Source organism: Stenotrophomonas sp. YJH_SMC_27 (genome assembly GCF_059369815.1).
Window position 1 is genome coordinate 1 of sequence record NZ_JCAFTA010000016.1, and the last position, 57,161, is coordinate 57,161.

Consider the following 57,161-nt stretch of genomic DNA (forward strand, 5'->3'; position numbering starts at 1 on the left):
CAATTGCTGGGACAACGCGGTGGCCGAGAGCTTCTTTGCGACGCTCAAGACAGAAGAGGCTGCCGAGCCTTACGCCAGTAGGGAACAAGCCAGCCAGTCCATCGCTGCTTACATCCACGGCTTCTACAATCCAGCCCGGCTCACTCGGCGCTGGGCTACCACTCGCCTAACAACTACGCCCGGCAGCTCCGGGCTGCCGCCTGAAACGGCTTCATGGCGTCCGTTTTCAGGGGGCCAGATCATACACCCCCGCAAACCCACCTCGCCCGGCCTCTGACAGGCTATAGGCGTGCCAGCCGCGCGATGAAAGAATGAAAAAGCGAAGCCCGCGCTGCGCGCGTGAGTCGAGCGTGGCTCGACTCTACAAGGGCTGCGTGCGGGTATGGGTCTACGCTGCGGCTGTCAGGTCCGCCTTGTAGCGAGCCGAGCACCGCAGGTCCGGCGAGGGCGAAGAGGCGCGGGTGTCTGAGCGCAGCGAGTTCCGCGCCGCCCCTCGGCGGACCGAGGAGCGCAGGGTACCGGCGCGCAGCGCCGGCTCGCGGATGGCGGCGTGTTTCTTTGGTTACTTTCTTTGCACGAGCAAAGAAAGTGACGAGCCCACTCATCGCAGGAAAGCGACGGCGCCGACCAAGCACCCGGCGCCGCCGAACCGCCGTCAGCGCAGGCGGTCCAGCGCCTCAACCAGCTCATCGGCCAGCGGCGCGTTCAGCACGTATGGGCTCTTGCCGTCATCCAGCGCGAACTCCAGCGAAGCCGCGTGCAGGAACAGGCGCTTCAGCCCGATCTGCTCACGAAGCCGCTTGTTCACCGCCGGATCGCCGTACTTGTCGTCACCGGCCACCGGGTGGCCCAGATGCTGGGCGTGCACGCGGATCTGATGGGTGCGGCCAGTCTCGATGCGCACCTCGCAGTACGAATGGCCGCCGCGGCGCTCCAGCACCCGGAAGTGGCTGATCGATTCCTTGCCGATCGCGTTGACCTGTACATGGCGCTCGCCGCCCTGGCGCAGGCCCACGTGCAGCGGCGCGTCCACCGTCATCACGCCATCGGGCATGCGCCCGGCCAGCAGGGTCAGGTAGCGCTTGCGGATGCCGGCGCCATGGTCTTCACGCAGCAGGGCCTGCAGTTCACTCAGCGCCGAGCGCTTCTTGGCCACGATCAGCAGGCCGGAGGTGTCGCGATCCAGCCGATGGACCAGCTCCAGGGTCTGCCCCGGGCGCAGCGCGCGCAGGGTCTCGATCGCCCCGAAGCTGATGCCGCTGCCGCCATGACTGGCCACGCCAGAGGGCTTGTTCAGGGCCAGCAGGCGGGCATCCTCGAACACGATGGCCTGCTCCAGGCGGCGCATGAACGCCTCAGGTGGACCGGCCTTGTCTCCCTCCTCACTGAGACGCACGGGTGGTACACGCACCTCATCGCCCGCCTCCAGCTTGCGCTCGGCCTTGGCGCGACCGCCGTTGACCCGCACCTGGCCACTGCGCACCAGCTTGTAGACCAGGCTGCGCGGGGCCCCCTTCAGCTGGCCGAGCAGGAAGTTGTCCAGGCGCTGGCCGGCACGGTCGGCGGGAACGGTGATCATGCGCACGGAAGGCTTGTCGCCTGCGGGCTTGGTGGGGTCTTGGGCGGTCATCAGGCTGTTTATTCTGTTACACTCGGGGGGCGAGATAAGGGATTGATTTCGTTGGAAGTTACTCAGGGCCAGAAGCCCAGCTTCCGACGAATCCGGCACAGTGCGCGACCACCGCCCGCGGGGCGGCCATGTTAGCGGCTCACCGGCCTTCCCGGCCATCGCCGGATGCCTGACACGCAACCGTGCTGAACATGTCCCGCGTGGCGCTCCAGCCTGGCTGACAGCTGCCTGCGGCCCTGCAACACCCAAAACCCATAAGAGTGAAGCGCTCCCGCGGCCTGCCGTGGTGTCGTAGCGCTGGAAACCCAAGCCGCCCTCCCCGCGCTTGCGCGAATGGGCGGCGAGCCGTGTCCAGAGGCGAAACCCCATGGCGTTCCGCGCGGTAGCCGCTTGCGAGGAACGCAACAATGAAGCGAATGCTGATCAACGCAACGCAGGCTGAAGAGCTGCGTGTTGCCATCGTGGATGGCCAGTCGTTGTATGACATCGACATCGAGCAGCCGTCGAAGGAACAGAAGAAGTCCAACATCTACAAGGGCCGGATCTTCCGCATCGAGCCCTCGCTGGAAGCGGCCTTCGTCGAATACGGCGGTGGCCGCCATGGCTTCCTGCCGTTGAAGGAAATCTCCCGCGACTACTTCCAGGCCGGCGTCGACCACAACAAGGCCGGCATCCGCGAACTGCTGAAGGAAGGCCAGGAGATCGTCGTCCAGGTCGACAAGGAAGAGCGTGGCAACAAGGGCGCCGCCCTGACCACGTTCATCTCGCTGGCCGGCCGCTACATGGTGCTGATGCCGAACTCGCCCAGCGCCGGTGGTGTGTCCCGCCGCATCGAGGGCGAAGACCGGGCCGCGCTGAAGGACGCGCTGGACAAGCTGAACATTCCCGACGACATGGGCGTGATCATCCGTACCGCCGGCGTCGGCCGCGATGCGGAAGAACTGCAGTGGGACCTGGACTACCTGCTCAACGTCTGGCGCGCCATTGCCGAAGCCGCGCTGAGCAAGCCCGCTCCGTTCCTGATCTACCAGGAATCGCGCCTGATCGTGCGCGCCCTGCGTGACTACCTGCGCGCCGACATCGGCGAGATCCTGGTGGACACCGAGGAGATGTACGAGCACGCCCGCGAGTTCATGCAGCAGGTGATGCCGCAGACCCTGCGCAAGCTCAAGCACTACAAGGACGACATCCCACTGTTCAACCGCTTCCAGATCGAGTCGCAGATCGAAGGTGCATACGAGCGCAACGTGCGCCTGCCGTCGGGCGGCTCGATCGTGGTCGACCAGACCGAAGCACTGACCGCGGTCGACGTGAACTCCTCGCGCGCCACCAAGGGCAGCGACATCGAGGACACCGCGTTCCAGACGAACCTGGAAGCGGCCGAGGAAGTGGCCCGCCAGCTGCGCCTGCGCGACCTGGGTGGCCTGGTGGTCATCGATTTCATCGACATGGCCTCCAACAAGCACCAGCGCGAGGTCGAGAACCGCTTGGCCAACGCGCTGAAGTACGACCGGGCCCGCGTCCAGGTCGGCCGCATCTCGCGCTTCGGCCTGCTGGAAATGAGCCGCCAGCGCCTGCGCCCGAGCCTGGGCGAGTCCAGCCAGATCGTCTGCCCGCGCTGTGACGGCCACGGCCGCATGCGCAGCGTCGAGTCGCTGTCGCTGTCGATCATCCGCGTCGCCGAAGAGCATGCGATGAAGGAGAACACCGGGCAGGTGCTGGTGCAGGCCCCCGTGGAGATCGCCAATTACCTGCTGAACGAGAAGCGCAGCGCCCTGCGCGAGATCGAGCAGCGCCACGAGGCGCCGATCGTGATCGTGGCCGACGAGCAGCTGCATACCCCGCACTACACCGTCACCCGCCTGCGCGAGAACGAGTTGGGTGAAGAAAGCAGCAAGCCCAGCTACCAGCGGGGCACCCCGCGCAAGCTGCCGGTGCACGCGCTGACCAAGGGCCAGCTGAACATCCCGCCGCCGGCGGTGACCCAGGTCAAGCACACCTCGCCCGCCCCGGTTCGCGAGGAAGTTGAGCCGGCCAAGGCAGCCCCGGCCCCGGTCGCGGTCGCACCGACGGCCCCGGCCCCCAGCGGCGGCGTGATCGGCTGGCTCAAGCGCGTGTTCGGTGGCGAGCCGGCCCCGGCGCCGGCGCCGGCCGCTCCGGCGGCGCGTCAGTCGCAGGACGGTGGCCGCAAGGACCGCAACAAGGATCGCAACAAGGACCGCAAGGACCGTCGCGACGACAGTCGTGGCAATGGCAACGCGCAGCAGCAGAAGGATGGCGGCAACCGCAAGGACCGCGGCGAGCAGCGCAAGGACGGCCGCAACGGCAACAACGGCAATGCGCAGCAGCAGCCGCAGCAGGGCAAGCAGAAGGAGCCGCAGCACAAGGATGGCCAGCAGCAGCCGCAGCAGCAGAACAAGCCGCGCAACGAGCAGCAGGGCCAGAACCAGAACCAGCAGCCGAAGCTGAAGCAGCCCAAGCAGCCGCGCCCGCAGCAGCAGGACGGTGACAAGCCGGCCGAGAAGCCGCAGCGCAATGCCGCCGAAGCAGCTGCCGAAGCCGTGACCGCAGCGGCAGCCGTAGCCGCTACGGCCGTCGCCGCCAACGGGGTGAACGCGCTGGAAGCCACCGCGCCGATGACGCCGGTTGCTCCGGCACCCGCCGCTCCGGTGGAAGCCGCTGCGTCGGCCGACACCGCTGCCAACGCTGGCAGCGCGGCCGAGGTGACTGCGGTTGCCGGCGAGGAGGCTGCAACCGACACCAATGGCGAGCAGGCAGGCGAAGGCGCAACCCGCCGTCGTCGTGGCCGTCGTGGTGGCCGTCGCCGTCGTCGCGGTGGCACCGAGAATGCCGTCGGCAGCGACGCCCTGGGCGATGACCAGGACGATGGTGATGACGGTGAAGATACCGACGGCGCCGAGCCGAGCGTCAACAACACCGCCGGAACCGCTCCGGTTGCTGCGGTGCAGCCGGTCCGTTCGCAGCCGGAGTTCGACTTCGATGACGAAGTCGAGCCGATCGCCATCGAAGCCGGGAAGCCGGCCCGCGCTGCCGCCGCTGCGGTTTCCGCACCGGTTGCGGTGGTGAGCAGCGCCGTGGTCGAAGTCGCCGCCCCCGTCGCGGCTGAAGCGCAGGCGCCGGCCGAGGCTGCTGCGAAAACTGAAACGGTGTCCTCGCCGGTGCAGACCAGCATGCTCGATGCCATCGACGCTGCGACCCCGGTTCAGCCGGTCGCCGACGCCACTCCGGTGGTGGACGCTGCCGCGCCGGTGATCGAAGCAAAGCCGGTTGTGGCTGAAACGACCGCAGTGGCTGAAGCCGCTCCGGTGATCGAAACGAGGCCGGTCGCGGTCGAGGCCGCGCCGGTCGTGGAATCGAAGCCGCAGGTGGTTGAAGCAACCCCGGTGGTTGAAACCAAGCCGGTGGCCAGTGAGAGTGGCCCGGTGGTGGAGGCCGCCCCGGCCGTTGAAGCCACGCCGGTCGTCGAGACTGCGCCGATCGTGGAACAGCCGGTCGCGCCGGTGGCGGTGGAAGCCGCGCCGATCGAGGCCGCTGCCCCGGTCGCCGAAGCCGTGGTGACGCCATCGGTCGATCCGGTCGCCGATGGCCATGCCGACGCCGCAGCGCAGGCTGCAGAAGCCAGGGCCGATGAAGAAGACGAAGAGGCAGCCAAGCGCACGCCTCCGTCGAACTGATCGCGCCTTGATAGCGTGAAAACGAAACGGCGGGGATCAATGATCCCCGCCGTTTTTGTTTGTGCGTCGGGCCGAACCGTGCCGACCAGGGTTGGCACCTACCCAAGCGTGCCTGCGTCAGGGTTTCGGCGCGAACTGCAGGCGGGTCCACACGCCGTAGTGGTCCGAGGCCCAGCGACCGCTGTCATCGGGCTGGTCGAACAGGATCTTCGCCTCGCGTGCGACCATCTCGTCCTGCTGGAAGAAGATGTGGTCGATCCGCGACGGCGCCTGGTAATAGTGAAGGTTGAGCGTACTGACCGCGGACAGATCGGTGTTGACATGCACGCTGCCGTAGCTGTCGCCGTAGTGGCTGCGCAGCTCGCTCAGGTCGCCGGCATCCACCAGTGCATTGAAGTCGCCGGCGATCACCACCGGTGCACCGGCCGAGGTTGCAGTGATGAAGCGCAGCAGGTCTTCGACCTGGGTGCGACGGATGCGCTGCCCGTTCTCGTCGCTGCGCTCGTTCAGATGCGTGGCGTAGATGTTTACCGGCGTGCCGTCGACGTCGATGCGCAGGTGGGCCACGGTGCGGTAGTCGTCCAGCGGCTGCAGCAGATGATCGCCCTGAGCGAGGATCGGCCGCCGGGTCAGCAGCGCATTGCCGTAGCGCTTGGGTGCCGCGACCGGATCGGTGGACACGAACACATACCTGTAGCCGAGTTGGCCGGCCAGCCATTGCGCCTGGTTTCGCACGTTGCGGCGCTGGATCACTTCCTGCAGGGCAACCGCATCCGGCTGCAGGCGCTTGAGCTCGGCCAGGATGGTGCGGCGCCGGCTCGGCCAGTCTTCGCGGTCGTGGTGCAGGTTGAAGGTGACCATGCTCATGCCCGGCGCGCTGGCAACGTCGGGCGCCACAGTCGTGCCAGCCGGTTCAGCCGCCATCATCACGCCCGGCAATGCCATTGCAATGGCCAGCCCCAGGGCGCGCACCGACGTGCGCACCTTCGCCCGCTGCTGCTTCATCGTTACTGCCCCTTGCGTTCGGCGCGGCGCACTGCGCTCGGCACGTCGATCTCGATCCGCGCCGGCAGCTGGTGCACGTGCAGTTCTCTGTTGATCCACTGGGCCGCTTCACCGTTGATGCTCGCCTCGCCCGGGTCGCCAGCATACGGCCACGGCAGCACCACACCACCGACCGGCGGCACCAGGCCCGGTTGCACCTCCAGCACCAGCTGCTTGTCGCTGCGCTGCAGGCGGTAGTTCAACTGCCCCTGCGGCGTGCGCAGGCCCTGCACGGCAATGCCCTCGCCCTGCAGCCACGCGGTCGGCACGCCGGCGGCCAGTACCAGCGCATCGTCCAGATCACGGTTGTAAGCGAACATGTCCAGCGCAGAGCGCACGAAGTCCGAAGCCACCCAGGCGTGCGGCAGGTCACCGACGAAGAACGGCTTGCGCGGCGTGCGCGAGACCACTTCGGCCCACTGGTTCCAGGCCTGTGGCGCGCGGTCCCTGAAGAAGAACTCGGTGGCCTGCCAGGCGCGGTCGCGCCAGCCCAGGCGCACGAACGCTGCCACGTTGCGCCATTCGTACGGGGTGTAATCCTTCCACTCGCGCTTGCCATCGCGACGGGCAACGAACTCGTTCCAGTAGCGCTCGAAGGTCGCCTCCAGCGCCTGCTGCGGCAGCCGGCCCTGCTCGCCGCCGGGGGCAAGCGCGATCGTGGTGGAGGTCGCGTCGAAGTCGCCCAGCTCGGCCGAGCCCGGCAGGTAATCGATGTTGTGCTGCTGCATCGCCGACAGCAGCGAGGCCTGCAGGTCAGCACGGAACTGGTCGCGCGATTCGGCGATCTGCATCGCCTCGACCTTGCCCAGCTGGGTCGCCAGCAGCGCCGCGTCCTTGTAGCCGCGCAGCGCCCAGAAGTTGTCCCAGTAGGAATGCATCGGCTTGGCCGAATAGCCTTCATGGCTGATCGAGGCCGGCATCATCCCGTAGAACGCCGGGTTGCGCGCGCGGTTTTCCTCGGTGCGCTCGCTGGCGCGCAGCTGCTCCATGTAGTTGTAGGCGCCCTGCACGTGCGGCCACATCAGCTCGGTGAACGTGCTGTCGCCGGTGTAGCGCCCATACTCGGCGATGCTGTAGATCAACTCGCCATGGCTGTCGTTCTCCGGCACCGGGTCGCTGCCGCGCGCGTCGACGCAGCACGGCACCTTGCCGTTTTCGAACTGGTACGGCGCATACCAGTTGATGTAATCGCGCACCGCATCACTGCGCCCCATGCGCAGCAGGCCCTCGGAGATCATCGCGCCGTCGCGGATCCAGCTGCGCGCATACGACCGCGTGCCCGGCTGCAGGCGCGGTCCGACACGCGAGATCAGCATGTGCGCCACCGCCGTGCGCAGGGTGTCGACCAGTGGCTGGCCTGCAGCAGGCACCTGCAGCGAAACCACGCCCAGCTTCTTCCGCCATTGCTCGGCCACCTGCGCCTGCGCCTTGGCCACATCCAGCGCCTGCGGCGCCCAGCCACCGGTCTGTGGCAGCACCACCGCCACCTCACGGTTCTGCCCGGGCTCCAGCCTGATCGTGTACACCAGCGCACCCGACGCCATGCCGGTGCTGTCCTTCACCGCCGTGGTCGCCGGGTACGTGCCGCTTTCCAGATGCATCGCATCGAGCTTGCCATCGAACGTACTGGCAAAGCGCGCGTCCGGTACCTGCAGCGGATAGATCCGCGGCTCACCGTTGACCCGAACCAGCTGCTCACCTACATCCAGCGCATCGATGCGACTGAAACCGCCGACGGTATTGAGGAACTGGGTCGGCGGGTTCACCTGCCACGGCCGGATCGCCAGCGCCAGGGTGTACTCGTGCGCCACCTTGTCCGGATTGCTCAGCCGGTAGCGGCCGATCAGCTGCGCACGCTCGGGCGTGCCCTGCACGAAACCGGTCACCGAGAGTCCGGCCTTCTCATGCACCCAGTCGACGGTGGCGATCGGCAGGTAGTGATCCTGCAGCGACTGGGTGATAGCCACTTTCGACCAGTCCAGCAGCTTGCCGTCCAGGCGGATGAACGGCTCGATGCTGAAGCTGCCCTTGGCCGGCTCCAGCGCGCCATCTTCGCTGATCAGCGCCTGCTCCTGGCCACCATCGAGGCCGAGCAGGGTCCAGTAGGGCTGTTCGCCCACATACGCGCGCGGCAACGAACCGCGCGGCAGATCGGCGGCTACCGAGGACAGGAAGGCATTGGGCGTGGCGGCGAACGCCAGCGGCTTGAGTGCGATGTCACGGATGCCGTAGCGCCAGTTCGGGCCATCGCGCAGATCGAAACGCACGTAGCGCGCGTCGGTATCCGGCAGGGCAAGCCAGTCGCGGCCACCGGCACCGCTGGTCACTTCGCGCACGATGCGCCAATCCCGGCCATCCTCGGACGTCCGCACGGTGTAGCGATTGGCTTCCAGGTTCGGCAGCCAATCGATCACGACACCGCCGATCTCGCGGCTCTTGTGCAGGTCCAGGCTGATGGTCTGCTGCTTGACGCCACCGCTGATCCAGAACGTGTCGCTCTTGCCGTCGATCATGCGGTCCTGCAGCGCGGTGGCGGTATCGGCAATCACCGACGGCACCAGCGCCGAATCATCCTGCGGTGGCAGCCCCTGCAGGGTCAGCCTGTCGAAGCATACGGTGCCGCGGCCGCCGACCTTGCTGTAGATCGTGAACTCGACGGCGGCGCTGCGCGCCATCTCCTTCTCGGGCGAGGGACCCCACGCCTTGTCGATCTGGCGGCGGCGGTACTCGACCGGCGTCCAGCCCTTGGGGAAACTGTAGCCGGGACGATTGACCCACCAGACGTTGTCACCGCTGGCATCGATCAACTTGAACTGCAGGTCGTTGCCCGGTGAATCACCGCGCAACTGGAAGCCGAAACGGTAATTGACCGGGTATTCGATGTTCAGCGCGCGGCGGATGCCGACGTAGCCGGAGACATCGTGGAAGTCATAGTCCAGGCACAGCGCGCGGCCGCCGCCAGCGCCACTGACCGGGCGCAGCGAACCGCTGACCTGGTCGGACAGCACCAGCTTCCAGGCCGCGACGTCGTCGAAGTCGTCCAGCACCTTCGGTGCCGGCAGCGCCGGTGGCGCGGCGATCGCCAGGGAGGTCCACAGCAGGCCCAGTCCAACGGCGATCGCTCGCTTCATCCCTTGACGCTCCCCAGCAACAGACCTTGGATGTAGTACCGCTGCAGCACCAGGAACAGCGCCAGCACCGGGACCACGGTGACCACCGCGCCGGCCATCATCATTTCCACGTCCATGATGTGCTCGCGCGAGAGGGTGGCCAGCGCCACCGGCAAAGTGTAGTGCTCCTGATCGGTCAACACGATCAGCGGCCACATGAAATCGTTCCATGCGCCCATGAAGGTGAAGATCGCCAGGGTCACCAGCACCGGCTTGAGCATCGGCAGCACGATCTGGAAGAAGATGCGCAGCTCCCCTGCCCCGTCGATACGGGCCGCTTCCAGCAATTCGTCCGGAATCGAACGCGCGTACTGGCGCACCAGGAAGATGCCGAACACGCTGGCCAGCGCCGGCACGATCACGCCGCCGAAGCTGTTGACCAGGCCCAGCTGCTTCATCAGCAGGAACAGCGGCAGCATCGCCACCTGCGCTGGAATCACCAGCGCCGCCATCAGCACCTGGAACAGGCGCTCGCGCCCGGCGAAGTTGAGCTTGGCGAACGCATAGCCGGCCATGGTGTTGAGCAACAGCGAGCCAAAGGTGATCGCCAGCGAGACGAGCAGGCTGTTGGCGAAGTTGCCGCCCATGCCAGTGCGCGCGAACAGCTCATGGTAGTTGTGCGTGGTGATGCTCGAAGGCAGCAGCGGCGGCGGGAAATGGCTGGCCTCGCCCTGCGGCATGAACGAGACCGAGAGCATCCACAACAGCGGTGCCAGGCTGACCAGGGCCAGCACCAGCAACGCACCATTGATCAACCACGGGTACCAGCGCGACTGGCCGATTTCACGACTCATACCAACTGCCTCTTGCGGCCGAAACGCAGCATCACGGTGGTCACCGCCAGGATGATCAGGAACAGCAGGAACGCCACGGCGGAGGCGCGTCCCAGGTTCCACCACTTGAAGCCTTCCTCGAACATGAAATACAGCACGCTGACGGTGCTCTGCAGCGGGTCGCCGCGGGTCATGACATACGGCTCGGCGAACAGCTGGAAGTAGCCGGACACGGTGATCACCCCGACCACCAGCAGCACCGGGCCGAGCATCGGCAGGGTGATGTGCAGGAACTGCTTCCAGCGCGAGGCGCCGTCGATGCGCGCAGCCTCGTACAGGTCATGCGGGATCGCCTGCAGGCCGGCCAGGAAGATCACCATGTTGTAGCCGAAGTTCTTCCACACCGCGAACAGCATGATGGTCGGCATCGCCCAGTTGGGATCGCCCAGCCAGTCGATCGGGCTGATGCCCAGATGGCCCAGGCCGTAGTTCACCAGGCCGTAGCTGGTATGGAACAGGTAGCGCCAGATCACCGCCACCGCCACCAGCGTGGTCACCACCGGCGCGAACAACGCGGTGCGGAACAGCGCCTTGAAGCGCGCGGCCGGTGCATTCAGCAGCATCGCCGCGCCCAGCGACACGCCGATCGACAAGGGCACACCGATCAACACGAAGTAGGTGGTATTCCACAGCGACTTCCAGAACATCGGTGTCTGCAGCAGGTCGATGTAATTGCCGAGGCCGACAAACCGCAGGTTGCTGCTGTCAGCCAGGGCATACAGGTCGAAGTCGGTCACGCTCAGCGCCAGCGCCGAAGCCACCGGCAGGCCGAAGAACACGCCCAGCACGATCAACGAGGGCCCGGCGAAGATCCAGCCGGCAAGCGAAGTACGTTTCATTGCGCGCTCCCGGCGGCTACGGCACTGCTGGACTGCGACGACGGTGCGCGCTGCTGCAGGCGTTGTTGTTCATGCATCCAGCGGCGCTTGGCCAGCACCTTGTCCACGCGCTGGTCCAGTTCTTCCACGGCCTTGTCCTGCGGCAGGCCACCGCGCACCACCTTCTCGGTGACGATGCGCATTTCCTGCACGATGCGCTCCCATTCGAGCACCTTCGGCGTCGGCTTGACCCGCTCCAGCTGGTCACGGAATGCCGCTGCCAGCGGATCGTTGGCCAGCGACGGTGCGTTCCAGGTACTGCGGCGCGGCGGTAGGTCGCCGATGATCGAATGGAAACGCGCCTGGATCTGCGGCCGCGACAGGAACTCGATCAGCTTCCAAGACGCTTCCTTCTGCTGCGACTTGCGGAAGATCACCAGGCTGGTACCACCGGCGATGCCGGCGCCGGGGCCGTCCGGACCCGGCAGCGCCGCGGTGCCCCACTGCCCTTCCAGTTCCTTCGGCTGCAGCTTCTTGAACTCGCGGATGTTCCAGGGGCCGGAGATGTAGAACACGTTGAAGCCGCGGAAGAACTCGTCCCAGACGTTGGAGATCTGCGTCTCGGACATCTTCGGCGCCCAGCCCTGCTCGAACATGTTGGCGTAGAAGGCCAGTGTGCGGCGGAACCCCGGGCTGGCGAAATTGCCGCGGGTGTCATCGTCGCGCAGCAGCGGATCGGGTTGCTGCAGTGCCAAGGACAACTGCTGCTCGAACTCATTGATCGGCATCAGCACCGCATAGCGGTTCGGACCCTGCATGCGCTTGATCGCCGCCATCTGCTCGTCCCACTCGGCCCAGGTACGCGGCGGGTGGTCGTAGCCGGCCTTGGCCAGCAGGTCCTTGCGGTAGTAGATCAGGCGTGTATCGACGTACCACGGCACGCCCACCAGCTCGCCGTGGATCACGTTGGTATCCCAGATGCCCTGGAAGTAGTCCTTTTCATCAACGACCGCCGAGTGATCGACGAACGGCTGCAGCGGTGTCAGCGCATCGAGCTCGGCGAACTCGGGCACCCAGGTGTTTCCGAGCTGGCAGACATCCGGCAGGCCATCGGCAGCGAACGCGGTCAGCAGTTTCTCGTGCGCTGCCGTCCACGGGATGTTCTGCACATCCACCTTGATGCCGGGGTTCTCGGCCTCGAACTCGTGGATCAGCTCGCTGACCACCTCGGCTTCGCGACCCATCGCCCAGAAGCGCACGGTGGTGGTTCCAGGCTCGGTGCGGGCGCAGCCGGCCACGGCCAAAGCGGCCAGGGCGGGCAGCGCCCAGCGGCGCAGGCGGTCGATCCAGTTCGGCACCGGGTTACTTCCCCTGCCCTGTGTTGCGGTTGGCATTGTTTTTCTGTTCCTGCGCGGCAGCCGCGCGTGATTCGGCGATACCCACCGCGCGTGCCGCCGCGGCCTTTTCGTCCTTCTGCAGCTCCAGCGGCTGGAACGCGCCTTCCGGCGCCAGCCAGCCACCGCTGAACCCTGCCCGCTCCAGTCCCTTGCGGATGTAGGGGTTCTTCTTCATCACCTCCCACACGAAATCGTTGCGGTAGTTGGCGATCATGGTCAGGATCGGTCCCTGGTCGATGGCGATGTAATCGCTGGCGACCCAGCCGCGATCCGGCACCAGGCGGCCGGTCTTGATAGGGATGTCGTAGTTGAAGCTGGGGTTGAATGAATCCAGGAAGCCGTAGCTGGAATAGATGTAGTCGCCGTAGCGCTTGTGCATTTCCAGCGTGGCCGGGATCACCTGCTCCGGCGCAAACACCACCGAGGCGATCGCAGCAGTCGGGGCGATGGTGCCGTCATCGAAATTCTCGCGCAGCCCAGCGCCGCGCGAGGAGTAATGGCGGAACTGGCGCTGCTCGCCGCGGTACTCCTGCGTGGTGTTCTGCGGGCCATCGCTGGCGGTCAGGCCCCACACATTCTCGCCATACTCCTTCCACTGCATCGGGTTGGCGATGGCGTATTCGCGCTGGGCCAGCGCAGCCGAGCGGCTGTTGAGGAAATAAGTGCTGCCGCGCTCGCGCATGTATGCGTCCTGGATATCGCGGAAGTCGATCCAGACGTGGCTGTACTGGTGGCCGAACAGCGGGCCGAAGGACAGGTATTCCTGGCCCTGGTAAACACCCCAGTCGTTGTCGTAGGTGCGCGTCCACACCGTCCACGCATCCGGGCTGACCGGGTGCGTGGGCGACCCCAGGGCAAGGATGTAGACCATCATCGCCTCGTTGTAGCCCATCCAGTCGTGGTCGATGAAGCCGCTCTCGGGGAACCAGCCCATCGAGATCAGCGGCGCACGCTGCTGCAGCCACGGCCAGTCCACCTTCTTGTACAAGGTGTCGGCGATCTGGCGGATCTCCTTCTCGCGCGGATCATCGCCGTCGTAGTACGACTGCGCGAACAGCACGCCCATCATCAGCAGTGCGGTATCCACCGAGGACAGTTCGACCCAGCTGTCGTAGCGACGGCCTTCCTGCATGTCCAGGAAGTGGTAGTAGAAGCCCTTGTAGCCGGCCTTGCCGGTGCGCTGCGGGCCCATCGGCACATCGCGGAAGAACTTCAGCGTGGTCAGCGTGCGGTCGATGGCCTGGTTGCGGCTGACCCAGCCGTTTTCTATGCCGATCGGATAGGCAGTCAACGCGAAACCGACCGAGGCGATGCTGGCGAACGGCCGTGACGGGTAGCGGTCCGGGGTCAGGCCGTTCACTTCGTTGGTAGTGTCCCAGAAGAACTGGAAGGTGCGGCGTTCGATGTCATCGAACAGCGGCGGAAGCTCCGGCTTCATCGGCCGCGGCGGTGCGTCGGCCTCGATCAGGATCACCGGCGGGCGGGGCTTGGCAGGTTCCTGCTGGGCCGGCTGGCAGGCGGCCACGGCCAGGCTCAGCGCTGCGGCGGACAACAGATGGCGTGCCTGCATGGCGCGGTTCCTCCGGTGGTCTGATCGATGGGAAAGCATAACGTCCAATGATCTGAAATCGTTTACAAGGTGCGCTCTTAAAAAACCACGAAAAACGTGGCTTGACACCGCGATCATTGCCCACGCCGCTGCCCCCTGGCCGGCAGCGGCGTGGGCAATGGACCGGCACAGGGCCGGCCATTGCCGTTTTCACCGATGCCGCCAGCGAGCCGGCGGCATCGGGTCATGCATCACCGCCCGGGCTTAGAAGCGGAAGCCCACTTCGGCCTTGACCTGGCGCGGAGTACCGATGATGTCGCCGGTCTCGTTGTAGCTGGCCTGCAGCTTGCCGTTGGTCTTGACGTAGTTGTAGGTGGAGAAGTTGTCGAAGTTGAACACGTTGATGATGTCCAGGCGGGCGTACAGCTCGGTGTTGCCCGCCAGCTTGAACGTCTTCGTCGCCTGCAGGTCGACCGAACGGTAGCCGAAGATCTTGCCACCCACCAGGAACTTGCCGGTGGCGTTGGGCACGGCCGCCTGCGGGGTCGGCAGGGTGTAGCCGCTGGCCTGCATCACCGGGTACCAGTCGTTGACGGCGGTCGGGGTGGCCAGGGTGATCTTGCCACCGAAGGTGATGCCCCAGAAGCCCGCGTACGAACCGGTCACCACCAGGCGGTGGCGCGGCGCGCCGTTGGAGCGGATGGTCGGGTAGTCACCGATCAGGCCGCGATCGAACGCATACTTCTCGTTGATGTCGCGGTTATGGCGCGCAGTGGTCCAGGTATAGGCGATCGAGGTGCCCCAGCCGCTTTCCTTGGTGAACGGCTTCTGTGCCGACAACAGGACCTGGGTGGCGCGGGTCTTGATGCCCTGCTGGCCGATGATCAGGCTGCCGAAGCCCGGCACGTTGCAGCTCCAGGCCTGGCTCAGGCCTGCGGAGGTGCCGCCGCACAGGCGCGGATCATCGAAGAACTGGCCGGTCGGGTAGCGGTTGCCCAGGGTGAAGGCGAAGCCGTCGTAGCTCAGGGTACGAGCGATGGTGGCATCGGTCAGCCAGTCGCCGATCTGGTTGCTCATGCCCAGGCTGAACTGGTCCGAGTACGGCGCCTTCAGCTTGTTGTTCAGCAGGTCAACCTCCAGCCCGGCATTGCTGGTCGCGCCGACCAGTGCCTGCAGGTTGCCGATGCCGTTGAGCAGGTTCGGATTCCAGTCATAGCAGGCGGCCTGGCCGTTGATGCAGGTGTTGGTGGCCGGGTTGCGGAAGTAGATGGTCGGCTGCGGCAGGGCCAGCTTGGTGGTTTCCAGCTGCAGGTTGTCGAACAGGTCACGGTCGTAGGAACGGCCGGCACCACCGTGGATCACGTGCTGCTCGTCGGCATTGATGTCATACGAGAAGCCCAGGCGCGGCTGCCAGGCATCCTTGAACGCCTTGCGGTTGTGGCCGTTGCTGATGTAGTCGCTGATGTCCAGGCCACCCAGTGCCAGCGAATCGGCATAGGTCTGGCCGGCGGGGGCGCGCGGATCCTGCGAATAGATGGCGTCGACCACCTGCTGCGGGGTCACGAAGTCCAGGTAGGACGGGGTCTTTTCGTAGTCCCAGCGCAGGCCGATGTTCAGCTGCAGGTGGTCGTTGACCTGCCAGTCGTCCTGGATGAACACGCCGTACTGCTTGGACTTCGAACGCACTTCGCCGGACACGCCGGACACGCCGGTCACCGGCTTGACGAACTGCGCCTTGTACGGAATCGAATCGGGGAAGTCCGGATCGCCCAGCGAGTAGGTGAAGGTCGGGTTGATCTGTGCCGCATCGGATGCGTACAGATCGATCGCCTTGTACTTCACGCCCATCTTGATGGTGTGGTCACCGGCCCACTGGATGCCATCCAGGGTCAGGTTGTCTTCGATCGACCAGCCCTTCTGGCCCTTCACCTGCGAATCCAGTGCCGAGGCGCCACCGATCTTCACGATGGTGCGGTCTTCGGGGCCGTCTGGTGCGGTGTAGGTGATGCCGTTGGCCAGCGTCAGCGGGGTCGGGTTGTTGAACGAATCCTCGTGGGTGACCATCAACTCGTTGTAATAGCGCTCACCACTGTGGTTCCAGCGCAGGGCATAACGACGGTCGGTGTTGACCACTTCACGGCCGGCTTCCGGCGAGGTCTGGCCACTGAACTGCGACTGGGTTTCGTCGCGGTCCTGGAAGGTCAGCTCGATGCGATCGTTGTCGGTCGGCTCGAAGTCGATCTTGCCGAAGATCAGGTCCTGCTGGAACGGCTGGCTGGCCGGGCCAAGGCCGGCGGCGCCGGCCGGCGGCAGCAGGCCGGCAGCGCCGGTGACCGCGCCATCCGGCGCGATGGTGACCGGCAGGTCAAAGCGCTTGGCTTCGTAGGTCACGAAGAAATGCGCCTTGTCCTGGATGATCGGGCCGCCCAGGGCGAAGCCGTATTCCTTCTCGGCCGAGACCATCTTCTCCTTGCCACCCTGGCGCTCGGCCGGGGTCTTGGCACGCATGTCTTCATCGGTGTAGCGGTAGAACGCCTCACCCTTGAACTCATTGGTGCCGGACTTGGTTGCAGCCGTCACCGCGGCGCTCGACACCTGGCCATACTCGGCCTTGTAGTTGCCGCTGATGACCTTGTATTCGCCGATGGCCAGCTGCGGGAACGGGTTGCCGGCGCTGCCGGACTGGCCGGCCACGCCGCCGCCCTTGACGTAGCTCTTCTGGCCCACGCCGTCGATGTACACGTTGGTGCCATCGGCATTGGTGGCGCCGCCGCGCAGCGAGGTGTTGCCCTTGGCGTCGCGGGTGAAGATCAGGCCCGGCACCGCGTCGGCGAACTCCAGGAAGTTGCGCGACACCTGCGGGGTGGTCTGGATCTGCTGCAGGCTGACGGTCTTGCCGACTTCGGAGGTGCGCACTTCCTGCAGCAGGGTCGGCGCAACAACGTTGACGGTGTCCAGGTTGGTGGCCGCGGTCGAACCCGGGGTGCTGCTGGCGGCACCGGCAAAGTTCAGCGTCGCGGTCGAGGCCACGGTGACGGTGACCTTCTGGGTCTGGCCGTTGGCGACCACGTTGTAGGTGCCCGGATCCAGGCCCATCAGCGAGTAGCTGCCGTCGGCGCGGATGGTGCCACGGCGGACGGTACCGGTGGCCACGTTGGTGGCGGTCACTTCGGTGCCTGCCTGGGCGCCGGCAACCTGGCCGCGCAGGCTGGCGTTGGCCGACTGCGCCATGACGTTGGGGGCGGCAGCCAGCATCAGGCAGCTGACCAGTGCGGTGCTCAGCAGCCGGCGCGCCGGCATGCGGAAGGTGGTATGCATCATCAACTCAATCTCCGGGTGGCGGTAACCGCTTGCGCGGTCCCTGCGATCAATCAAAAAAGAAGGAACGCCTCTGGCTTCAACGGCCGGATGGCGGAGTGGTGGAATCGCGAACAATCAAGCGGGGAACCAGGGTCTGCTTGTCCCCTGCCCCATCCGTGGAGGTGCCGTCCATCAACTGCATCAGACGCGTCATGGCCCGGTCGCCGAGCTCGGCGATGCTGACCTGCATGGTGGTCAGCGACGGGTGGACGAAACGCGCCAGTGGAATGTCATCGAAACCCGCCAAGGCAACATCGGCGGGCACACGGACGCCGGCCTGGGTGAATGCATACAGGCACCCCAGGGCCATCATGTCGTTGGCGGCGAATACGGCATCGGGCAGCGCTCCGGCTGCCAGCAACTCCTGACCGGCACGATGGCCGGAAGCTTCGTCGAAATCACCGGGCAACTCGATGCCTTCGGCGCCACCGCCAAAAGCCACCAGCGCGTCACGGAAGCCGCGCAGGCGCTCGCGCGCGTCGAAGTTGAGATCCGGGCCAGAAATGAAAGCGATGCGACGGTGGCCGGCGTCCAGCAGGTGGCGGGTCATCGCCATCGCACCTGCGTGGTCATCGATGCTCAGCACCGGGTGGTCCTGCCCGGGCAGATAGGTATTGATCAACACCGTCGGCAGCGACTGCGGCAGGTTGTCGGTCAGGAAGCCCGGGCTCTCGGCGTACGGCGAGAGCACAAGCAGGCCGTCGACGCGGCCGCGCATGGCACGCAGGGCGGCGCCCTGCTGTTCCTGATCGCCGTGGTAGCTGGACACCAGCAGGTGCTGGCGGCGGTTGCGGGCCACGCCGTCGATGCCGCGCATCAACTCGGAGAAGAATTCGCCGTACAGATCAGGCAGCACCACGCCCACCGTATTGGTGCGGCGGCTGCTCAGGCTGCGGGCGGCGGCGTGCGGGGTGTAACGCAACCGTGCGGCCACCTCCAGCACAAGCTGGCGGACCGGTTCGGCGACATTTTCATGCCCGTTGAGCGCGCGGGAAACCGTGGCCACGGAGACCCGGGCTTCGCGTGCGACGTCTTTGATTGTGATAGCTGCCTTGTTCACGAAGCCGCCCTCCACGGCTTGGACCTACCAGCATTGGCGCGGAATGTAAGCGTTTCCATCTGGGCTTGTAAACAGTCCGTTAGGCGAATGTCCCGAAATGGACATGAAAACCTGTCCGTGGCGAGGCCCATGAAGGACCCGCCAGGACAGCGTGGGACAAGGGCTCAGCCCTGTTCTGACGGGGTCTGCGCGCGGATGGACAACGCGTGGATATCGGTCTCCATCATCGACCCCAGCGCGGCATAGACCGCGCGGTGCCGGGCCAGCGGACCCAGCCCGGCGAAGCGCTCACTGACCACATGCACGTTGAAATGGCCGCGGCCATCGCGTGCACCGGCGTGGCCGGCATGACGATGACTGTCGTCTTCGATTTCCAGCACGCTGGGGGCCAGCGCCTGCTGCAGTGCGTCACGCATCCGCTCGATCCGCTCCGCGTTCACGGCAGGACCTTGCGGAACGGCCGCACCTGCACATGGGTGTATACGCCGGCGGCGACGTACGGGTCGGCATCGGCCCAGGCCTGGGCCTGCGGCAGCGACTCGAACTGTGCAATCACCACCGAACCACTGAAGCCGGCCGGGCCCGGGTCTTCGCTGTCCACCACCGGGCACGGCCCGGCCAGCAGCAGGCGCCCCTCGTCGCGCAGCGCATGCAGGCGCGCCAGGTGTTCCGGCCGCGCCTGCAGCCGCTGCGCCAGCACATCCTGGCCGTCATACCCTTCGATCACATACCACACCGGCATTTCCTCGCTTGCGTTGTCGGGTGCGCAGATTCTAGCCAATGCGCTCCCTGCCCCGGCCCGGCTGGACACTGGCGCGACAAAGGCTTACCCTAGACTCCATTGCACGTGGTGGATGCAGCAGCCCGTCGGTTTTGCGGCCAACGCAGCCCCCGACGACCGTCCCGCTGCTTCAAACCGGACCATCCGGCCGGGCCACGTAGACGACCTCCCCGTAGTTCTGTCGCTGCCGTCTCCTGCGGCGCGTCCTGCTGTTTGATATGTGTGGAATCGCGCCGATCCCGGCGTGTCTGGTGCCCTGGGGCGCCGTGGCGTTGGCCCGGCGAACCCGGTGCCGCGACTGGTCCGTTGCAATCCTGATGTCCATTAGATGACTTCCGAACTCGCGCTTGACGCGAACCCGCCAACCCGGCCGCCCGCCCCCCAGCAGCAGGAAATGCCGCTGGCCGTGGTGCATGGGCAACCGGTCCTGCAGATCCCGCAGGACCTGTACATCCCGCCGGACGCGCTGGAAGTCATCCTGGATGCCTTCGAAGGCCCGCTGGACCTGCTGTTGTACCTGATCCGCCGCCAGAACCTCGATGTACTGGACATCCCCGTCGCCGAGATCACCCGGCAGTACGTGGAATACATCACCGTGATGCGCGAGCTGCGCTTCGAGCTGGCGGCCGAGTACCTGGTGATGGCCGCGATCCTGGCCGAGGTGAAGTCGCGGATGCTGCTGCCGCGCCCGGTCAGCGAGGAAGGCGATGAGGCCGACCCGCGCGCCGAGCTGGTGCGCCGGCTGCAGGAGTACGAACGTTTCAAGCAGGCCGCCGAGGACATCGACGCCCTGCCCCGTCAGGACCGCGACACCACGGTGGCGCATGCCTTCATGCCCGAACGCGCCACGGTGAAGCTGCCGCCGCCGGTGGACCTGAAGGAAATGCTGCTGGCTTTGCACGACGTGCTCAAGCGCGCCGAGCTGTTCAGCGGCCACGCCATCAAGCGCGAGGCACTGAGCGTGCGGCAACGCATGGGCGAGGTACTCGGCCGCCTGGAAGACGGCAGGTTCTATCGCTTCGAAGGGCTGTTCACGGCCGAAGAAGGCAAGCTGGGCGTGCTGGTCACGTTCCTGGCGGTGCTGGAGCTGGCCAAGGAACAGCTGCTGGACATCGTCCAGGAAGAACCGCTGGCGCCGATCTACGTCAAGTCGCTGGCGGCCGGCAACACCAACGCCCCGCTGCAGTTCAGCAGCGAGTTTGACGACAACGACGCCTCCAATGCCAATGAGTGAGCGCTGAGTGCCGATGGACCAATCGCTGATCGACCGCATTGTCGAGGGTGCCCTGCTGGCCTCCAGCCAGCCGCTCACCCTGGCCCAGCTGAAGGACCTGTTCCCGGAAGATGAGCCCGCACCGCCGGGCAGCATCGAACGTGCGCTGGAACGGCTGCGCGAGGCCTGCGAAGGACGCGGCGTGGAACTGGTCGAGGTCGCTTCGGGCTTCCGCTACCAGGTCACCAGCGAAGTGCATGGCTGGATCAGCCGGCTGTGGACCGAACGCAAGACCCGCTACACCCGTGCCACCCTGGAAACCCTGGCGCTGATCGCCTACCGGCAGCCGATCACCCGCGGCGAGATCGAACAGGTGCGCGGCGTGGCGGTCAGCAGCAACATCATCCAGGCACTGGAAGAACGCGAATGGATCCGCGTGGTCGGCCACCGCGACGTGCCCGGCAAGCCGGCACTGTTCGGCACCACCAAGGGCTTCCTGGACTACTTCGGGCTGAAGCGGCTGGACGAACTGCCGCCGCTGTCGGAACTGAAGGACCTGGGCGAGCTGGAACCGCAGCTGGCGCTGGACCGCGATGCTCCGGCCGTTGCCGGCGCCGACGGCCCGGACGTCTCGGCCGACGGCGCTGCCGCCAACGACGACGCCGGCCTGGCCGGCAGTGACACCCCCGATTCCGCCGATGCAGCGCCTGCGTCGGCCACCGATGAGCAAGCACCTTCGCCCTTCGATGATGGGCACCCCGATTCCGCGCCGGGCGAGCGCGCGGTGCCCCTGAACGAACGCGAAGACAACGCCGTCGCGATGACGACCGTGGCTGTTGACCAAGCCGATTCCGAACCAGAGGCCGACCTCGAAACCGTCGGCCGGAGCAAAACTGATGAGTGACACCCCCCGTAACAAGCTCTCGCTGAAGCGCGAAGCCACCTCCGAACAGTTCAAGCTGGAAGAGCGCCTGCACAAGGTGCTGGCCCAGGCCGGCCTCGGCTCGCGCCGTGCGCTGGAACAGCGCATTGCCGAGGGCCTGGTCAAGGTCAACGGTGAAGTCGCGCAGACCGGCATGTCGGTCAAGAGCGGCGACAGGATCGAACTGGACGGTCGCGGCTTCGTCGCCACCGCCCTGTCCGAACCGTCGCGCGTGCTGGTCTACAACAAGCCTGAAGGCGAAGTGACCACCCGCGAAGATCCCGAAGGCCGCCCGACCGTGTTCGAATCGCTGCCGCCGCTGAAGGGCGCGCGCTGGATCGCCATCGGCCGCCTGGACATCAACACCACCGGCCTGCTGCTGGCCACCACCGACGGTGAACTGGCCAACGCCATGATGCACCCGTCGTTCGAGGTCGAGCGCGAGTACGTGGTGCGCGTGCGTGCGCCGGAAGGCGAGGAAAAGGTCTCCGACGCCATCGTCGACCGCCTCAGCCGTGGCGTCGCGCTGGAGGACGGTCCGGCCAAGTTCGATGAGATCGAACGCATCGGCGGCACCGATTCGCACGACTGGTTCCGCGTCGTGGTGAAGGAAGGCCGCAACCGCGAAGTGCGCCGCCTGTGGGAATCGCAGGGTTGCCAGGTCAGCCGCCTGAAGCGCACCCGCTACGGCAAGGTTAGCCTGCCGCGCGAACTGGCCCGTGGCCATTCGGTGGAACTGGGTACCGCCCAGGTGGAAGCGCTGCGTGCGCAGCTGAAGCTGGAAGAAGGCGCACCGTCGGCGCTGACGCTGCAGCCGGTGATCGGCCAGCGCCGCGCCGCCAAGACCACCGTGCGCGTGCGCGAAGGTGGCCGCGGCAATGCCTACGTCAATGGCCACAACACCGCTGACGAAGGTCGCGAGCTGCGCCGTTTCGACAACGTCCGCGAAGACCGCGGCCGTGGTCGCGGCGGCAAGGGTGGCGGCTTCAAGGGCGGCCTGACGGTCAGCGGTGAAGCGGCAGCCAAGCAGTCGCAGAAGCCGTTCAAGCAGCGCGCCCCGAAGAATGATCGCTCGCTGCCGGAAGGCAATCCGGCGGCATTCCGCACCTGGTACGTGCCGGATGGCGTAAGCACCGGCCCGAGCGGCCATCGCAACGCCGGTCCGGGCGCGCGCGGCCCCGGTGCCCGTGGTCCGGGTGCAGGCGGCCAGGGCCGTCCGTATGGCAAGCCGAAGGGTCCGGGTGCAGGCGCCGGTGGCGGCCAGGGCCGTGGCGGTTTCGGCGGTGAAGGCCGTGGCGGCGCAGGCGGCCAGGGTCGTCCGGCCGGTGCCGGCAACCGCTCGCAGGGCCAGGGCAACAGGCACCCGTACGGCCACCCGGGCAATGCCCCGAGCTTCCCGTCCGACCACGCCACGCCGGGCTTCAACCCCTACGGCAGCCCGAAGCCGGCGCACGGTGCGCGTCCGGGCGGTCGTGGTCCGGGCGGCGGCAACCGTGGCCCGGGCGGCAATCGCGGCCCTGGCGGCCCGGGTGGGAACCGTGGTCCGGGCGGCCCCGGTGGCAACCGCGGTCCGGGCGGCCCGCGCCGCAGCGGCCCGCGCGGCGGCTGATCACCGGCCCGACTGAAATGAAAAACCCCGGCTCCGGCCGGGGTTTTTCTTTGAAAAGGGGACGGAGGGGATTAAGTCGTTTTTGCCACGGCCTGTATCAAAGGGGCGAAAGCGACTTAATCCCCTCCGTCCCCTTTTGCGTGGCGCTGGAACGCGGCGGGCGTGGTGCCGGTCATGCCGCGGAAGAAGGCGATGAACGGGCTCTCGGCGGAGAAGCCGGTGTCCTGGGCCACATGCGCGACGCGATGACCGAGCAACAGCAGCTCCATGGCCCGCATCAGGCGCCATTGCTGGCGCCAGGCCTGATAGCCCATGCCTGTATCGTGTTGCATCAACCGGCCAACCGTACGCGCGCTCAGGCCGGTACGCGTGGCCAGTTCGTGCAGTTCGGGCGGCAGCTGTTCGGCCAACGGCAGGCAACGTGCAATGCGCGGATCACGCGGCAAAGGCAGGTCCATCGGAGCCACCGGTGCAGCAGCGATTTCCAGCACGCACAACGCCAGTTGGTGGTGCGCGCGCGGCGACTGCCAGTCATGGTCGAACGGCGCCTGCGCAATCGGCTCCAGCAAGGCCTGCAGCAGCGGCCCCACGCCGATGATCGCTGGTTGCCGGGGCAGCTGGGCTGACAGGGTGGCGTCGAAGTACAACGAACGGTAGTCGACCGCCTGGCGCATCTGCGCGCGATGGCGTAGCCCACCGGGAATCCACGCGGCGCGCGCGGGCGGCAGCAGGCTGATGCGATCACCGTAGGTGAGGCGCGTGCAGCCCTGCCGGGTGTAGAGCAGTTGCGCGCGTGCATGCTGGTGCCAACCCGAGTCGTGATCCGCCAGTGATGCTGCGATCCCCAGCACCGGAGCGCTCCAGGCATCGGCGTCGAAGTGCGTGTGCGGCTGCAACCAGGCCATGTCTGATTTCATACATTCGATGACAGGATAGACAGGGTGCGTCATTGCAGTCGCGACCACAATGCGCGGCCCTTGTTCCTGGAGCGCCCGCATGTCGCGCCGCATGTTGTTGCTCACCATTGCACTGCTGATGTTTCCGCAGTTGGCACAGACCCTGTACAGCCCGGCCCTGGCCGATCTGGCCAAACGCTTCGCCCTGCCGCCGGGTACCGCCAGCCAGGCCATGAGCCTGTATCTGTTCGGCTTCGCTGCAGGCGTGCTGCTGTGGGGGCGCCTGGCCGATCGTATCGGTCGTCGCCCGGCCCTTCTATGTGGCTTGGGCGTCTTTGCAGTGGCTGCACTGGGCGGCCTGCTCGCTGGTAGCTTCGGCCAGGTGTTGCTGGCCCAAGCGCTGGCCGCGGTTGGCGCCGCCGCTGCTTCGGTGGTCACCCAGACCGTGCTGCGCGACCACCTGCAGGGACCCGCGTTGGCGCAGGCATTCTCCTGGATCGGCATGGCCCTGGCCCTGAGCCCGGCCATCGGCCTTGCACTGGGCACGCTGCTGGTCGCCGTCCATGGCTATGTCGGCGTACAGTCCGGCCTGCTGCTGACCGCTGCCGTGCTGGCAGTCGCATGCCTGGCTGGCCTGCGCGAAAGCCGCCCTGCACATATCCCGCACACGCCCATGCTGCCGCTGCTGCGGCAACTGCTGTGCGATCGCTGGATCTGGTCACACGCATTGCTGGTGATGGCTTTCAACGTAGCGATGTACAGCTGGTACGCGCTCGGTCCTTTCGCATTTGCGCGCCTGCACTGGCCCGCCGCCTGGTTCGGCGCCAGCGGCGCGTTGCTGGCACTGGGCTCGGCACTGGGTGCATGGGGCAATGGCCGCCTGTTGCGTGCCGGCGTTGCCGCGGCCACGCGCATCCGCACCGCCGCAGGCCTGGTTCTGACGGGAGGCCTGCTGGCTGCGCTGCTGCATGATCACCCTGCCCTGGTCGCGGCGATGGTGCCGGTGGTGACGGGCTTCGGCCTTGCCATTCCCAATGTGCTGGGCCAGGCCCTGCGCGGCTACCCACATTGTCTTGGCAGCGCAGGCGCACTGTTCGGCCTGCTCTACTACCTGTTGATCGGTGCGGCAATGGCGTTGGTCGGTGCAGTGCAGCTGCTGGCACCGACGCTCATCGTGTGCGGCCTGCTGGCCTTCTGGCTGCAGCGGCGGCGTCCCGCTGCGACCTAGGAATTGCTGCAAAAACAGCGCACTGTGCGCGGCTTCCGGGAACGGCTTTGATTCGCTGGCTATCGTGCGCGCTGTCCCACACAAGACCGATGCCCATGATCACCATCACCGCCGAACAGGCCCGCGCCAACGCTGACGCCGCCAAGCGCCCGATCGAACTGTTCTACCGCGACCTCGACAACGCCATCCAGGCCGGCTCGGAAAATGGCCGTCGCTACATCGTGTTCGGCTTCAGCCAGGTAATGGCCAGCGAGCAGCTCGTCGAAGACGCGGTCGCACAATTGCTGAAAAATGGTTTCGATGTCGAACGGCTGTTGAGCGATTCCGAACAGCACTACATCCGCATCAGCTGGGGAACTGCCCAGCCGACGCGCCTCAGCGCCGGCTGATGGTGAAGGCGGCGCCGTCCACGCCCAGGTCCCAGCCCTTGCCGGTACCGGACAGGGCCAGCGAGATGTCGCCCTTGGTCATCACCTGCGCGTTGCTGGATTTCGCCGCACCCGCATGCGCACCCACCGACGCGTAGGTACCCAGCAGTTCGTTGACGCTGACCGCACCGGTGAAGCTGCCACGCCCATTGGTGATCTTCGACTTGCCCACGGTCAGGCCCCCGCCCTTCACTTCGATACGCACCGGCATGCTGGCGCCATTGCTGCAGGTGACCGTGCCGGTGCCGGAAGCGGTCTTGTAGATCAGCGACCAACCGGACAGGTTGTAGCGCAGCTGGCAATCGAGATTGCCGGCGGCGTGTGCAGCTGGGGCCAGCGTTGCAGCAGACAGGGCCAGCAGCAGGGCGAGAGGCTTGTTCATGGCGGCACTTCCAGTTCGGTCGGACTGCCGGCGAATCTAGCAGCGCGCGCGTGCAGATTGGATGCAGGCGCGCGCGCTGGTGCGGCGGTGTTCAGGCCGTGACTCAGGCCTGTTCGTCCAGGTGAAAGGCATCGGCATCGAGCATCGCCGGGAAGCGCGCACGATGTGCGGCCAGTGCTTCGGCCGAAATGGTGGTGGTCACCACCTGTTCGCGTTCGCGGATCTCCACCTGCGGCTGGCCGAGGAAGTCGATCACCGCGCTGTCGCCGGCGTAGTGCAGCTGGTTGCCGTCCACGCCGACGCGGTTTACCGCCGCCACGAAGCACAGGTTCTCGATCGCGCGCGCACGCAGCAGGGTCTTCCACGCATAGGCGCGCGCCGACGGCCAGTTGGCCACGAAGATCTGCAGGTCGAAATCCAGCTGCTGCGGGCGTTCGACGTTGTAGCGGTTGCGGCAGAACACCGGGAAGCGCAGGTCGTAGCAGACCTGCGGATTGACCCGCCAGCCCTTCCATTCCACGCTCAGGCGCTCACGGCCAGCGGCATAGCGCTCGTGCTCGCCGCCGTAACGGAACAGGTGGCGCTTGTCGTAGTACTGCAGGTTGCCATCGGGGGTGGCGAACAGCAGGCGGTTGTACACGCCCTCGCCGTCGCGCAGCTGCACGCTGCCGATCACCGCCGCACCCAGGGCCCGGGCCTGTTCGCGCGCCCAGGCCACGGTCGGGCCGTCCATGCCTTCGGCCTGGGCAATGGCGTCATTGGAGAAGCCACTGGTGAAGGTCTCCGGCAGGATCACCAGGTCGGTGGTGCCGGCCAGCGGTGCGAGCAGCGCGCCGTAGTAGGCGCGGTTGCCGGCCGGATCGTGCCAGCGGGTGTCACCCTGGACGAGGGAAATGCGCAGGTCCTGCATGTTCACGCCTCCGCTCAGAGCAGGCGCAGGCGTTCGATCGCCGCGTCCATCGTTGCTTCATTCTTCGCAAAGCACAGGCGCACCAGGCGCTGGCCGGCCGGCGGGGACTCGTAGAACGGCGACAGCGGGATGGCGGTCACGCCCTTCTCGATGGTCAGCCACTTCACGAACTCATGGTCCGGCAGGTCGCTGATGGCCGAGTAGTCGACCAGCTGGAAGTAGCCGCCCGGGACCGGCAGCGCCTTCAGGCGGGTACCGGTCAGCTGCTCGCGGAAACGGTCGCGCTTGGCCTGGTAGAACGCGCCCAGTTCCAGGTGGTGTTCGGGTTCGTCGCGGATCATCGCGGCGAAGCCGTACTGGGCCGGGCCGAAGCTGGTAAACGTGTTGTACTGGTGCACCTTGCGGAACTCGGCGGTCAGCAATGGCGGCGCCACGGCGTAGCCGATCTTCCAGCCAGTGCAGTGGTAGGTCTTGCCGAAGCTGGAAATGACGAAGGTGCGCTCGCGCAGTTCGGGATAGCGCAGCGCCGACTCATGGCGGCGACCGTCGTAGATGATGTGCTCGTACACCTCATCGGAGACCAGGTAGATCTGCGTGCCGCGCAGCAGCTCGGCCAGCGCCTGCATGTCAGCCTCGTCCAGCATCGCACCGGACGGATTGTGCGGGGTGTTGACCATCAGCATGCGGGTGCGCGGGGTGATTGCCGCGCGCACGCGGTCCCAGTCCACAGCGAAGGTCTGCGGGTCCAGCGGCACGTGCACGGCCTTGGCACCGGCAAGCTCGATCGCCGGCTCGTAGCAGTCATAGGCCGGGTCGAGCACGATGACTTCCTCGCCGGCGCGCACCACCGCGTGGATGGCATTGAAGATGGCCTCGGTGGCGCCACTGGTGACGGTGATTTCGGTGTCCGGATCAATGGTGGCGCCGTACAGGTCCAGCGACTTCTGTGCGATGGCCTGGCGCAGCGGCGCCACGCCGGTCATCGGCGGGTACTGGTTGAGGCCGGCAGCCATCGCCTTGGCCGTTTCATCGATCAGGCGCTGCGGCGCGGAAAAGTCCGGGAACCCCTGGCCCAGGTTGACCGCGCCATGTTCGGCAGCGAGCTGGGACATCACGGTGAAGATCGTGGTACCGACCTTGGGCAGCTTGGTGGTGGGTTGCATCGGCCTGGACTGTGGAGAACAAGGGCCCCCGAGTTTACGCAATCCGCGCGTCGGTAGTGCCGGCCGCTGACCGGCAACCTCGGCTGGCAGATGGCGAAATTGCCGGCCAGCGGCCGGCACTACCATGTGAATTCACCGCTACAATTGCCATCGCACTCCGGCATGAAGACCCCTGCCCCTTGAACACCCCTGCATTGCTGGCCGCCAGCGGCCTGAGCTTCTCCCGCAATGACGAGCCGGTGTTCGGCCCGCTGGACTTCCATGTGGACGCCGGCGAGGCACTGCTGGTGCAGGGTGGCAATGGCGCCGGCAAGACCACCCTGCTGCGCGTGCTGGCCGGCCTGGCCCGGCCCGGCGCCGGCCAGGTGCGGATCGACGGCAAGCCCGCCAGCAACGCCGAGCGTGCGCGCTACGTGGCCTATCTCAGCCACCTGCCGGCGCTGAAGCCGGACCTCGGTACGCTGGAGAACCTGCACTTCCTGTGCGGCCTGCATGGCCGGCGTGCCCGGCAGATGCCCGGCAACGCACTGGCGATCGTCGGCCTGGCCGGCTACGAGGACACCCTGGTGCGGCATCTGTCGGCCGGGCAGAAGCGGCGGCTGGCACTGGCGCGCATCTGGCTGTCGCCGGCGCCGCTGTGGCTGCTGGACGAGCCCTATGCCAACCTCGACCTGGAGGGCATCACCCTGGTCAACCGGATGATTTCGGCGCACCTGCGCGCCGGTGGCGCTGCGCTGGTCACCACCCACGGCGCCTATGCCGCACCGCCGGTGCGTACCCGCCAGCTCGACCTCGGCGGTGCCGCATGATCGCGCCGGGTACCGAACCGGGCCTGTGGCAGACCGCAGGCGCCCTGCTCAAGCGCGACCTGCGCCTGCTCTGGCGCCGCCGCGGCGACGCGCTGCAACCGCTGCTGTTCGCGGTGCTGGTGGTGGTGCTGTTCGCGCTGGCCCAGGGTCGTGAGCCACAGCTGCTGGCCGCCACCGCCGGCGCGGTGCTGTGGCTGGCCGTGCTGCTGGCGGGACAGCTGTCGCTGGATTCGCTGTTCCGTTCCGATGCCGAAGACGGCTCGTTGGAACAATGGCTGCTGGCGCCGGTGCCGCTGGCCTGGCTGGTGCTGGTACGCGTGCTGCTGCACTGGGCCACCACCGCCCTGCCGTTGATCGTGGTCAGCCCGCTGCTGGCCGAAATGCTGCATCTGCCGCATGACCAGCTGCCGATGTTGCTGGCATCGTTGCTGCTGGGAACGCCGTTGCTGAGCCTGATCGGTGGCGTGGTCGCTGCACTGACCGTCGGCATCCGGCGCTCTGGTATTCTCGTGGCGTTGCTGTCGTTGCCGCTGTACGTGCCGGTGCTGGTGTTCGGCGCAGGCAGCCTGGCGGCAGCCGGGCGCGGGCAGGATCCGGTCGGTGCGCTGCTGATGCTGGGCGCTGGCCTGCTGGTCGCGCTGGTGCTGGCTCCGCTGGCCACTGCTGCTGCAATACGTATTTCTCTGAGTTGACCGAGCTGAGAGCCAATCCACCCCTGCTGGATAGCCGCCACGCATGAATCCGATTGTCCGCTGGTTCCACCAACTCGGTTCGCCTCCCACGTTCGACCGTTTCGCCGCCCGCTGGTCGCGGGTGTTCTACCTCGCCGCAGTGCCGGTGCTGCTGGTCGGCATGTGGCAGGCGCTGCTGGTGGTTCCGCCGGAAGCCAAGCAGCTGGACAGTTTCCGCATCCTCTACATCCACGTGCCCAGTGCCTGGATGAGCCTGTTCGTGTTCGCACTGATGGCGCTGTACGCGGCCATCGCGCTGATCTGGCGGATCAAGGTCTGCGAGATCCTGGCCATGGCCTGCGCGCCGATGGGCGCCGGCTTCACCCTCATCACCCTGCTGACCGGCAGCATCTGGGGCAAGGGCACCTGGGGCACCTGGTGGGACTGGGACCCGCGCATGACCAGCGAACTGGTGCTGCTGTTCCTGTACCTGGGCGTGATCGGCCTGTACCACGCCATCGAGGACCGCCGCAGCGCCGCACGCGCGGCCGGCCTGCTGGCCATCGTCGGTGTCAGCCTGCTGCCAGTGATCCGCTATTCGGTGGACTGGTGGGGCGGCCTGCACCAGCGCCAGTCCATCAACGTGTTCGGTGAATCGGCGATCAGCAGCGCGATGATCGCGCCGCTGTGGTGGATGGTGATCGGCACCAAGTTCTGGTTTGCCGGTTCGGTGCTGGCCAAGGCGCGCTCTGACAATCTCGACCGCGAGGCCGGCAAGGCTTGGGTCGGTGGACGTGTCGGTGCCGAACGCCCTGTCCCGGAGGCCCAGCCATGACCCACCTTCCCTATGTGATCGGCGCCTACGCCGTGTTCGTACTGGTGCTCGGCGCCGATGCCATCGGTTCGTGGCTGCGACTGCGCGTGGCACGCCGGCTGGCACTGGCCCGCCAGCAACGCCAGCAGACCCGGGCGGGCAGGCAGGACGCAGCGACGCCGCTGTCGACGGAGCTGGAACGATGACGCCGGTACAACGCCGCCGCCTGGCCTGGGTACTGCTGGCACTGCTCGCCTCCGGCGTGGCCACCGCGCTGGTGGCGATGGCACTGGAGCGCAACATCGCCTACCTGTACACCCCTTCGGAAGTGCTGCGCGGCGATGTCGATGCGCAGTCGCGCTTCCGCTTGGGCGGCATGGTGGTGAAGGGCTCCTTCAACCGCCCGGTCGGCTCGCTGGAGGCGCGCTTCGAAGTGACCGACGGCGATGCACAGCTGGCGGTGGCCACCTCGCGGATCCTGCCGGACATGTTCGCCGAAGGCACCGCGGTGGTCGCCAGTGGCCGCCTGCAGGACGGTGTCTTCGTCGCCGACGAAGTGCTGGCCAAGCACGATGAGAAGTACGTGCCGAAGGAAGTGGCCGACAAGATGGGCGATGCCCATCGCAAGCACGACGTGCCGGTGACGGCCCCCGAGGTGCGCTGAGTGCTGCCCGAACTGGGTCAGATCCTGCTGTTGTGTGCGTTGCTGGCCTCGCTGCTGCAGGCCGGCCTGCCGCTGGTCGGTGCGCATCGCAACAACGCGGCATGGATGGCAGTGGCGCGGCCTGCCGCCTTCGCGCAGCTGCTGCTGTTGGCCGGCGCGTTCGCGGCGCTGACCGCCGCGTTCGTGCAGCAGGATTTCTCGGTGCGCTACGTGGCCGAGAACTCCAATTCGCTGCTGCCGATGATCTACCGCTATTCGGCGGTGTGGGGTGCGCATGAGGGCTCGCTGCTGATGTGGGCGCTGGTGCTGGCATTGTGGACCGGCGCGGTGGCTCTGTTCTCGCGGCACCTGCCAGCACCGGTGCAGGCGCGCGTACTGGCGGTGATGGGCATTGTCAGCGTCGGCTTTCTCGCCTTCCTGATCTTCACCTCCAATCCGTTCCTGCGCCTGAACCCGGCACCACTGGAAGGCCGCGACCTCAACCCGCTGCTGCAGGACCCGGGGCTGATCATCCATCCGCCGATGCTGTACATCGGTTACGTGGGTTTCGCGGTGCCGTTCGCGTTCGCGGTGGCCGCGCTTCTGGAAGGCCGCGTCGACGCCCGCTGGCTGCGCTGGACGCGGCCGTGGACCAACGTCGCCTGGGGCTTCCTGACTCTTGGCATAGCGCTGGGCAGCTGGTGGGCCTACTACGAGCTGGGCTGGGGTGGCTGGTGGTTCTGGGACCCGGTGGAGAACGCCAGCTTCATGCCATGGCTGGTCGGTGCGGCACTGATCCATTCGCAGGCCGTCACTGAAAAGCGCGGCACGTTCGGCAGTTGGACCCTGCTGCTGGCGATCGCGGCCTTCGCGCTTTCGCTGCTGGGCACCTTCCTGGTGCGCTCCGGTGTGCTGACCAGCGTGCATTCGTTCGCCGCCGATCCGTCGCGTGGCCTGTTCATCCTGGTGTTCCTGTCGGTGCTGGTCGGCGGCAGCCTGCTGCTGTACGCGCTGCGCGCCAGCCAGCTGAGCGTGGACGCCGACGATCCGCGCCGTGGCTTCACCGCCGCCTCGCGCGAGACCCTGCTGCTGGCCAACAACCTGCTGCTGGCCACCGCCTGCGCGATGGTCCTGCTGGGCACGCTGTACCCGCTGCTGGCCGATGCGCTGTCGCTGGGCAAGATCTCGGTCGGCCCGCCCTACTTCGGCAGTCTGTTCCTGCTGCTGATGGCGCCGATGATCCTGCTGCTGCCGTTCGGCCCGCTGGTGAAGTGGCAGCGCGACCAAACTTCGCGTGCATTCGCGCTGCTGGCGCCATGGCTGGGGCTGGCCGTGCTGCTGGGCGCGCTGGCCTGGTGGCAGGCGCCGCAGAACGGCTGGAAGGCCGGCATCGGCGTCGCCGCTGCGGCCTGGGTCGCACTCGGCACCGCACGCTTCGTCTGGCAGCGCCTGCGCGGCAATGGCCGCTTCACCGCCGAGATGCTCGGCATGATCGTCGCCCACGCCGGCATCGCCGTGTTCCTGGCTGGCGCGCTGCTGGTCGAAGCGCTGAACGTGCAGCGTGAAGTGGCGCTGGCACCGGGCCAGCATCTGGTGGTCGGTCGCTACGAAGTGCGCTTCGAGGGCGTGGACCATCGCGAAGGCCCCAATTTCATCGCCGACCGCGGTCACCTGCGGGTGTTCCGCGACGGCCGCGAACTGGCCCTGCTGCACCCGGAGAAGCGCCAGTACGCCAGCGGCGGCCAGGTGATGACCGAGGCCGGCATCGATGCACGCTTCGACGGCGATGTCTACGTGGCATTGGGCGAGCCGCTGGGCAACAATGCATGGGCGGTACGGGTGCACATCAAGCCGTTCGTGCGCTGGATCTGGCTGGGCGCGCTGTTGATGGCCCTGGGCGGATTCATCGCCGCCGCCGACCGCCGTTTCCGTCGTCCGTAGGAGTTTCCATGTCCGAGTCCCCTGCCCCGCGCCCCTCCCGCCCGCTGCCGCCGGTAGCCATCGTGATCGGCGTGCTGTTCTTCTTCGGCCTGCTCGGGCTGATGATCTACGGGGTGATGAAATCGGGTGACCCGCAGCGCGACGTGCTGCCGTCTGCGCTGATCGACAAGCCGGCACCCGCGTTCGCGCTCCCGGTGCTGCACGATCCGGAGATGATCGTGCACAGCGACGACCTGCGCGGTGCGCCCTACCTGCTGAACGTATGGGGCAGCTGGTGCGCGGCCTGCCGCGAGGAACACCCGGTGCTGACCCGCTTCGCGGAAAGCAAGCGCGTGCGCGTGATCGGCTACAACTGGAAGGATGATCCGAAGGACGCGCTGCACTGGCTGGAGCAGCTGGGCAACCCGTTCATGGTGGTGCTCAGCGATGTTGAGGGCCGCACCGCGATCGACTGGGGCGTGACCGCTGCGCCAGAAACCTTCCTGGTTGATGGCAGTGGCATCGTACGCTGGAAGTACAGCGGAGCGATGACCCAGCGCGTGGTCGACGAGAAGCTGATCCCGGCACTGGAGAAGATCGAGAAGGCCCAGGGCAGTGCCGGCAACACCCTGCATACGGCGCCCTGAGCCGATGCGCTGGCTGCTGGCGCTGCTGCTCCTGATGCTGCCGCTGGCCGCGCTGGCCCAGCAGCCGCTGCACGATCCGCAGCCGCTGCAGTTCCGCGATGGTGCCGAGGAACGCCGCTTCCATGACCTGGCCGCGCAGCTGCGCTGCGTGCAGTGCCAGAACCAGTCGCTGGCCGACTCCAACGCGCAGATCGCCCAGGACCTGCGCCGGGAGGTGCTGCAGTTGATGCAGCAGGGCCACGACGACGCACAGATCAAGCAGTTCCTAGTCGCCCGCTACGGTGAGTTCGTGCTCTATCAACCACCGTTGCAGCCGGGCACCTGGCTGCTGTGGGGTGGCCCCCTGCTGGTGCTCGGCGCCGGTGCACTGGTGGTGCTGGGCATCGTCCGCCGACGTGGACGCACCGTCGGCGCGGCGCCGGCCGGCAAGGCCGATGAAGGAGACGAATGGTGAACCATTGGCTGCCGGTGCTGGCCGGCCTGGTTGCTGCGCTGATGGCAGCACTGGTGCTGTGGCCGTTGCGCCACCACGGTCGTCGCGGTTTCGTGGTCGGCGTGTTCGCACTGGGCGTGGCCGGTGCCTGCCTGTACCTGCTGGTCGGTGATCCGCGTGCAGCACAGCTGCAGCCGACGCCGTCGGTAGCCACCCTGCGCGATGGCGTGCAGGCCCTGCAGGATGCACTGAAGCGCGACCCTCAGCGTGCCGATGGCTGGGCATTGCTCGGGCGTTCGCAGGCAGAACTGGGCAATGCCTCAGCTGCGGCAGACGCCTTCGCGAAGGCCGCCGAATTGGCACCGGATGATCCTGGCGTGCTGGTGGAAGCCGCGCAGGCGCGCGCGCAGGCTGATGCCGGCAAGCAGTTCGATGACACCGCGATGGCCTGGTTGCAGCAGGCACGTACACAGGCCCCTGACGCCGAGCGCGCCAGCTGGCTGCTGGGCATCGCCCTGCGCCAACGCGGAAAGAATGCCGAGGCCGCGGATGTGTGGAGCGGCCTGCTGCCGCGACTGGAACCGGGTGCCGCGCAGGCGCTGCAGGCGCAGATCGCGATTGCCCGCGAGGCCGCAGGCCAGGCACCGGACGCGACGGCAGTCGCTGCACCGGCGCTGTTGCAGGTGCGTGTGCAGCTGCCTGCGTTGAAGCGCACCGAGTGGCCGGCCAGCACCCAGGTATTCGTGCTGGCCCGCGCCGTGGGTGGACCGCCGATGCCGGTGGCCGCACGCAAGCTGCCGCTGAGCGGATTCCCGGACACGGTCGGGCTGGGCGACGGTGACAGTCCGATGCCAACCGCACCGCTGTCGGCCCATCGCGAAGTGGAAGTGCTGGCACGCATCTCACGCACCGGCAGCGCCAACCGCAGCGAGGACGACCTGCAGAGCGTTCCGGTGAAGGTAAGCCTGCCGCATGAAGGCGTGGTGGAACTGCGGTTTCCCTGACTTGTAGAGCCGAGCCCACGCTCGGCTGCGATTGGCTTGCCGGCGCCCGCCAGCCGAGCATCGGCTCGGCTCTACAGCAGATCCACGCCATGCGTGGATACGACGGTCCGGTCCGCGTCCACTCGCTGCTGGAATCCAGCGTGTCGCCAGCTGCACATGCGGCCCCGCTAGAATGGCTGCATGACCGAATTCATCCCGCCCGGCACCCGCTTCCACGCCCTGCCTTCGCCCTTCCCGTTCAAGCGCGGTGGCGCCCTGTACGGCGCGCGCGTGGCCTACGAGACCTGGGGAACGCTGGCGACTGACGCCAGCAATGCGATCCTGATCGTGACCGGCCTGTCCCCAGACGCGCATGCAGCGGCCAACGAGGCCAACCCGGCACCGGGCTGGTGGGAAGCGATGGTTGGCCCCGACAAACCCATCGATACCAACCGCTGGTTCGTGGTGTGCGTGAATTCGCTGGGCAGCTGCAAGGGCTCGACCGGTCCTGCCTCGCTCAACCCGGCCACCGGCCAGCCGTATCGTCTCGACTTCCCCGAGCTGTCGATCGAAGACGGCGCGCGCGCCGCGATCGAAGTCGTGCGTGCGCTGGGCATCGAGCAGCTGGCCTGCGTGGTCGGCAACTCGATGGGCGGCATGACCGCGTTGGCCGTGCTGATGCTGCACCCGGGCATTGCGCGCAGCCACGTCAACATTTCCGGCAGCGCGCAGGCGCTGCCGTTCTCCATCGCGATCCGCTCGCTGCAGCGCGAGGCAATCCGCCTTGACCCGCGCTGGAATGGCGGCCACTACGACGACGACGCGTATCCCGAGTCCGGCATGCGCATGGCGCGCAAGCTGGGCGTGATCACCTACCGCTCGGCGCTGGAGTGGGATGGCCGCTTCGGCCGCGTGCGGCTGGATTCGGACCAGACCGACGACGATCCGTTCGGCCTGGAATTCCAGGTGGAAAGCTATCTGGAAGGGCACGCACGGCGCTTCGTGCGTTTCTTCGATCCGAACTGCTACCTGTACCTGAGCCGCTCGATGGACTGGTTCGACCTGGCCGAGTATGCCGACGGCGACGTGCTGGCCGGGCTCGCGAAGATCCGTGTGGAGAAGGCGCTGGCGATCGGCGCGAACACCGATATCCTGTTCCCCGTGCAGCAGCAGCAACAGGTTGCCGATGGCCTGCGCGCCGGCGGCGCCGATGCGCACTTCATCGGCCTGGAATCGCCGCAGGGCCATGACGCTTTCCTCGTCGATTTCGAACGTTTCGGCCCGGCCGTGCGCGGCTTCCTCGACGCATTGTAAGTGGCGTGGCGGCGTAACCTCGCACTGGCCGCGTTCGGCGCGTTGATCGCGCTGATGATCAGCGGCGTGCTGCCGCTGTGGCTGGGCGGCTGGTACCTGCTGGCCAGTGCGGTGTCGTTCGCGTTCTACGGCCAGGACAAGCGCGCGGCGCAGCGAAAGCAGTGGCGCATTCCCGAACGCACCCTGCAGCTGCTGGCCTTTGCCGGTGGCTGGCCGGGCGCGCTGCTGGGCCAGGCGCTGTTCCGCCACAAGCACCGCAAGGCCGCATTCCAGTGGGTGTTCTGGTTGTGCGTGCTGGCCAACGTGGCCTCGATCGCGGTGATGCTGCGCGAGTTCTCGCGGTAACCAACCTGTAGAGCCGAGCCCATGCTCGGCTCCGTACAGAGGCAGCCGAGCATGGGCTCGGCTCTACAGTAGATCCACGCCACGCGCGGATGTGCATCGGTCAAAGTTCGCGGACCAACACCCCGTCGCGCAATCTGTACTGCGTATCGACCACGCCTTGAGGCAGATCATCGTGGGTGATCATCAGCAGGCTGCGCCCGTCCAGCAACCCGGAAAGGTCCTGCAACAACGCGCGTGCGGTATCCACGTCGAGGCCTTCGGTCGGTTCGTCCAGCAGCAGGATCGGCGCATTGCGCAGCAGCGCACGCGCCAGTGCCAACCGCCGCGCCTGGCCGGCTGACATCGTCGCGCCGTTCTCGCCCACCCAGGCCTGCAGACCGCCGTTGCGCTCGGCCCATTCGCCCAGACGCACGCGACGCAGCACCGCCCACAACGCGGCGTCGCTGGCATCGGGATCACCAAGGCGCAGGTTCTCGGCCACGCTGCCGGCAAACACCGGCGCGTTCTGCGGCAGCCACGCCAGTTGCCGGTGCCAGTCAGCCTGGGCGAAATCACGCAGATCGCGGCCACCGTAGGTCAGCCGTCCCTGCTGCGGATCCCACAGCCGCAGCAGCAGGCTGGACAGCGTGGTCTTGCCGCTGCCGCTGTCGCCGCGAATCGCGATGCGCTCGCCCGGCGCCAGGGTCAGATGCAGGCCGGACAGCACCGGCCGCGCCGCACCGGGCCACTGGAAATGCACGTCATCCCACTGTACGCGCGCGGCCTGCGGTACCGGCTGCGGCGCCTGCGGATCGTCCACCGTCGGCGGTTGCTCGACGATGGCCTGCAACCGATCGGCGGCAATGCGCCCGGACTGCAGCGACTGCCAGGCCAGGCCCATGCCGGCCCATAGCTCGATCAACGCCACGGTCAGGAACACCAGGCCCGCGGCCATCTCCGGCGCGATGCGCTGCTGTTCGGCCGCATGCAGGGCCAATGCCAGCATCGCCACCAGCCCCAGCCCGGCGACCAGACCGTGCAGCGTCGACGCCGCGATCAGGCGCCAGCGGCGGCGGCGATCACGCGAGGCCAGCTGCTTGGCAGCTACGCGTACCTTGAGCTGCCAGGCCGCATCGGCGTGCAGCGCGGCCAGGTCACCCGCACCTTCCAGCCCTTCGAATGCAGCGGTACGCAATGCGGCACGATGCGCGGCACGGTCGGCCTCCTCGTCGTCATGGCCACGCACGCCCAGCCACGGCACGCCGAAGGCGATCAGCAGCGCCAGCACCGCCATCAGCACCGCAGCCGACGGCAGGATCAGTGCCGCCGAAACGATCGCGACCAGCGACAATCCGCCCAACGCCACCAGCGGCCCGATCGCACGCACCAGCAGGCCGTCCACTTCACCGATATCGCCGAGCAGGCGCGCCAGAAGGTCGCCGGTGCGCGTAGCCCCCAACCGTGCGGGTGCCAGCGGCAACGCGCGGCGGAAGAACCACACGCGCAGGTCGCGGGCGATGCGCAGCGTGGCGTCGTGGCCGACCAGCTTCTCGAAATAGCGCGACACGATGCGCGCCATCGTCAGCCCGCGTATGCCAGCGGACGGTGAAAAGAAGTTGAAGCCTTGGCCGAGGCCGGCCGCGCCAGCCAACGCGGCGGCGGTGAGGAAGCCACCGGACAGACCCAGCAGAGCGGTGCCGGCCAGCATGGTGGTCCACAGCAGCAGCACGGTGAGCAGCAGGCGCGGCCGATGGCGCAGGAACACCGCGCGCAGCGAATCAGGCGAACGGCTCATGCGCGCACCGCCTGTGCCGGCTCGACCAGGCGGCCTTCCGGCAACAGCAGGCAACGGTCGGCCCAGGCGATCACCGCCGGGCTGTGGGTGGCGACCACCACGCTGCGGCCACGTGCATAGGCGGCCAGGCTGCGCAAAAGCGCCGCTTCGGTATCGGCATCGAGGAACGCGGTGGGTTCGTCCAGCAGCAGCACCTGCGGATCGCGCAGCAACAACCGGGCCAGGCCGATACGACGGGCTTCGCCGCCGGACAGGCCGAAGCCACGTTCGCCGATCACCGTGTCCAGGCCCAGTGGCAGGCGCTGTGCGAACTGCAGCACCTGCGCGGCCTCGGCCACCGCACGAAGACGCGCATCGCTGGCACCCGGATCGGCCAGGCGCAGGTTGTCGGCAATGCTGCCGTGGAACAGGTAGGGGCGCTGGCTGGCATAGGCCACCTGCACACCGGGACGCAGCTGCAGCTTGCCGGCGCGCGGCGGCAGCCAGCCGGCCAGCGCTTCCAGCAGGGTGCTTTTACCGGAGCCGCTGGGACCAACCAGGGCCAGGCGCTGGCCCGGCTCCAGCCGCAGGTCCAGATCCTGCAGCACATCCTGCGGCGCGCCCAGCGGGCGCAGCACCAGCCCTTGTGCCTGCAGCGGCGGCAAGGCGGCCTCGGCCGGCTCCACCGCCAGAGGTGCAACCTCGTTCTCGATCAGGCCCTGCTCATCGGGCAGCGACTGCAGCAGGCGCTCCACTTCGGCGGCGGCGGCCAGTGCATTGGCGCGATCATGGTAATGCGCGGCCAGCCGTCGCAGCGGCGCATAGAATTCCGGTGCCAGCAGCAGGCAGAACAGCCCCGCACCCAGCGTCGGCACCGCTGCATGCAGCGACATCATGCCAAGATAGCTCAGGCCCAGGTACAGCGCCACCATCGCCACGCTCACCGAGGCGAAGAATTCCAGCACCGTGGACGAGAGGAAAGCGATGCGCAGAACCTTCAGGGTGCGCACGCGCACGCCTTCGGCAGCCGCCTCGATCCCCTCCAGCTCAGCGTCGCCGCGGCCATACAGGCGTAGCAGGCCCAGGCCCTTGATGCGGTCGGCGAAATGGCCGCTCATGCGTGCCAGCTCACCCAGCTGCGCGCGGCCGGCCGCTTCGGCGCCCCAGCCCACCAGCATCATGAAAAATGGCACCAGCGGCGCAGTGAACAGCAGGATCAGCGCCACCACCCAGTCGACCCAGGCGACAGCGGCCAGGATCAGCAGCGGCACCACCACCACTTCAGTGCGCACCGGCAGGAAGCCGCTGTAATAGCTCTCGATCGCATCACCGTGATGCAGCATCAGTTCGCCCAGTTCGCCGGTGCGGCGCTGCCGCAGCCACAGTGGGCCGTGGCCCAGCAGGCGTGCGAACACGCGTTCGCGCAATGCCAGGCGTGCGGCGTCGGCCACGTCACCGGCAGCCGCCTGGGTGGCGCTGCCCAGCAGCGTGCGCAGCACCAGGATCACCGCCAGCCCACCCAGCGCTGGCAGTCCCGAGGCCAGCGGCACGCGCTCCACCAGCACCTGCTGCACCAGCCAGGCGATGGCGGCAGCCTGGCCGATCAACAGCGCGCCGGACAGGCTGATGCACAGCGCGGCCAAGCGCTGGCGGCCCCGGGCGGAGCGTGCGAGGTCGGCCAGCCAGGCCGTGCGCACACGCCGCTGGCGGGCGGTTTCAGCTTCCGGGGACAGGCCGTCAGGGGTCGTTTCGGCAGCGCTCAAGAGGTCTTCACGGGCAACGGGGGAGACACGGCATTGTAGGCGCAGGCAATAGCCCGCCCCTGCGGCCGGCGGTCGCAGTCTTCATCAGGTTGGCATACGATCAACCGGGGCACCTGTTCATACATTGATCTGGATCAAGGCTGTTTGAAGTAGTCGGTCACATCATTCACGTCGTAGACCACCCTTCCCGCCACCTGCAACGGCACTATCCAACGAGGTAGCCAGGCCATGATTGATCAGACAGTCGTAGAACTGTCGCGGCTGCAATTCGCGCTGACCGCGATGTACCACTTCCTATTCGTACCGCTCACCCTCGGCCTGTCCTTCATGGTGGCCATCATGGAGAGCGTGTACGTGATGACCGGCAAGGAGATCTGGCGCAGGATGACCCTGTTCTGGGGCGTCCTGTTCGGCATCAACTTCGCCATGGGCGTCGCCACTGGCATTGTCATGGAGTTCCAGTTCGGCATGAACTGGTCCTACTACAGCCACTACGTGGGTGACATCTTCGGTGCGCCGCTGGCGATCGAAGGCCTGATGGCCTTCTTCCTGGAAGCCACCTTCGTCGGCCTGTTCTTCTTCGGCTGGAATCGCCTGAGCAAGGTCAAGCACCTGATGGTGACCTGGCTGATGGCGTTGGGCACCAACCTGTCGGCGATCTGGATCCTGGTCGCCAATGGCTGGATGCAGAACCCGACCGGTGCGGTGTTCAACACGGAAACCATGCGCATGGAAGTGGTCGACTTCATGGCGGTGGTGTTCAACCCGGTGGCGCAGGCCAAGTTCGTGCACACCGTCAGCGCCGGCTACGTGACCGGTGCGGTGTTCGTGATGGCGATCAGTGCCCTGTTCCTGCTGCGCAACAAGCACAAGGACCTGGCCCGACGTTCGTTCGCGGTGGCCGCGGCGTTCGGCCTGCTGTCCTCGCTGTCGGTGGTGGTGCTGGGTGACGAGAGTGGCTACGCCGCCAGCGAACACCAGAAGATGAAGCTGGCCGCGATCGAAGCGATGTGGGAGACCGAGCGTGCGCCGGCCGACTTCACCGCCTTCGGCATCCCGAACCAGGACACCCACCAGAACGACTACGCGGTGAAGATCCCCTACCTGATGGGCCTGATCGCCACCCGTTCGTTGAACCAGCCGATTCCGGGCATCCTGGAACTGGTCGAGCGCGCCGAACACCGCGTGCGTGGCGGCCAGCTGGCCTACGGCGCGCTGGAACGCCTGCGTGCGAACAAGAACGACGTCGAAGCACGCGAGATGTTCGACCGCCACTGGCAGGACCTGGGCCACGGCCTGCTGCTCAAGCGCTATCGCGATGACATCCTCAACGCCACCCCGCAGGAGATCTCGCAGGCGGCGATGGACACCGTGCCGCGCGTGATGCCGCTGTTCTGGACCTTCCGCGTGATGGCCGGCCTCGGCTTCTACCTGATCGCCTTCTTCGCACTGGCCTTCTACTACTCCTGCCGCAACAACTTCCAGGACAAGCGCTGGTTCCTCAAGCTGGCCGTGTGGACGCTGCCGGCACCGTGGATCGCGATCGAGTGCGGCTGGTTCGTGGCCGAGTATGGTCGCCAGCCGTGGGCGGTCGATGGCGTGCTGCCAACCTTCTATGCGGCATCGGGGCTGGCCCTGCATGAAATCGTGCTCACCCTGGCCGGCTTCACTGCCATCTACACCGCGCTGATCGTGGTCGAGATCAAGCTGATGCTCAAGGCGATCCGCAAGGGTCCGGACGAGCTGCTGCCATCGCTGCAGTCGCCCCAGCCGCATGCTTCCCACAATGCCTCGGCGCCGGTCGCCGGCCAGGCCTGAGGCAGGAGAACCAAGATGGATTTCATTCTTCTGGACTACACCACGCTGCGCGTGATCTGGTGGCTGCTGCTTGGCATCCTGCTGATCGGTTTTGCCGTGATGGATGGTTTCGACCTGGGCGTGGGCACCCTGCTGCCCTTCGTCGCCCGCACTGACGCCGAACGCCGCCGGGTGATCAACACCATCGGCCCGGTCTGGGAAGGCAACCAGGTGTGGCTGATCCTGGGTGGCGGCGCCATCTTCGCCGCCTGGCCGCCGCTGTACGCGGTCAGCTTCTCTGGCTTCTACCTGGCGATGTTCGTGATCCTGTTCGCCCTGATCCTGCGCCCGGTCGGCTTCAAGTTCCGCAGCAAGATGCCCAGCGAACGCTGGCGCAACACCTGGGACTGGGCGCTGTTCATCGGTGGCTTCATCCCGGCGCTGATCATGGGCGTGGCAGTGGGCAACGTGCTGCTGGGCGTGCCGTTCCATTTCGATGACAGCATGCGCATCTTCTACACCGGCTCGTTCTTCGGCCTGCTGATGCCCTTCGCGCTGCTGGCCGGCCTGCTGAGCGTGTCGATGCTGGTCGCCCACGGTGCCGCCATGCTGGTGATCAAGACCGACGGCGCGGTGGCCGAGCGTGCCGCCCGATTCGGCAGCATCGCGGCGATCATCGCCTTCGTGCTGTTCGCAGTGGGCGGCGCCTGGGTGGCCTTCGGCCTGCCGGGTTACCAGATCACCTCGCAGGTGGTTACCGATGGCGCCACCAATCCGCTGCTGAAGACCGCCGAACTCGGCGCCGCCGGTGGCTGGATGCGCAACTACAGCGCGATGCCGGCCACGATCCTGGCCCCCCTGCTCGGCCTGGCCGGCCTGCTGGCCAGTGCGGTGCTGCTGCGGGCCCGTCGTGGTGGCCTGGCCTTCATCGCCTCCGGTGCGGCCATCGCCGGCATCATCCTGACCGTCGGCTTCGCCATCTTCCCGTTCCTGCTGCCGTCCTCGAGCCAGCCCACCTCCAGCCTGACCGTGTGGGATGCCTCGTCCAGCCACCTGACCCTGTGGATCATGCTGCTGGCCACGGCGGTGTTCCTGCCGATCATCCTCGCCTACACCACCTGGGTGTACCGCGTGCTGAAGGGCAAGACCACCTCCGAAGAGATGGGCAACAACCCCAACGCGTATTGATTGCTTGCACGTGTGCCGACCAACGGTCGGCACCTACCCGGAATGAAGGAGACTGATCATGTGGTATTTCGCCTGGATTCTCGGTGCCGGCCTCGCCTCGACGGTGGCCATCCTCAACGGCATGTGGTTCGAAGCCCGCGAGCAGAACCGCATCGAGAACGAAAATCGTCGCTGAGATGTAAAAAGACCTTGCCGCCTTGGCCTTCACACGGTATCTTAGGCGGCTCCTTCGGGGTGTAGCTCAGTCTGGTAGAGCGCTACGTTCGGGACGTAGAGGTCGCAGGTTCGAATCCTGTCTCCCCGACCACTTCGGTGGTCGCATTGAAGCCTGGTGATGTCGCCCAGGCTTTTTTGTTCCCTGAAGTGGCACCGCTTTTGCGGTGTGAAGAAAACAGCGTTCACCCCTTGCCGCCATCGGGATGAATCGCTAGAATAGGCGGCTCCCTTCGGGGTGTAGCTCAGTCTGGTAGAGCGCTACGTTCGGGACGTAGAGGTCGCAGGTTCGAATCCTGTCTCCCCGACCACTTCGGTGGTCACCAAGAAGCCTGGAAGACATCACTGTCCTCCGGGTTTTTTTGTACCAGGCGCCAGGCCTCCCGCATGACGGGACCTTGCCAGGCAGCGCACGTACAATGGCCGCGCTGCCGGCCCGCCAGCAGCCCCTCCCCCACCTGCCGCTTCGGCGTAGACCGATGCCGGCGCTGCATGCCATTGCCCCGGCGTGCGACACCTGCAAGGACCACCGATGAGTTCCTCCACTTCCGATTCGCCGTCGCTGCTGCACGGTCGTGTCCTCGCGTTTGCCGCGATCCTGCTGGCAGCGGTCAACCTGCGCACTGCGGTCACCTCGATCACCCCGCTGCTGGACGTACTCGGCCAGCAGTTCGGCTTCGGCACCACCATGACCGGCGTGCTGGGCATGCTGCCGACCGCCTCGTTCGCGGTGTTCGGCGTGGCCACGCCGACGCTGGCGCGGCGCCTGGGCCTGGAGCGCACCACGCTGCTGGCGATGGTGATGGCGATGGCTGGCCTGCTGCTGCGCTCCAGCGCCGGCAACGTCGGCACGCTGCTGCTCGGTTCGGTGCTGGCACTGGCCGGCATGGGCATCGGCAACGTGGTGGTGCCGCCGCTGGTGAAGCGCTACTTCGCCAACAAGGTCGGCACCATGAGCACGCTCTACATCAGCGTGCTGCAGCTGGGCACCATGCTGCCCGCATTGCTGGCGGTACCGGTGGCCAACGCCGCTGGCTGGCGCGTGTCGCTGGGCATGTGGGCACTGCTGGCACTGGGCGCAGCATTGCCGTGGCTGGTTCTGGCCAGGCGCGCACCGAAGCCGCAGGCAGATGCCATCGACCCGACCGCACAGCCGCATGGGAAAGTCTGGCGCACCTCACTGGGCTGGAGCATGACGCTGATGTTCGGCATGACTTCGCTGATGACCTATTCGATGTTCACCTGGCTGCCACGCATCGTGGTCGAGGCCGGCGGCACACCGGCCTTTGGTGGCGTGATGGTGGCGGTGTTCTCGGCGCTCGGGCTGCTGCCGTCGCTGGTCATTCCATCCATGGCAGTTCGCATGCAGAACCCGTTTCCGCTGGTGCTGATCGGCTTCTTCTCGTTCGTGATCGCCTTCACCGGCCTGCTGCTGGCACCGATGAAGGCCCCCCTGCTGTGGGCGTGCCTGCTCGGCGTCGGTCCATCCACCTTCCCGCTGGCGCTGACCCTGATCAACCTGCGCACGCGCACCCCCACCGGCTCGGCGGCACTGTCCGGCTTCATGCAGGGCGTGGGTTACAGCTTCAGCTGCCTGGGGCCGTTCCTGGTCGGCTGGCTGCATACGGTCAGCAACGGCTGGACGCTCCCGTTCAGCTTCCTGTTCGGCTGCGCCACCCTGATGCTGTGCGCCTCCTGGGTGGCCTGCAAGCCGCGCAAGCTGGAAGACCTCTGGTAAGCCGCGCAGGGCCTCGCAACCGGCCCCACCTACCGCTCGTCAGCCCGTCCGCGCATTTTGACGCCGGGCTGACAATTCCGGGCGGATAGTGCCCACGAATGCCCATCCTTGCCGCGTGCCGGCATCGGGCATGGGGGCGGCAGCGCCGCCCAGGCCACCATTCGGTGTGCGGGGGATTCTCGTTTCAGGCAAGACATTGCAGGTCGCTGTCCGGGTTTGTATCCGTCCTTGCTGGACGGGAATGCACGAAGGGAGTGACGCGGGCCACGGCCACGCCAAAAACTGGCATGTGATATGCGTCACATTTTCACCGGTTGTCTGGTCAGGAAGCCAAGGGGGTCCCCAATGGTCGTCCACCGCCGGCTGGCGCTCTGCGTCGGCCTTGCCTGCACCGCCCTGGCCTGGGCCAGCGGCGCCGCCCCGCCTGACCGCGAGGCGGCCTTGGCCGAGATCGGCCGCTACCGCGACCAGGCCCGCTGGCTGGATGCCCTCGGCGCGATCGAGCGCGCCAGCCAAGAGCAACCCAACGACGACCTGCTGTTCAAGCTGCGCGTACTGACCCTGGGCGACATCGGCAACGCCTGGCGCGCCTGGGAGCTGTACCAACAGCGCCCGCAGCTGTTCGACGCTGCACAGAAGCAACGCATCGAAGGCGACTACCTGGCCAAGCGGGTGGTCTGGAGCCTGGCCTACAGCAGCAGCGAAGTCAGCCGCCTGGAAGAAGCCGAATCGACCCTGGCGCGCATGCAGCGCTACCTGGGCAGCGAAGGCACCCCGCCCGCGCAGGCGCCGCTTCGCGTCCGCATGGACCGGCTGATCCTGCTCAACCGGCTGGGCCGCCATGCGCAGGTGCGCGAGGAAGCCCGCGCACTGCAGGCCGAAGGCCATGCCCTGCCCGACTATGTGCTGCCTGCGGTCGGCGATTCGCTGATGAGCACCCTGCACCCGGAAGAAGCCATCCCGGTGCTGCAGGCGGCCGTCGCTGGCGATCCGGCGCGCGACGCTTCGCATTCGGAACTGGCCTACGCCTACCTGGAAAGCGAGCAGCAGGAAAAGGCGATCGACCTGCTGCAGGCATGGCGCGACAAGGAACCAGCGTGGCGCTGGAGCAATGGCAAATCCCCATACGCGAACTGGTCGCGCTACGAAGCTGACCTCAACCTGGCGATGGTACGCGCCTACAGCGGTGACCTGCCCACCGCGCAGCGCGACCTGGAATCAATGGTGGAGATCGCACCGGGCAACGGTGGACTGCAGAGCGCGCTGGGCAGCGTGTACATGATGCGCGGATGGCCACGCATGGCACTGCAGCGCCAGCAGATGGCACATGCGCTGGACCCTCGCGACATCGAGCCGCGGCTGGGCATGGAGGAGGCCTACGTCGCCCTGCAGCGCGATGACCTGGCAAGGCCACTGCACGACGATCTTGTCGCACGCTACCCGACCCAACCCGCCGTCGAACGCATGGACCAGGCCTGGCGGGCGCATCGCGGTTGGCAGCTGAAGGCATGGACCGACATTGGTCGCAGCTCCGGCGGTGGCGGCACCTCGCCGCTGGGCAACAACGACCGTCACTACGGGGTCGAAGTGCAGACACCGGTACTCGACGACCGCTGGCGGTTGTTCGCCTTGGCCGACAGGCGCTCGGTCGACTTCCAGGACCAGCGCATCGACCCGCTGTGGCTGGGCGCGGGCGTACGCTACCGCTTCGGCCAGCTGGATGCGGAAGCGGCGGTACTGCGCGCCAACGACCACATTGGCGATACCGGCCTGCGCATCGGCGTGGGTTGGCAGTTCAACGATTACTGGCATGCCGGGCTGGTGGCCGCACGCAATGACCCGGAAGCCTCGATGCAGGCGCGCGTGGCGGGCATCACCGCTGACAGCGTGAGCGCGCAGGTCGACTACCGGCGCAGCGAGCTGACCCACTGGATGTTCGGCGCCAGCCGCTTCCGCTACGACGACGGCAACCACCGCGAGCTGTTCAGCACCAGCATCGAACAGCGCCTGCTGACCCGCCCGCGCTGGTTGATCGACGGCCTGGCCAGTGCCTACACCAGCCGGGGCAGCCGCGACGACGCGCCCTACTTCAACCCGAAGCGCGACCGCATGGTCGAGATCGGGCTGCGCATCGACCAGCAGCTGTGGCGGCACTACGAGCGCCACTTCCGGCACCGCCTGACGGTCTCGCTGGGTGACTACTGGCAGGACGGCTTCGGCAGCGCTCTGGTCCCTTCGGTGTCCTACATGCACGAATGGCAGCTGGGCCAGGGCCGCGTGTTCGAGTACGGCGTGCGCTGGTCGCGGCCGGTCTACGACGGCCACCGCGAGCGTCATATCGGCTTCGAAGCCGCACTGCGCTGGGGAGAGTGACATGGCCCGCATCCTGCGACTGATCGTGCTCCTGCTGCTGGCCGCCACGCCGCCGGCGTTCGCGCAGCAGGCCCTGCATCTCGATGCCACTGACAACGGCCTGCTGATCCTCAGCTACCACGACATCCGCGACCGGGTCGCGGCCAAGGGCGATGCCGATACCTATGCGGTGAGCACGCAGAACTTCGCCGCACACCTGGACTGGCTCGGCGCGCATGGTTATCACCCGGTCTCGCTGTCGCAGGTGATCGACGCCTCCCAGGGACGCGCCACGCTGCCACCGAAACCCGTACTGCTGACCTTCGATGATGGCCTGCGCAGCGTCTACGACAAGGCGTTCCCGCTGCTGCAGGCGTACCGCTACCCGGCGCTGGTGGCAGTGATCACCGATTACGTGGACATGGCACCCGGGCGCACGATCGACTATGGCTACCGGCCGTTCGGCCACGATGACTTCGTTACCTGGGCGCAGCTGAAGCAGATGCACGACAGCGGCCTGATCGAAGTGGCCAGCCATACCGACGACCTGCACCACGGAGTGCTTGCCAATCCGCAGGGCAATTCGACGCCAGCGGTGGTCACCCGCATCTACCGGCCGGCCACGCGCAGCTACGAGAGCGAGGCGCAGTACGAGCAGCGCCTGCGCGCCGATCTCGGCCGCAGCGTGCAGCGCATCCAGCAGCATCTGGGTGTGCGCCCGCGCGCCATTGTCTGGCCGTACGCGGCCTACAACCAGTTGAGCAACGACATCGCCGAACAGCTGGGCATGCCGGTGTCCTTCGATCTGGAAGGCCGCAGCACGCCAGTGGCCAGCGACCTGCATGGGCTGGCGCGCTTCCTGGTCAGCGACAACCCGACCGTGGAGGGCCTCGCCTACGAGCTGCGGCGCGACGTTGCGCTCGACGGCATCCGCGCGTTGCAGGTCGACCTGGATGATGTGTACGACCCGGACCCGGCGCAGCAGGGGCGCAACCTCGATGCGCTGATCGAGCGGGTCAAGCGCATCTCGCCCACCCACGTCTACCTGCAGGCGTTCGCCGATCCGGACGGCAACAACACCGCCGATGCACTGTACTTCCCCAACCGGCACATGCCGATGCGCGCGGACCTGTTCAGCCGGGTCGCCTGGCAGCTGAAGTCGCGCGCGGGGGTGAAGGTTTACGCATGGCTGCCGGTGCTCGGCTTCGAGCTGCCCGACCCCGTGCAGCGCAAGGCACTGGCGATCCACAACGGTGATGCCGACGGCATGTACCGGCTGGACTTCACCAATCCGAAGGCACGCCAGATCATGCTCGACATCTACGAGGATCTGGCCGTCAATTCGTATTTCGAAGGCCTGCTCTTCCATGATGATGGCTACCTGCGCGACACCGAGCTGCCCACCTTGTCGGCCGGTACGGACGGCAGCGCACGCACACAGGCGCTGATCGACTTCACCCTGGCCCTGCGCGACAGTGCGCAGCGTTGGCGGCCGAAGCTGGCCATGGTGCGCAACCTGTACGCGGAGCCGGTGCTGCGTCCGCAGAGCGAGGCCTGGTTCGCGCAGCGCCTGGACCTGTTCAACAAGGCCTACGACCAGACCGCACTGATGGCGATGCCGTGGATGGAAGGCAGCAGGCATCCGGAACGCTGGCTCGACCAGCTGCTGGCCGCGGTGCGCGCGCACGATCCCCAGTTGCAGCACACCCTGTTCGAACTGCAGACCGTCGATTGGCGCAGCGGGCAACCGATTCCCGCCGAGCGGCTGCGCGCGCAGATCCGCCAGCTGCAGGCGCAGGGCGTGCACCACTTCGCCTGGTACCCGGATGACTTCATCGCCGGCCAGCCTTCCACCCATGATGCCCGCGCGGCGATGTCCGCCGGCAACTTCCCGTACCCGGAGAAGTGACATGGACATGCATCCGCTGCTGCAGGTCCTGTTCCAGTTCGCCTTCTACTACCCGATGGTGATGGCGTTCTTCTGGATGTCGGGCGGCCTGTATTACTACTTCCGGCGCGAACGCCATTCGCGCCCACGCAACGACCCGCCGCTGATGGTCGATCCACCGTTCGCGAGCCTGTTGATTCCCTGCCACAACGAGTCCGCGAACCTCGACGACACGCTCGGCGCGGCGCTGGCACAGCGCTATCCGGCCGACTACGAGGTGATCGCCATCGACGATGGCAGCAGTGATGACACCGGCGCCCGGCTCGACGTGCTGGCGGCGAAGCATCCGCGGCTGCGCGTGCTGCACCTTGACCGCAACCTCGGCAAGGCCAACGCGCTGCGCATGGGTGCGCTGGCGGCCCGCTCGGAGTACCTGGTGTGCATCGATGGCGACGCGATGCTGGAGGAGCACGCGCTGCACTGGATGATCTGGCACCTGGTGAGCGGCAACCGGGTCGGCGCGGTGACCGGCAATCCGCGCATCCGCAACCGCTCCACCCTGCTCGGACGCCTGCAGGTGGCCGAGTTCTCGTCGATCATCGGCATGATCAAGCGCGCGCAGCGCGTGTACGGGCGCATCTTCACCATCTCCGGAGTGATCGCAGGCTTTCGCCGCACCGCCCTGCACCAGGTCGGCTGGTGGTCGGACGACATGGTGACCGAGGACATCGACATCAGCTGGCGCCTGCAGCGGGCGCATTGGGACATCCGCTACGAACCCAACGCGCTGTGCTTCATCCTGATGCCGGAAACGCTGAAGGGCCTGTGGCGGCAACGGCTGCGCTGGGCGCAGGGTGGCGTGGAAGTGATGCTGCGGCATGCGCGTTCACTGCTGCACTGGAAGGAGCGGCGCATGTGGGGCGTGCTGCTGGAGTACGTGCTGAGCGTTATCTGGGCCTACACCATGTTGTTCATCGTGGTGCTGTGGGTGCTGGGCAAGCTCATCGACATGCCGCCGCAGCTGTACATCGCCAGCCTGCTGCCGCAATGGCATGGCGTGATCCTGGCCCTGGTCTGCCTGATGCAGTTCGCCAGCAGCCTGATCATCGACCGGCGTTACGAAACACAGATTGGACGCAACTACTTCTGGGTCATCTGGTACCCGATGGCGTACTGGTTGATCAGCCTTTCCACCACCCTGGTGGCGTTGCCGAAAACCCTGCTGCGCCGTCGCAGCAAGCGCGCCACCTGGACCAGTCCCGATCGGGGGATCCGATGAACGCACAACGCCCGTCCAACCGCTTCGACTCGCGGATGATCCGCAAGCCGCATCGCCAACCACGCTTCCAGCGCACCGCCTGGGGCTTCGTCACCCTCGCGTTCTGGGGGTTCTACTTCTACCTGTGGGCACCGTTGGTGACCCTGCTCTCGTGGCTGATCGGCGGCCAGCTGGCCTGGCAGCAGCTGTACGAGCGCAAGAACCAGTTCGACCCCTATGTGCTGGTGGCGCTGCCGCTGATGCTGCTGTGTGCCAGCGTGCTGCTGATCGGCTGGGCCGAGTACAACCGCGCGCGCTTCCGCGGCCACGACCGGCGCCTGCCGCGGCCGCTGGCCAGCCTCAACGAAGTGGCCGCCGACCTGGGGGCCAGCACCGGGCTGGCCGAGCGCCTGCTCGGCTGCAAGGCCGCCACGCTGCACATGGACGATCACGCGCGGCCGATCGGCATCCGCCGCGAGGTGGTGTGACGCCCCGGTAGTCGCCGCCCCGGGTCGGCGCTTGCTTTGGTAGCTGCCGATCCTGGTCGGCGCTTGGGCCTGGTGGGCGCCGACCTTGGTCGGCACCGGGGTCTACCGCGAAGTGCATCCGCGCATCGCGTGGATCTACTTGCGCGTCTGCCCTTCGCCGCGCACGACAAATCGTTCGACGGTGAGTGCTTCCAGGCCCATTGGGCCGTACGCATGCAGGCGCGTGGTGGAAATGCCGATCTCGCTGCCCAGGCCCAGCTGGCCACCGTCGGAGAAGCGCGACGAGGCATTGACCATCACTACCGCCGAGCGCAGCGCAGTGACGAAGCGCTCGGCATGGCCGGCGTCTTCGGTGGCGATCACTTCGGTATGGTCGGAGGTATAGGCACGGATGTGCGCGATGGCCGCATCGAGGTCATCAACCACGCGCACGGCCAGCACCAGGTCGAGGAACTCGGCAGCGTAGTCGTCTTCGCTGGCGGCGGTGCTGCCCGGCAGCAGCGGCTGCGCGTTCGTGTCGGCGCGCAGCTCCACGCCACGCTCACCGAGCGCCTGCGCCACGCGCGGCAGGAAGGCTTCGGCCACATCACGATGCACCAGCAGGGTTTCCAGCGAGTTGCAGGCCGACGGACGGCTGCATTTGCCGTCCACCAGAAGGTCGATGGCTTTGCCGAGGTCGGCGCTGGCATCCACGAACAGGTGGCAGACACCCTTGTAGTGCTTGATCACCGGCACCCGCGCATGCGCGGCAACGAAGCGGATCAGGCCTTCGCCGCCGCGCGGAATCGCCAGATCGATCAGTTCATGCAGCTGCAGCAGTTCCAGCATTGCTTCGCGGCGCAGGTCGGTCAGCACGGTCACTGCCGCCACCGGTACGCCATTGGCCTGCAGGGCGCCGGCCAGCGCCTGGGCGATGGCGGTGTTGGAGTGGATCGCTTCGGAACCACCGCGCAGGATCACGCCATTGCCGGCCTTCAGGCACAGCGCGGCCGCTTCGGCGGTCACGTTCGGGCGCGCCTCGTAGATCATCGCGATCACGCCCAGCGGCACGCGCACCTTCTGCACGCGGATGCCGTTTGGACGCACATCGTCGCGGGTGATCTGGCCGACGGGATCGGGCAGCGCGGCGACCTCTCGCACGGCTTCGGCCATCGCGAACAGGCGTGCCGGGTCCAGCGCCAGGCGGTCGAGCATGGCACTGCCAATGCCCTTCTCGCGCGCAGCGGCAAGGTCGCGCGCATTACCGGCCAGGATCAGCCCGGCATTCACTTCCAGTGCCTGGGCCATCGCCAGCAGCAGCGTGCGGCGCGTCGCACTGTCGAGGCCGGCAACGGTCTGGGCCGCGTCACGGCAGGCACGCGCCTGCGCTTCGATGTCGCTCATCGGCGAGTCCTTCAATCCGGTCATGGCAGCACCAGGTCGTCGCGATGGACGACGCTACCGCCGTAGTTGTAGCCCAGCACGGCCTCGATGTCGCGCGAATGGCGGCCGGCGATCCGGCGCACATCATCGGCCGCGTACTGGCTGACTCCGCGCGCCACGCAGACGCGGCCCTGTGGCGCGTTCCAGCACACCTGCACCATGTCGCCACGGCGGAACATGCCCTCCGCGCCGGTGATGCCGCCGGGCAGCAGCGAGGCGCCCTTCTCGCGCATCGCCTGCGCCGCGCCGGCATCGATCACGATAGCACCCTCGACCAGCGGCGCGTGCCGCAGCCAGTGCTTGCGGGCCGCCTCACGGCTGCGCGCGGCGTGGATACGGGTACCGAACAGGCGGTCCTGGGCCAGCGCGCGTACCACGTCACCGCTGCGGCCATTGAACAGATAGGTTTCGATGCCGAGACGTCCCGCCTTCGCTGCCGCTTCCAGCTTGGTCCGCATGCCGCCGGTACCGGCGCGCGAGCCGGCGCCGCCGGCCATCGCCAGCACCTCGTCACTCAGTTCCGGCACGTCGTGCAACGGCCGCGCATCGGCCACGGTGCGCGGGTCGGCGCTGTACAGCCCGTCGATGTCGGTGGCAATGAACAGCGCATCGGCATCAACCAGCGCGGCCACGGTGGCGGCCAGGTTGTCGTTGTCGCCGAGCTTGAGTTCGTCCACAGACACGGTGTCGTTCTCGTTGACCACCGGCAACGCGCCCAGCCGCAGCAGTTCGTTGAGCGTGGCGCGTGCGTTGAGGTAGCGGCGGCGGTTGCGCAGGTCGTCATGGGTCAGCAGCACCTGCGCCACCGGGCGCTCGAAGAAGCGCTGCCAGAGCCCGATCAGCTGGGCCTGGCCAAGCGCGGCCAGCGCCTGCCGTGCCGCCATCGCCGCGCCGGGCTCATCGGCCCGCGGCAGGATCGCGCGCCCGGCCGCAACCGCGCCGGAGGAGACGATCACCACCTCACGTCCGGCCAGTACATTGGCAGAAACGAACTGTGCCAGGCCCAGCGCGTGGCGGGGCGACAGGCCGCCGCCATCGGCGGCGAGCAGGCTGCTGCCCACTTTCAGCACCGCACGCCGCCACGGCGGCAGCGCCTGTTCCGGGAACGGCGAAGCGACGTGGCTGGCATGCAGAGTCATCAGTCAGGGCCTCAGCGGGTGTTCCATTCGTGCACGGTCAGGTCGGAGGCATGCATCGTCACCAGCGGATCGGTGGCGACGATGGCCTGCGCCTGCGCCAGGCTGTCCACGTTGCACAGCACATAGGCGCCACCACTGCCGTCGGCGAAACCACCAGTCAGCTGCAGCTTGCCCTGCGCCTGCAACGCATCGAGGAAATCGCGGTGCGGCTGCACCGCTGCATCGTTGAAGTCCAGCCGGCGCATCGCCATCACCAGGTAGACAGTGCCCGCCATCAGGACAGCGCCTGCCAGCGCGCGCGCAGTTCGTCCAGGCGCAGGTCGGCGGCCGAACCCGGCGACACGCGCGCGGCGAGGCTGCCTTCCGGGGTACGCCCCTGCCCTGCACTGTCGGCACCGGCAGCTGCGGCCTTGTAGGCCTCGCGGAACGGCACGCCAGCCACCGCCGCTTCCACCGCAACGTCGGTGGCATACATGCCCGAATCAATCGCCGCGCGCAGCTTGTCGTCACGCCATTCCAGATTGGCCAGCAGCGCCGGCAGCAGTTCCAGCGCGGCCAGGCCACGGCCGAAGCCGTGGAAGATGGCCCCCTTGGACGACTGCAGGTCGCGATGGTAGCCGGACGGCAGCGACAGCAGCTGCTCGATCTCGGTGCGCGCAGCGGCGACGCTGGCGTGGGTGGCACGCATCAGCTCGATCACATCCGGATTGCGCTTGTTGGGCATGATCGAACTGCCGGTGGTGTACTGCGCCGGCAGCGCGACGAAGCCGAACTCGGCGCTGGTGAACAGTGACAGGTCCCAGGCAATGCGGCGCAGGTCCAGCGTGGCGCCACCGAGCGCTTCCAGTGCAGCCAGCTCGAACTTGCCACGCGACAGCTGCGCATAGATCGGCGAGATCTGCATGCGCGCGAAGCCGAGCGCCGCCGTGGTGTGCTCGCGGTCCAGCGGCAGGTTCACGCCGTAGCCGGCAGCGGTACCCAACGGATTGGCGTCGACCAGCGCATGGGTATCGCGGGCGCGGATGGCGTTGTCGATGAAGGCCTCGGCCCAGCCCGCCCACCACATGCCGGCCGAGGACACTACGGCGCGCTGGATGTGGGTGTAGCCGGGAATCGGCAGGTCCTTCTCGGCCTGTGCGCGGTCCAGCGCAACCTTGGCCGCTTCGGCGCTGAGCTGTGCCACGCGCTGCAGCTTCTCCTTCAGCCAGAGGCGGGTGGCGACCAGGATCTGGTCGTTGCGGCTGCGGCCGGTGTGGATCTTGCGGCCGGCATCGCCGAGGCGTTCGGTCAGGCGCGCTTCGATCGCCGAGTGACCATCCTCGTACTGGGTATCGAGCACGAAGCGGCCTTCGCGGAAGTCCTGCGCCAGGATCTCCAGTTCGCGCAGCAGTTCTGCCAGTTCATCGGCGCTGAGGATGCCGATGTGCTGCAGGCCCTGCGCATGCGCGGCGCTGGCAGCGATGTCATGCAGGAAGAACTCGCGGTCGAGGATCACGTCGTCGCCGGCGAGGAAGGTCTGGATCTGGGCGTCGACGGCGACGCCGGGCTTCTGCCAAAGAAGGTCTGCCATGGGGGCTCCGGAATGCGTATTCAGTGCGGGATCGACGTCAGTTCGTCGATGCCAAGCGCGAGGTTGAGGTTCTGCATGGCCTGGGTGGCCGCGCCCTTCAGCAGGTTGTCCAGGGTCGCCACCACCACGACCCGCTTGCCACCCGGCGCGAGCGTGAAGCCACCGACCTGGGCACCGTGTCGGCCGGCGATACGGCTGACCCACGGCGCTTCATCCACCACGTCGATCAGGGGTTCGCCGGCATAGGCCTGCTGGAAGCGCTCGACGATCTGTTCGCGGGTCTGCACGCGGTTCAGCCACAGGTTGGCGGTAAGCGTGATGCCCCGGAAATGCGGCGCGACATGTGGCATGAATTCAACAGCCACACCCAGCTGCACCGACACCTCCCGCTCATGCACGTGGTTGGTCAGCGCGTAGGGCATCAGGTTGTCGGCCAGCAGTTCGACGTTGTTCTTGTCCGACGGCGTGGTACCGGCGCCGGAGTAGCCGGAGACACCGAAGCACTGCGGCGGACCGGCCAGCAGGTCCAGCAGCGGATGCACCGCCAGCTGCATCGCCGTGGCATAGCAGCCCGGGTTGCTGATGTGCTTCTGGCCGTTGTAGCGGCCGCGGGTCAGCTCCGGCAGGCCGTAATACCAGCTGTTGTCGAAGCGGTAGTCGGCCGAGAGGTCGACGATGACGGTGTCCGCCTTCGCCGCCTCCAGCGCGGCCACGAACGGCGCGGCCAAGCCGTTGGGCAGGGCCAGGATCACCGCATCCACGCCCTTGGCCGCCACTGCGTCGGCGTCCAGGTTTTCGTACTGCAGCTCGCCCTGGAATTCCGGGTGGTGGTCGGACAGGCGCTGCCCGGCGCGCTCGCGCGAGGAGACGAAAGCCAGTTCCAGCCGCGGATGGGCGGCCACCAGCTTGATCAGCTCGGCGCCGGTATGGCCGCGGGCACCGACGATGCCCAGGGTAAAGGTCGAATCGTTCATGCGTGACTGTCCAGGCGGTACTGCAGGTGGCGCTTCACGCCCTGCCATTCCGCATCGATGATGGAGAAGATGACGGTATCGCGCGGCGTGCCATCGGCATGCCGCTTGTGGTTGCGCAGCACGCCATCCTGCTTGGCGCCCAAGCGCGCGATGGCGGTGCGCGAGGTGACGTTGAACCAGCTGGTTTCCAGTACCACGCTGATGCAGCCCATGGCCTCGAAGGCGTGCTGCAGCAGCAACAGCTTGGCTTCGGTGTTGGCGCCGGTGCGCTGCACGCGCGGCGTGTACCAGGTGTAGCCGAGGCTGAGCCTGGGCACGCTGGCATCCATGTCGTAGAAGCGCGTGCTGCCGATGATGTCACCCGCCGCATCACGGATCACGAACGGCAGCACCTTGCCTTCGCTCTGCGCCTGCACCGCGGCCCGCACATAGGCCTCGGCCTGTTCCGGCGATGGCACCTGGGTGTACCAGAGCTGGTCCAGGCCGCTGCCTTCAAGCGCATCGCGCAGGCCGGGCACGTGCTCCATCTGCAGCGGCTGCAGGGTTACGTGCTGGCCGCGCAGGGTAGGAACCGTGTTCCAGGCATCGAGGTTGCTCATTGCTCAGCCCTGCAGGCTCGGGGTGCGCTGCGCGCAATGATCGACATAGGTCTTGATCCGGTCGATGCCATCGGCACCGAACCAGAATACCTTCCACTGATCCTGCTTGTAGCAGCCATCGGACTCGGCGTAGTAGAAGTGATTGATCGGGTTGCCATGGCGCGAGCGCCAGAACAGCTGCGGCGTTTCTTCCAGCATCACGTTCCAGACCGCACGGCCGAGGCCTTCGCCCTGTGCGTCGTCGAGCACGGCGAACTTGTCCAGGTACACGCCTTCGGCCTCGTCGGTGAGGATGACCGCGGTGCGGTAGTTCTCGCTGACGTAGGCGCGCAGCAGCCTGGTCTTCTGGAAA

General features: G+C 67.0%; 49 protein-coding genes, 2 tRNA genes and 1 pseudogene (1 of these 52 running past the window's edge). 28 read left to right on the top strand and 24 right to left on the bottom strand.

The window, feature by feature from the left end; genetic code table 11:
• Positions 1-139: pseudogene (locus AC5P7R_RS19040) on the top strand (integrase core domain-containing protein); the annotation flags it as partial.
• Between the two features lie 516 nt (positions 140-655).
• Here the strand turns inward: AC5P7R_RS19040 and AC5P7R_RS19045 are convergent.
• Positions 656-1,630: an RluA family pseudouridine synthase gene (locus AC5P7R_RS19045; RefSeq protein WP_031269982.1), complete on the bottom strand. Its 975-nt coding sequence runs from the start codon at positions 1,628-1,630 to the stop codon at positions 656-658.
• A 407-nt stretch (positions 1,631-2,037) separates the two neighbouring features.
• On the opposite strand from AC5P7R_RS19045, the gene AC5P7R_RS19050 reads away from it, so the two are divergent.
• Entirely contained in the window at positions 2,038-5,325 is a 3,288-nt protein-coding gene (locus tag AC5P7R_RS19050) for an Rne/Rng family ribonuclease (protein ID WP_478435929.1), read from the top strand.
• 117 nt (positions 5,326-5,442) lie between these two features.
• Here the strand turns inward: AC5P7R_RS19050 and AC5P7R_RS19055 are convergent, their stop codons facing one another.
• The 10 genes from AC5P7R_RS19055 to AC5P7R_RS19100 form a co-directional block, all read right to left on the bottom strand.
• Positions 5,443-6,330, bottom strand: a complete 888-nt coding sequence (locus tag AC5P7R_RS19055) for an endonuclease/exonuclease/phosphatase family protein (protein WP_227853550.1) — start codon at positions 6,328-6,330, stop codon at positions 5,443-5,445.
• Between the two features lie 2 nt (positions 6,331-6,332).
• Positions 6,333-9,500 (bottom strand): discoidin domain-containing protein, encoded by a 3,168-nt coding sequence (locus tag AC5P7R_RS19060; RefSeq protein ID WP_019660457.1) that lies wholly within the window; start codon positions 9,498-9,500, stop codon positions 6,333-6,335.
• Complete coding sequence (locus AC5P7R_RS19065) at positions 9,497-10,333, bottom strand: carbohydrate ABC transporter permease (protein ID WP_021203005.1); 837 nt, start codon at positions 10,331-10,333, stop codon at positions 9,497-9,499. The genes AC5P7R_RS19060 and AC5P7R_RS19065 overlap by 4 nt, the downstream gene beginning before the upstream one ends.
• Positions 10,330-11,211, bottom strand: a complete 882-nt coding sequence (locus AC5P7R_RS19070; RefSeq protein WP_005410323.1) for a carbohydrate ABC transporter permease — start codon at positions 11,209-11,211, stop codon at positions 10,330-10,332. The genes AC5P7R_RS19065 and AC5P7R_RS19070 overlap by 4 nt, the downstream gene beginning before the upstream one ends.
• Positions 11,208-12,584 (bottom strand): sugar ABC transporter substrate-binding protein, encoded by a 1,377-nt coding sequence (locus AC5P7R_RS19075; protein WP_194445152.1) that lies wholly within the window; start codon positions 12,582-12,584, stop codon positions 11,208-11,210. Before AC5P7R_RS19075 ends, AC5P7R_RS19070 begins: the two co-directional genes overlap by 4 nt.
• Complete coding sequence (locus AC5P7R_RS19080; RefSeq protein WP_019660460.1) at positions 12,553-14,157, bottom strand: glucoamylase family protein; 1,605 nt, start codon at positions 14,155-14,157, stop codon at positions 12,553-12,555. The genes AC5P7R_RS19075 and AC5P7R_RS19080 overlap by 32 nt, the downstream gene beginning before the upstream one ends.
• Before the next feature lie 243 nt (positions 14,158-14,400).
• Positions 14,401-17,457, bottom strand: a complete 3,057-nt coding sequence (locus AC5P7R_RS19085; RefSeq protein WP_134729951.1) for a TonB-dependent receptor — start codon at positions 17,455-17,457, stop codon at positions 14,401-14,403.
• A 76-nt stretch (positions 17,458-17,533) separates the two neighbouring features.
• A complete protein-coding gene (locus tag AC5P7R_RS19090) occupies positions 17,534-18,571 on the bottom strand; it encodes a LacI family DNA-binding transcriptional regulator (protein WP_019660462.1) in 1,038 nt (345 codons plus the stop codon).
• A gap of 149 nt (positions 18,572-18,720) precedes the next feature.
• Positions 18,721-18,972, bottom strand: coding sequence for a BolA family protein (locus tag AC5P7R_RS19095; RefSeq protein WP_032953611.1), 252 nt, complete (start codon positions 18,970-18,972; stop codon positions 18,721-18,723).
• Between the two features lie 20 nt (positions 18,973-18,992).
• Positions 18,993-19,292: a YciI family protein gene (locus tag AC5P7R_RS19100; protein WP_026347072.1), complete on the bottom strand. Its 300-nt coding sequence runs from the start codon at positions 19,290-19,292 to the stop codon at positions 18,993-18,995.
• Between the two features lie 373 nt (positions 19,293-19,665).
• Between AC5P7R_RS19100 and AC5P7R_RS19105 the strand changes: the two genes are divergently transcribed.
• From AC5P7R_RS19105 to AC5P7R_RS19115, 3 genes are read left to right on the top strand one after another with little or no spacing between them, the layout of a single operon-like run.
• Complete coding sequence (locus tag AC5P7R_RS19105; protein ID WP_188249602.1) at positions 19,666-20,571, top strand: segregation and condensation protein A; 906 nt, start codon at positions 19,666-19,668, stop codon at positions 20,569-20,571.
• A 13-nt stretch (positions 20,572-20,584) separates the two neighbouring features.
• A complete protein-coding gene (scpB, locus tag AC5P7R_RS19110; protein WP_227852238.1) occupies positions 20,585-21,454 on the top strand; it encodes an SMC-Scp complex subunit ScpB in 870 nt (289 codons plus the stop codon).
• On the top strand, positions 21,447-23,081 hold the full coding sequence (locus AC5P7R_RS19115; protein ID WP_021203003.1) for a pseudouridine synthase: 1,635 nt from the start codon (positions 21,447-21,449) through the stop codon (positions 23,079-23,081). The genes scpB and AC5P7R_RS19115 overlap by 8 nt, the downstream gene beginning before the upstream one ends.
• A 116-nt stretch (positions 23,082-23,197) precedes the next feature.
• Here the strand turns inward: AC5P7R_RS19115 and AC5P7R_RS19120 are convergent, their stop codons facing one another.
• Positions 23,198-23,986, bottom strand: a complete 789-nt coding sequence (locus AC5P7R_RS19120) for an AraC family transcriptional regulator (protein ID WP_021203002.1) — start codon at positions 23,984-23,986, stop codon at positions 23,198-23,200.
• Positions 23,987-24,077: 91 nt separating this feature from the next.
• On the opposite strand from AC5P7R_RS19120, the gene AC5P7R_RS19125 reads away from it, so the two are divergent.
• Positions 24,078-25,205, top strand: coding sequence for an MFS transporter (locus AC5P7R_RS19125; protein ID WP_227853547.1), 1,128 nt, complete (start codon positions 24,078-24,080; stop codon positions 25,203-25,205).
• A gap of 95 nt (positions 25,206-25,300) precedes the next feature.
• Positions 25,301-25,594, top strand: coding sequence for a hypothetical protein (locus tag AC5P7R_RS19130; protein WP_019660470.1), 294 nt, complete (start codon positions 25,301-25,303; stop codon positions 25,592-25,594).
• On the opposite strand, the gene AC5P7R_RS19135 is transcribed toward AC5P7R_RS19130, so the two are convergent.
• From AC5P7R_RS19135 to AC5P7R_RS19145, 3 genes are all read right to left on the bottom strand, one after another.
• Complete coding sequence (locus AC5P7R_RS19135; RefSeq protein ID WP_495214139.1) at positions 25,581-26,015, bottom strand: hypothetical protein; 435 nt, start codon at positions 26,013-26,015, stop codon at positions 25,581-25,583. The genes AC5P7R_RS19130 and AC5P7R_RS19135 overlap by 14 nt on opposite strands.
• Before the next feature lie 103 nt (positions 26,016-26,118).
• Positions 26,119-26,925 (bottom strand): amidohydrolase, encoded by an 807-nt coding sequence (locus tag AC5P7R_RS19140; protein WP_021203000.1) that lies wholly within the window; start codon positions 26,923-26,925, stop codon positions 26,119-26,121.
• 14 nt (positions 26,926-26,939) lie between these two features.
• Positions 26,940-28,088, bottom strand: coding sequence for a pyridoxal phosphate-dependent aminotransferase (locus AC5P7R_RS19145; RefSeq protein WP_021202999.1), 1,149 nt, complete (start codon positions 28,086-28,088; stop codon positions 26,940-26,942).
• Positions 28,089-28,144: 56 nt separating this feature from the next.
• Between AC5P7R_RS19145 and ccmA the strand changes: the two genes are divergently transcribed.
• From ccmA to AC5P7R_RS19200, 11 genes are all read left to right on the top strand, one after another.
• Positions 28,145-28,897 carry a heme ABC exporter ATP-binding protein CcmA gene (ccmA, locus tag AC5P7R_RS19150; RefSeq protein ID WP_478405376.1) on the top strand — a complete coding sequence of 251 codons (753 nt, stop codon included), beginning with the start codon at positions 28,145-28,147 and terminating at the stop codon, positions 28,895-28,897.
• Positions 28,894-29,589 carry a heme exporter protein CcmB gene (gene ccmB, locus AC5P7R_RS19155; RefSeq protein ID WP_006456616.1) on the top strand — a complete coding sequence of 232 codons (696 nt, stop codon included), beginning with the start codon at positions 28,894-28,896 and terminating at the stop codon, positions 29,587-29,589. The genes ccmA and ccmB overlap by 4 nt, the downstream gene beginning before the upstream one ends.
• A 43-nt stretch (positions 29,590-29,632) precedes the next feature.
• Positions 29,633-30,403, top strand: a complete 771-nt coding sequence (gene ccmC, locus AC5P7R_RS19160; RefSeq protein ID WP_019660475.1) for a heme ABC transporter permease CcmC — start codon at positions 29,633-29,635, stop codon at positions 30,401-30,403.
• A complete protein-coding gene (gene ccmD / locus AC5P7R_RS19165) occupies positions 30,400-30,588 on the top strand; it encodes a heme exporter protein CcmD (RefSeq protein WP_019660476.1) in 189 nt (62 codons plus the stop codon). The genes ccmC and ccmD overlap by 4 nt, the downstream gene beginning before the upstream one ends.
• Complete coding sequence (ccmE, locus tag AC5P7R_RS19170) at positions 30,585-31,046, top strand: cytochrome c maturation protein CcmE (protein WP_180832189.1); 462 nt, start codon at positions 30,585-30,587, stop codon at positions 31,044-31,046. The genes ccmD and ccmE overlap by 4 nt, the downstream gene beginning before the upstream one ends.
• The gene (locus tag AC5P7R_RS19175; protein ID WP_180832188.1) at positions 31,047-32,966 is read left to right on the top strand and encodes a heme lyase CcmF/NrfE family subunit; all 1,920 of its coding nucleotides are present in this window, start codon (positions 31,047-31,049) and stop codon (positions 32,964-32,966) included.
• An 8-nt stretch (positions 32,967-32,974) separates the two neighbouring features.
• Positions 32,975-33,592 (top strand): DsbE family thiol:disulfide interchange protein, encoded by a 618-nt coding sequence (locus AC5P7R_RS19180; protein ID WP_180832187.1) that lies wholly within the window; start codon positions 32,975-32,977, stop codon positions 33,590-33,592.
• A 4-nt stretch (positions 33,593-33,596) separates the two neighbouring features.
• Positions 33,597-34,046: a cytochrome c-type biogenesis protein gene (locus tag AC5P7R_RS19185; RefSeq protein ID WP_180832186.1), complete on the top strand. Its 450-nt coding sequence runs from the start codon at positions 33,597-33,599 to the stop codon at positions 34,044-34,046.
• On the top strand, positions 34,040-35,029 hold the full coding sequence (locus AC5P7R_RS19190; protein ID WP_227853546.1) for a tetratricopeptide repeat protein: 990 nt from the start codon (positions 34,040-34,042) through the stop codon (positions 35,027-35,029). The genes AC5P7R_RS19185 and AC5P7R_RS19190 overlap by 7 nt, the downstream gene beginning before the upstream one ends.
• A 180-nt stretch (positions 35,030-35,209) precedes the next feature.
• Positions 35,210-36,322: a homoserine O-acetyltransferase MetX gene (gene metX / locus AC5P7R_RS19195; protein WP_227853545.1), complete on the top strand. Its 1,113-nt coding sequence runs from the start codon at positions 35,210-35,212 to the stop codon at positions 36,320-36,322.
• Positions 36,323-36,667 (top strand): DUF1294 domain-containing protein, encoded by a 345-nt coding sequence (locus tag AC5P7R_RS19200; RefSeq protein ID WP_227853544.1) that lies wholly within the window; start codon positions 36,323-36,325, stop codon positions 36,665-36,667. It abuts the gene before it with no gap.
• A 100-nt stretch (positions 36,668-36,767) separates the two neighbouring features.
• Here the strand turns inward: AC5P7R_RS19200 and cydC are convergent, their stop codons facing one another.
• Together cydC and cydD are read right to left on the bottom strand one after the other, a co-directional pair.
• Positions 36,768-38,441, bottom strand: coding sequence for a thiol reductant ABC exporter subunit CydC (gene cydC, locus AC5P7R_RS19205; protein WP_134729921.1), 1,674 nt, complete (start codon positions 38,439-38,441; stop codon positions 36,768-36,770).
• Complete coding sequence (cydD, locus tag AC5P7R_RS19210) at positions 38,438-40,183, bottom strand: thiol reductant ABC exporter subunit CydD (protein WP_227853543.1); 1,746 nt, start codon at positions 40,181-40,183, stop codon at positions 38,438-38,440. Before cydD ends, cydC begins: the two co-directional genes overlap by 4 nt.
• Before the next feature lie 228 nt (positions 40,184-40,411).
• On the opposite strand from cydD, the gene AC5P7R_RS19215 reads away from it, so the two are divergent.
• The 10 genes from AC5P7R_RS19215 to pgaD all read left to right on the top strand — a co-directional run bounded on the left by AC5P7R_RS19215 (position 40,412) and on the right by pgaD (position 51,105).
• Entirely contained in the window at positions 40,412-42,001 is a 1,590-nt protein-coding gene (locus tag AC5P7R_RS19215) for a cytochrome ubiquinol oxidase subunit I (protein ID WP_021204641.1), read from the top strand.
• A 15-nt stretch (positions 42,002-42,016) separates the two neighbouring features.
• Positions 42,017-43,168: a cytochrome d ubiquinol oxidase subunit II gene (gene cydB / locus AC5P7R_RS19220; RefSeq protein ID WP_058982786.1), complete on the top strand. Its 1,152-nt coding sequence runs from the start codon at positions 42,017-42,019 to the stop codon at positions 43,166-43,168.
• Between the two features lie 58 nt (positions 43,169-43,226).
• Positions 43,227-43,343, top strand: coding sequence for a cytochrome bd-I oxidase subunit CydX (gene cydX / locus AC5P7R_RS19225; RefSeq protein WP_021204639.1), 117 nt, complete (start codon positions 43,227-43,229; stop codon positions 43,341-43,343).
• A 55-nt stretch (positions 43,344-43,398) separates the two neighbouring features.
• Positions 43,399-43,475: transfer RNA gene (locus AC5P7R_RS19230), tRNA-Pro, on the top strand.
• A gap of 140 nt (positions 43,476-43,615) precedes the next feature.
• Positions 43,616-43,692, top strand: a tRNA-Pro gene (locus AC5P7R_RS19235).
• Between the two features lie 221 nt (positions 43,693-43,913).
• Positions 43,914-45,119: a CynX/NimT family MFS transporter gene (locus AC5P7R_RS19240; protein ID WP_227853542.1), complete on the top strand. Its 1,206-nt coding sequence runs from the start codon at positions 43,914-43,916 to the stop codon at positions 45,117-45,119.
• Between the two features lie 345 nt (positions 45,120-45,464).
• A complete protein-coding gene (pgaA, locus tag AC5P7R_RS19245) occupies positions 45,465-47,492 on the top strand; it encodes a poly-beta-1,6 N-acetyl-D-glucosamine export porin PgaA (RefSeq protein ID WP_227853541.1) in 2,028 nt (675 codons plus the stop codon).
• A 1-nt stretch (position 47,493) separates the two neighbouring features.
• Entirely contained in the window at positions 47,494-49,380 is a 1,887-nt protein-coding gene (gene pgaB / locus AC5P7R_RS19250) for a poly-beta-1,6-N-acetyl-D-glucosamine N-deacetylase PgaB (protein ID WP_227853540.1), read from the top strand.
• 1 nt (position 49,381) lies between these two features.
• A complete protein-coding gene (pgaC, locus tag AC5P7R_RS19255) occupies positions 49,382-50,638 on the top strand; it encodes a poly-beta-1,6-N-acetyl-D-glucosamine synthase (protein WP_021204194.1) in 1,257 nt (418 codons plus the stop codon).
• A complete protein-coding gene (gene pgaD, locus AC5P7R_RS19260) occupies positions 50,635-51,105 on the top strand; it encodes a poly-beta-1,6-N-acetyl-D-glucosamine biosynthesis protein PgaD (protein ID WP_227853539.1) in 471 nt (156 codons plus the stop codon). The genes pgaC and pgaD overlap by 4 nt, the downstream gene beginning before the upstream one ends.
• Before the next feature lie 135 nt (positions 51,106-51,240).
• On the opposite strand, the gene AC5P7R_RS19265 is transcribed toward pgaD, so the two are convergent.
• The 7 genes in view from AC5P7R_RS19265 to AC5P7R_RS19295 are tightly spaced (at most 20 nt apart) and all read right to left on the bottom strand, a layout consistent with a single transcriptional unit that may run on beyond the window.
• On the bottom strand, positions 51,241-52,512 hold the full coding sequence (locus AC5P7R_RS19265; RefSeq protein WP_495214141.1) for a glutamate-5-semialdehyde dehydrogenase: 1,272 nt from the start codon (positions 52,510-52,512) through the stop codon (positions 51,241-51,243).
• Entirely contained in the window at positions 52,509-53,666 is a 1,158-nt protein-coding gene (proB, locus tag AC5P7R_RS19270; RefSeq protein ID WP_019660494.1) for a glutamate 5-kinase, read from the bottom strand. The genes AC5P7R_RS19265 and proB overlap by 4 nt, the downstream gene beginning before the upstream one ends.
• 11 nt (positions 53,667-53,677) lie before the next feature.
• Positions 53,678-53,941, bottom strand: a complete 264-nt coding sequence (locus AC5P7R_RS19275) for a YciI family protein (protein WP_134729911.1) — start codon at positions 53,939-53,941, stop codon at positions 53,678-53,680.
• Positions 53,941-55,236, bottom strand: a complete 1,296-nt coding sequence (gene argH / locus AC5P7R_RS19280; RefSeq protein ID WP_111102830.1) for an argininosuccinate lyase — start codon at positions 55,234-55,236, stop codon at positions 53,941-53,943. The genes AC5P7R_RS19275 and argH overlap by 1 nt, the downstream gene beginning before the upstream one ends.
• 20 nt (positions 55,237-55,256) lie before the next feature.
• On the bottom strand, positions 55,257-56,210 hold the full coding sequence (gene argC / locus AC5P7R_RS19285; RefSeq protein WP_111102828.1) for an N-acetyl-gamma-glutamyl-phosphate reductase: 954 nt from the start codon (positions 56,208-56,210) through the stop codon (positions 55,257-55,259).
• Positions 56,207-56,809: a GNAT family N-acetyltransferase gene (locus AC5P7R_RS19290; RefSeq protein WP_111102826.1), complete on the bottom strand. Its 603-nt coding sequence runs from the start codon at positions 56,807-56,809 to the stop codon at positions 56,207-56,209. The genes argC and AC5P7R_RS19290 overlap by 4 nt, the downstream gene beginning before the upstream one ends.
• A gap of 3 nt (positions 56,810-56,812) precedes the next feature.
• Positions 56,813-57,161, bottom strand: partial view of an acetylglutamate kinase gene (locus AC5P7R_RS19295; protein WP_021204188.1) — the 3' portion only. 980 nt of this gene lie beyond the right edge of the window; only the last 349 of its 1,329 coding nucleotides appear in the window; its start codon lies off the right edge, out of view; it ends in the stop codon at positions 56,813-56,815.

Coding starts and splice junctions, on each gene's coding strand:
- AC5P7R_RS19265 (WP_495214141.1), bottom strand. CDS start 52,512: ATGACCGGATTGAAGGACTCGCCGATGAGCGACATCGAAGCGCAGGCG.
- AC5P7R_RS19105 (WP_188249602.1), top strand. CDS start 19,666: ATGACTTCCGAACTCGCGCTTGACGCGAACCCGCCAACCCGGCCGCCC.
- scpB (WP_227852238.1), top strand. CDS start 20,585: ATGGACCAATCGCTGATCGACCGCATTGTCGAGGGTGCCCTGCTGGCC.
- cydX (WP_021204639.1), top strand. CDS start 43,227: ATGTGGTATTTCGCCTGGATTCTCGGTGCCGGCCTCGCCTCGACGGTG.
- AC5P7R_RS19275 (WP_134729911.1), bottom strand. CDS start 53,941: ATGGCGGGCACTGTCTACCTGGTGATGGCGATGCGCCGGCTGGACTTC.
- argC (WP_111102828.1), bottom strand. CDS start 56,210: ATGAACGATTCGACCTTTACCCTGGGCATCGTCGGTGCCCGCGGCCAT.
- AC5P7R_RS19290 (WP_111102826.1), bottom strand. CDS start 56,809: ATGAGCAACCTCGATGCCTGGAACACGGTTCCTACCCTGCGCGGCCAG.
- AC5P7R_RS19125 (WP_227853547.1), top strand. CDS start 24,078: ATGTCGCGCCGCATGTTGTTGCTCACCATTGCACTGCTGATGTTTCCG.
- AC5P7R_RS19065 (WP_021203005.1), bottom strand. CDS start 10,333: ATGAGTCGTGAAATCGGCCAGTCGCGCTGGTACCCGTGGTTGATCAAT.
- ccmE (WP_180832189.1), top strand. CDS start 30,585: ATGACGCCGGTACAACGCCGCCGCCTGGCCTGGGTACTGCTGGCACTG.
- AC5P7R_RS19055 (WP_227853550.1), bottom strand. CDS start 6,330: ATGAAGCAGCAGCGGGCGAAGGTGCGCACGTCGGTGCGCGCCCTGGGG.
- pgaA (WP_227853541.1), top strand. CDS start 45,465: ATGGTCGTCCACCGCCGGCTGGCGCTCTGCGTCGGCCTTGCCTGCACC.
- AC5P7R_RS19060 (WP_019660457.1), bottom strand. CDS start 9,500: ATGAAGCGAGCGATCGCCGTTGGACTGGGCCTGCTGTGGACCTCCCTG.
- AC5P7R_RS19180 (WP_180832187.1), top strand. CDS start 32,975: ATGTCCGAGTCCCCTGCCCCGCGCCCCTCCCGCCCGCTGCCGCCGGTA.
- AC5P7R_RS19185 (WP_180832186.1), top strand. CDS start 33,597: ATGCGCTGGCTGCTGGCGCTGCTGCTCCTGATGCTGCCGCTGGCCGCG.
- AC5P7R_RS19145 (WP_021202999.1), bottom strand. CDS start 28,088: ATGCAACCCACCACCAAGCTGCCCAAGGTCGGTACCACGATCTTCACC.
- AC5P7R_RS19080 (WP_019660460.1), bottom strand. CDS start 14,157: ATGCAGGCACGCCATCTGTTGTCCGCCGCAGCGCTGAGCCTGGCCGTG.
- AC5P7R_RS19240 (WP_227853542.1), top strand. CDS start 43,914: ATGAGTTCCTCCACTTCCGATTCGCCGTCGCTGCTGCACGGTCGTGTC.
- proB (WP_019660494.1), bottom strand. CDS start 53,666: ATGACTCTGCATGCCAGCCACGTCGCTTCGCCGTTCCCGGAACAGGCG.
- pgaD (WP_227853539.1), top strand. CDS start 50,635: ATGAACGCACAACGCCCGTCCAACCGCTTCGACTCGCGGATGATCCGC.
- AC5P7R_RS19140 (WP_021203000.1), bottom strand. CDS start 26,925: ATGCAGGACCTGCGCATTTCCCTCGTCCAGGGTGACACCCGCTGGCAC.
- AC5P7R_RS19120 (WP_021203002.1), bottom strand. CDS start 23,986: ATGGCCTGGTTGCAGCCGCACACGCACTTCGACGCCGATGCCTGGAGC.
- cydC (WP_134729921.1), bottom strand. CDS start 38,441: ATGAGCCGTTCGCCTGATTCGCTGCGCGCGGTGTTCCTGCGCCATCGG.
- AC5P7R_RS19215 (WP_021204641.1), top strand. CDS start 40,412: ATGATTGATCAGACAGTCGTAGAACTGTCGCGGCTGCAATTCGCGCTG.
- AC5P7R_RS19115 (WP_021203003.1), top strand. CDS start 21,447: ATGAGTGACACCCCCCGTAACAAGCTCTCGCTGAAGCGCGAAGCCACC.
- AC5P7R_RS19070 (WP_005410323.1), bottom strand. CDS start 11,211: ATGAAACGTACTTCGCTTGCCGGCTGGATCTTCGCCGGGCCCTCGTTG.
- AC5P7R_RS19045 (WP_031269982.1), bottom strand. CDS start 1,630: ATGACCGCCCAAGACCCCACCAAGCCCGCAGGCGACAAGCCTTCCGTG.
- AC5P7R_RS19130 (WP_019660470.1), top strand. CDS start 25,301: ATGATCACCATCACCGCCGAACAGGCCCGCGCCAACGCTGACGCCGCC.
- AC5P7R_RS19075 (WP_194445152.1), bottom strand. CDS start 12,584: ATGCCAACCGCAACACAGGGCAGGGGAAGTAACCCGGTGCCGAACTGG.
- pgaC (WP_021204194.1), top strand. CDS start 49,382: ATGGACATGCATCCGCTGCTGCAGGTCCTGTTCCAGTTCGCCTTCTAC.
- pgaB (WP_227853540.1), top strand. CDS start 47,494: ATGGCCCGCATCCTGCGACTGATCGTGCTCCTGCTGCTGGCCGCCACG.
- AC5P7R_RS19085 (WP_134729951.1), bottom strand. CDS start 17,457: ATGATGCATACCACCTTCCGCATGCCGGCGCGCCGGCTGCTGAGCACC.
- ccmC (WP_019660475.1), top strand. CDS start 29,633: ATGAATCCGATTGTCCGCTGGTTCCACCAACTCGGTTCGCCTCCCACG.
- ccmB (WP_006456616.1), top strand. CDS start 28,894: ATGATCGCGCCGGGTACCGAACCGGGCCTGTGGCAGACCGCAGGCGCC.
- ccmD (WP_019660476.1), top strand. CDS start 30,400: ATGACCCACCTTCCCTATGTGATCGGCGCCTACGCCGTGTTCGTACTG.
- argH (WP_111102830.1), bottom strand. CDS start 55,236: ATGGCAGACCTTCTTTGGCAGAAGCCCGGCGTCGCCGTCGACGCCCAG.
- AC5P7R_RS19190 (WP_227853546.1), top strand. CDS start 34,040: ATGGTGAACCATTGGCTGCCGGTGCTGGCCGGCCTGGTTGCTGCGCTG.
- AC5P7R_RS19050 (WP_478435929.1), top strand. CDS start 2,038: ATGAAGCGAATGCTGATCAACGCAACGCAGGCTGAAGAGCTGCGTGTT.
- cydB (WP_058982786.1), top strand. CDS start 42,017: ATGGATTTCATTCTTCTGGACTACACCACGCTGCGCGTGATCTGGTGG.
- AC5P7R_RS19095 (WP_032953611.1), bottom strand. CDS start 18,972: ATGCGTGACGCACTGCAGCAGGCGCTGGCCCCCAGCGTGCTGGAAATC.
- AC5P7R_RS19135 (WP_495214139.1), bottom strand. CDS start 26,015: ATGAACAAGCCTCTCGCCCTGCTGCTGGCCCTGTCTGCTGCAACGCTG.
- metX (WP_227853545.1), top strand. CDS start 35,210: ATGACCGAATTCATCCCGCCCGGCACCCGCTTCCACGCCCTGCCTTCG.